At 43.6% G+C, this 56,298-nt stretch carries 60 protein-coding genes (2 of these 60 only partly in view); 21 read left to right on the top strand and 39 right to left on the bottom strand.

Annotated features, from left to right (window positions below; genetic code table 11):
• Positions 1 to 676 carry the 5' portion of a WD40 repeat domain-containing protein gene (locus tag H8B19_RS08615; protein ID WP_186506391.1) on the bottom strand. The gene continues 308 nt to the left of window position 1, outside the view, so the window shows 676 of its 984 coding nt (coding positions 1-676); it begins with the start codon at positions 674 to 676; its stop codon lies beyond the left edge, outside the window.
• A gap of 246 nt (positions 677 to 922) precedes the next feature.
• Here H8B19_RS08615 and fkpA point away from each other — a divergent pair, with 246 nt between their 5' ends.
• On the top strand, positions 923 to 1,699 hold the full coding sequence (fkpA, locus tag H8B19_RS08610) for an FKBP-type peptidyl-prolyl cis-trans isomerase (protein WP_186506390.1): 777 nt from the start codon (positions 923 to 925) through the stop codon (positions 1,697 to 1,699).
• A gap of 245 nt (positions 1,700 to 1,944) precedes the next feature.
• On the opposite strand, the gene greB is transcribed toward fkpA, so the two are convergent.
• Positions 1,945 to 2,421, bottom strand: a complete 477-nt coding sequence (gene greB, locus H8B19_RS08605; protein ID WP_186506389.1) for a transcription elongation factor GreB — start codon at positions 2,419 to 2,421, stop codon at positions 1,945 to 1,947.
• Positions 2,422 to 2,531: 110 nt separating this feature from the next.
• Between greB and H8B19_RS08600 the strand changes: the two genes are divergently transcribed.
• The gene (locus tag H8B19_RS08600; protein ID WP_186506388.1) at positions 2,532 to 4,859 is read left to right on the top strand and encodes a Tex family protein; all 2,328 of its coding nucleotides are present in this window, start codon (positions 2,532 to 2,534) and stop codon (positions 4,857 to 4,859) included.
• 22 nt (positions 4,860 to 4,881) lie between these two features.
• Here the strand turns inward: H8B19_RS08600 and H8B19_RS08595 are convergent, their stop codons facing one another.
• The 3 genes from H8B19_RS08595 to bioH form a co-directional block, all read right to left on the bottom strand.
• Positions 4,882 to 5,844 carry a putative metalloprotease CJM1_0395 family protein gene (locus H8B19_RS08595; protein WP_186506387.1) on the bottom strand — a complete coding sequence of 321 codons (963 nt, stop codon included), beginning with the start codon at positions 5,842 to 5,844 and terminating at the stop codon, positions 4,882 to 4,884.
• A 16-nt stretch (positions 5,845 to 5,860) separates the two neighbouring features.
• Positions 5,861 to 6,187, bottom strand: coding sequence for a hypothetical protein (locus tag H8B19_RS08590; protein WP_186506386.1), 327 nt, complete (start codon positions 6,185 to 6,187; stop codon positions 5,861 to 5,863).
• A gap of 111 nt (positions 6,188 to 6,298) precedes the next feature.
• Positions 6,299 to 7,078 (bottom strand): pimeloyl-ACP methyl ester esterase BioH, encoded by a 780-nt coding sequence (bioH, locus tag H8B19_RS08585; RefSeq protein ID WP_186506385.1) that lies wholly within the window; start codon positions 7,076 to 7,078, stop codon positions 6,299 to 6,301.
• Between the two features lie 39 nt (positions 7,079 to 7,117).
• On the opposite strand from bioH, the gene H8B19_RS08580 reads away from it, so the two are divergent.
• From H8B19_RS08580 to H8B19_RS08570, 3 genes are all read left to right on the top strand, one after another.
• A complete protein-coding gene (locus H8B19_RS08580; protein ID WP_186506384.1) occupies positions 7,118 to 7,843 on the top strand; it encodes a ComF family protein in 726 nt (241 codons plus the stop codon).
• A 130-nt stretch (positions 7,844 to 7,973) separates the two neighbouring features.
• A complete protein-coding gene (gene nfuA, locus H8B19_RS08575) occupies positions 7,974 to 8,552 on the top strand; it encodes a Fe-S biogenesis protein NfuA (protein ID WP_186506383.1) in 579 nt (192 codons plus the stop codon).
• 20 nt (positions 8,553 to 8,572) lie between these two features.
• Entirely contained in the window at positions 8,573 to 8,848 is a 276-nt protein-coding gene (locus H8B19_RS08570) for a hypothetical protein (RefSeq protein WP_186506382.1), read from the top strand.
• On the opposite strand, the gene H8B19_RS08565 is transcribed toward H8B19_RS08570, so the two are convergent.
• Complete coding sequence (locus H8B19_RS08565; RefSeq protein ID WP_186506381.1) at positions 8,811 to 10,139, bottom strand: MATE family efflux transporter; 1,329 nt, start codon at positions 10,137 to 10,139, stop codon at positions 8,811 to 8,813. The genes H8B19_RS08570 and H8B19_RS08565 overlap by 38 nt on opposite strands.
• Positions 10,140 to 10,247: 108 nt before the next feature.
• Between H8B19_RS08565 and H8B19_RS08560 the strand changes: the two genes are divergently transcribed.
• Entirely contained in the window at positions 10,248 to 11,252 is a 1,005-nt protein-coding gene (locus H8B19_RS08560; RefSeq protein ID WP_186506380.1) for a polysaccharide deacetylase family protein, read from the top strand.
• On the opposite strand, the gene H8B19_RS08555 is transcribed toward H8B19_RS08560, so the two are convergent.
• Genes H8B19_RS08555 through H8B19_RS08535 form a run of 5 tightly spaced genes read right to left on the bottom strand, consistent with a single transcriptional unit; the run spans position 11,249 to position 15,068 of the window.
• Positions 11,249 to 11,887 (bottom strand): SCO family protein, encoded by a 639-nt coding sequence (locus H8B19_RS08555; protein ID WP_186506379.1) that lies wholly within the window; start codon positions 11,885 to 11,887, stop codon positions 11,249 to 11,251. The genes H8B19_RS08560 and H8B19_RS08555 overlap by 4 nt on opposite strands.
• Complete coding sequence (cyoE, locus tag H8B19_RS08550) at positions 11,884 to 12,795, bottom strand: heme o synthase (RefSeq protein ID WP_186506378.1); 912 nt, start codon at positions 12,793 to 12,795, stop codon at positions 11,884 to 11,886. Before cyoE ends, H8B19_RS08555 begins: the two co-directional genes overlap by 4 nt.
• A 6-nt stretch (positions 12,796 to 12,801) precedes the next feature.
• Positions 12,802 to 13,779, bottom strand: a complete 978-nt coding sequence (locus tag H8B19_RS08545) for a COX15/CtaA family protein (RefSeq protein WP_186506377.1) — start codon at positions 13,777 to 13,779, stop codon at positions 12,802 to 12,804.
• A 13-nt stretch (positions 13,780 to 13,792) separates the two neighbouring features.
• On the bottom strand, positions 13,793 to 14,347 hold the full coding sequence (locus tag H8B19_RS08540) for a hypothetical protein (protein ID WP_186506376.1): 555 nt from the start codon (positions 14,345 to 14,347) through the stop codon (positions 13,793 to 13,795).
• Positions 14,340 to 15,068: an SURF1 family protein gene (locus H8B19_RS08535; protein ID WP_186506375.1), complete on the bottom strand. Its 729-nt coding sequence runs from the start codon at positions 15,066 to 15,068 to the stop codon at positions 14,340 to 14,342. The genes H8B19_RS08540 and H8B19_RS08535 overlap by 8 nt, the downstream gene beginning before the upstream one ends.
• Positions 15,069 to 15,080: 12 nt before the next feature.
• Between H8B19_RS08535 and H8B19_RS08530 the strand changes: the two genes are divergently transcribed.
• Positions 15,081 to 15,290 (top strand): DUF2909 domain-containing protein, encoded by a 210-nt coding sequence (locus H8B19_RS08530; RefSeq protein WP_186506374.1) that lies wholly within the window; start codon positions 15,081 to 15,083, stop codon positions 15,288 to 15,290.
• Positions 15,291 to 15,320: 30 nt separating this feature from the next.
• Here H8B19_RS08530 and H8B19_RS08525 read toward each other — a convergent pair whose 3' ends face one another.
• The 5 genes from H8B19_RS08525 to lexA all read right to left on the bottom strand — a co-directional run bounded on the left by H8B19_RS08525 (position 15,321) and on the right by lexA (position 20,449).
• Positions 15,321 to 16,202, bottom strand: a complete 882-nt coding sequence (locus tag H8B19_RS08525; protein ID WP_186506373.1) for a cytochrome c oxidase subunit 3 — start codon at positions 16,200 to 16,202, stop codon at positions 15,321 to 15,323.
• Between the two features lie 18 nt (positions 16,203 to 16,220).
• On the bottom strand, positions 16,221 to 16,769 hold the full coding sequence (locus H8B19_RS08520) for a cytochrome c oxidase assembly protein (protein ID WP_186506372.1): 549 nt from the start codon (positions 16,767 to 16,769) through the stop codon (positions 16,221 to 16,223).
• A gap of 2 nt (positions 16,770 to 16,771) precedes the next feature.
• Complete coding sequence (gene ctaD, locus H8B19_RS08515; protein ID WP_186506428.1) at positions 16,772 to 18,364, bottom strand: cytochrome c oxidase subunit I; 1,593 nt, start codon at positions 18,362 to 18,364, stop codon at positions 16,772 to 16,774.
• A 10-nt stretch (positions 18,365 to 18,374) separates the two neighbouring features.
• Positions 18,375 to 19,496, bottom strand: coding sequence for a cytochrome c oxidase subunit II (gene coxB / locus H8B19_RS08510; protein ID WP_186506427.1), 1,122 nt, complete (start codon positions 19,494 to 19,496; stop codon positions 18,375 to 18,377).
• Positions 19,497 to 19,825: 329 nt separating this feature from the next.
• Entirely contained in the window at positions 19,826 to 20,449 is a 624-nt protein-coding gene (gene lexA, locus H8B19_RS08505; protein WP_186506371.1) for a transcriptional repressor LexA, read from the bottom strand.
• Between the two features lie 204 nt (positions 20,450 to 20,653).
• Here lexA and plsB point away from each other — a divergent pair, with 204 nt between their 5' ends.
• A complete protein-coding gene (gene plsB / locus H8B19_RS08500; protein WP_186506370.1) occupies positions 20,654 to 23,089 on the top strand; it encodes a glycerol-3-phosphate 1-O-acyltransferase PlsB in 2,436 nt (811 codons plus the stop codon).
• A 21-nt stretch (positions 23,090 to 23,110) separates the two neighbouring features.
• Here plsB and H8B19_RS08495 read toward each other — a convergent pair whose 3' ends face one another.
• Positions 23,111 to 23,788 carry a substrate-binding periplasmic protein gene (locus H8B19_RS08495; protein WP_241737541.1) on the bottom strand — a complete coding sequence of 226 codons (678 nt, stop codon included), beginning with the start codon at positions 23,786 to 23,788 and terminating at the stop codon, positions 23,111 to 23,113.
• 324 nt (positions 23,789 to 24,112) lie between these two features.
• Here H8B19_RS08495 and H8B19_RS08490 point away from each other — a divergent pair, with 324 nt between their 5' ends.
• A complete protein-coding gene (locus tag H8B19_RS08490; RefSeq protein WP_186506368.1) occupies positions 24,113 to 24,979 on the top strand; it encodes a type 2 periplasmic-binding domain-containing protein in 867 nt (288 codons plus the stop codon).
• Here the strand turns inward: H8B19_RS08490 and ubiA are convergent.
• Together ubiA and H8B19_RS08480 are read right to left on the bottom strand one after the other, a co-directional pair.
• Entirely contained in the window at positions 24,976 to 25,848 is an 873-nt protein-coding gene (gene ubiA / locus H8B19_RS08485) for a 4-hydroxybenzoate octaprenyltransferase (RefSeq protein WP_422121152.1), read from the bottom strand. The genes H8B19_RS08490 and ubiA overlap by 4 nt on opposite strands.
• On the bottom strand, positions 25,823 to 26,398 hold the full coding sequence (locus H8B19_RS08480; RefSeq protein WP_186506366.1) for a chorismate--pyruvate lyase family protein: 576 nt from the start codon (positions 26,396 to 26,398) through the stop codon (positions 25,823 to 25,825). Before H8B19_RS08480 ends, ubiA begins: the two co-directional genes overlap by 26 nt.
• A gap of 136 nt (positions 26,399 to 26,534) precedes the next feature.
• Between H8B19_RS08480 and H8B19_RS08475 the strand changes: the two genes are divergently transcribed.
• Positions 26,535 to 26,927: a flagellar basal body-associated protein FliL gene (locus tag H8B19_RS08475; protein ID WP_186506365.1), complete on the top strand. Its 393-nt coding sequence runs from the start codon at positions 26,535 to 26,537 to the stop codon at positions 26,925 to 26,927.
• A 6-nt stretch (positions 26,928 to 26,933) separates the two neighbouring features.
• Here the strand turns inward: H8B19_RS08475 and glpG are convergent, their stop codons facing one another.
• The 7 genes from glpG to H8B19_RS08440 form a co-directional block, all read right to left on the bottom strand.
• Complete coding sequence (gene glpG / locus H8B19_RS08470) at positions 26,934 to 27,785, bottom strand: rhomboid family intramembrane serine protease GlpG (protein WP_186506364.1); 852 nt, start codon at positions 27,783 to 27,785, stop codon at positions 26,934 to 26,936.
• Positions 27,775 to 28,104, bottom strand: a complete 330-nt coding sequence (glpE, locus tag H8B19_RS08465) for a thiosulfate sulfurtransferase GlpE (protein WP_186506363.1) — start codon at positions 28,102 to 28,104, stop codon at positions 27,775 to 27,777. Before glpE ends, glpG begins: the two co-directional genes overlap by 11 nt.
• Positions 28,104 to 29,126, bottom strand: coding sequence for an L-threonine 3-dehydrogenase (gene tdh / locus H8B19_RS08460; protein WP_186506362.1), 1,023 nt, complete (start codon positions 29,124 to 29,126; stop codon positions 28,104 to 28,106). The genes glpE and tdh overlap by 1 nt, the downstream gene beginning before the upstream one ends.
• Positions 29,123 to 30,319, bottom strand: a complete 1,197-nt coding sequence (locus H8B19_RS08455) for a glycine C-acetyltransferase (protein ID WP_186506361.1) — start codon at positions 30,317 to 30,319, stop codon at positions 29,123 to 29,125. The genes tdh and H8B19_RS08455 overlap by 4 nt, the downstream gene beginning before the upstream one ends.
• A gap of 103 nt (positions 30,320 to 30,422) precedes the next feature.
• A complete protein-coding gene (locus H8B19_RS08450; protein WP_186506360.1) occupies positions 30,423 to 32,882 on the bottom strand; it encodes a bifunctional diguanylate cyclase/phosphodiesterase in 2,460 nt (819 codons plus the stop codon).
• Positions 32,882 to 34,051 (bottom strand): TonB-dependent receptor, encoded by a 1,170-nt coding sequence (locus H8B19_RS08445; RefSeq protein WP_186506359.1) that lies wholly within the window; start codon positions 34,049 to 34,051, stop codon positions 32,882 to 32,884. Before H8B19_RS08445 ends, H8B19_RS08450 begins: the two co-directional genes overlap by 1 nt.
• Positions 34,048 to 34,449, bottom strand: a complete 402-nt coding sequence (locus tag H8B19_RS08440; protein ID WP_241737540.1) for a substrate-binding domain-containing protein — start codon at positions 34,447 to 34,449, stop codon at positions 34,048 to 34,050. Before H8B19_RS08440 ends, H8B19_RS08445 begins: the two co-directional genes overlap by 4 nt.
• Positions 34,450 to 34,671: 222 nt before the next feature.
• Between H8B19_RS08440 and H8B19_RS08435 the strand changes: the two genes are divergently transcribed.
• Positions 34,672 to 35,955 (top strand): 3-deoxy-D-manno-octulosonic acid transferase, encoded by a 1,284-nt coding sequence (locus tag H8B19_RS08435; RefSeq protein ID WP_186506357.1) that lies wholly within the window; start codon positions 34,672 to 34,674, stop codon positions 35,953 to 35,955.
• On the opposite strand, the gene H8B19_RS08430 is transcribed toward H8B19_RS08435, so the two are convergent.
• Entirely contained in the window at positions 35,952 to 37,028 is a 1,077-nt protein-coding gene (locus H8B19_RS08430) for a glycosyltransferase family 4 protein (RefSeq protein ID WP_241737539.1), read from the bottom strand. The genes H8B19_RS08435 and H8B19_RS08430 overlap by 4 nt on opposite strands.
• Positions 37,029 to 37,141: 113 nt before the next feature.
• Between H8B19_RS08430 and H8B19_RS08425 the strand changes: the two genes are divergently transcribed.
• Both H8B19_RS08425 and H8B19_RS08420 read left to right on the top strand, forming a co-directional pair.
• Positions 37,142 to 37,867 carry a 3-deoxy-D-manno-octulosonic acid kinase gene (locus H8B19_RS08425; protein ID WP_186506356.1) on the top strand — a complete coding sequence of 242 codons (726 nt, stop codon included), beginning with the start codon at positions 37,142 to 37,144 and terminating at the stop codon, positions 37,865 to 37,867.
• A 22-nt stretch (positions 37,868 to 37,889) separates the two neighbouring features.
• On the top strand, positions 37,890 to 38,294 hold the full coding sequence (locus H8B19_RS08420; RefSeq protein WP_186506355.1) for an FAD synthase family protein: 405 nt from the start codon (positions 37,890 to 37,892) through the stop codon (positions 38,292 to 38,294).
• Positions 38,295 to 38,308: 14 nt separating this feature from the next.
• On the opposite strand, the gene H8B19_RS08415 is transcribed toward H8B19_RS08420, so the two are convergent.
• Entirely contained in the window at positions 38,309 to 39,775 is a 1,467-nt protein-coding gene (locus H8B19_RS08415) for a capsule assembly Wzi family protein (RefSeq protein WP_186506354.1), read from the bottom strand.
• A gap of 140 nt (positions 39,776 to 39,915) precedes the next feature.
• On the opposite strand from H8B19_RS08415, the gene coaD reads away from it, so the two are divergent.
• Positions 39,916 to 40,410: a pantetheine-phosphate adenylyltransferase gene (gene coaD / locus H8B19_RS08410; protein ID WP_186506353.1), complete on the top strand. Its 495-nt coding sequence runs from the start codon at positions 39,916 to 39,918 to the stop codon at positions 40,408 to 40,410.
• On the opposite strand, the gene mutM is transcribed toward coaD, so the two are convergent.
• From mutM to radC, 7 genes are all read right to left on the bottom strand, one after another.
• The gene (gene mutM, locus H8B19_RS08405) at positions 40,407 to 41,216 is read right to left on the bottom strand and encodes a bifunctional DNA-formamidopyrimidine glycosylase/DNA-(apurinic or apyrimidinic site) lyase (RefSeq protein WP_186506352.1); all 810 of its coding nucleotides are present in this window, start codon (positions 41,214 to 41,216) and stop codon (positions 40,407 to 40,409) included. The two genes, coaD and mutM, sit on opposite strands and share 4 nt — an antisense overlap.
• Positions 41,216 to 41,671 carry a hypothetical protein gene (locus H8B19_RS08400; protein WP_186506351.1) on the bottom strand — a complete coding sequence of 152 codons (456 nt, stop codon included), beginning with the start codon at positions 41,669 to 41,671 and terminating at the stop codon, positions 41,216 to 41,218. Before H8B19_RS08400 ends, mutM begins: the two co-directional genes overlap by 1 nt.
• A gap of 90 nt (positions 41,672 to 41,761) precedes the next feature.
• Entirely contained in the window at positions 41,762 to 41,917 is a 156-nt protein-coding gene (gene rpmG / locus H8B19_RS08395; protein ID WP_131259547.1) for a 50S ribosomal protein L33, read from the bottom strand.
• 12 nt (positions 41,918 to 41,929) lie between these two features.
• Positions 41,930 to 42,166, bottom strand: coding sequence for a 50S ribosomal protein L28 (gene rpmB, locus H8B19_RS08390; RefSeq protein WP_186506350.1), 237 nt, complete (start codon positions 42,164 to 42,166; stop codon positions 41,930 to 41,932).
• 135 nt (positions 42,167 to 42,301) lie between these two features.
• Complete coding sequence (locus tag H8B19_RS08385; protein WP_186506349.1) at positions 42,302 to 43,057, bottom strand: glycosyltransferase family 25 protein; 756 nt, start codon at positions 43,055 to 43,057, stop codon at positions 42,302 to 42,304.
• A 1-nt stretch (position 43,058) separates the two neighbouring features.
• Positions 43,059 to 43,871 (bottom strand): glycosyltransferase family 2 protein, encoded by an 813-nt coding sequence (locus H8B19_RS08380; protein WP_186506348.1) that lies wholly within the window; start codon positions 43,869 to 43,871, stop codon positions 43,059 to 43,061.
• An 81-nt stretch (positions 43,872 to 43,952) separates the two neighbouring features.
• Positions 43,953 to 44,627 carry a RadC family protein gene (radC, locus tag H8B19_RS08375; protein WP_186506347.1) on the bottom strand — a complete coding sequence of 225 codons (675 nt, stop codon included), beginning with the start codon at positions 44,625 to 44,627 and terminating at the stop codon, positions 43,953 to 43,955.
• A gap of 170 nt (positions 44,628 to 44,797) precedes the next feature.
• Here radC and coaBC point away from each other — a divergent pair, with 170 nt between their 5' ends.
• Genes coaBC through slmA form a run of 3 tightly spaced genes read left to right on the top strand, consistent with a single transcriptional unit; the run spans position 44,798 to position 47,051 of the window.
• On the top strand, positions 44,798 to 45,997 hold the full coding sequence (gene coaBC, locus H8B19_RS08370; RefSeq protein ID WP_186506346.1) for a bifunctional phosphopantothenoylcysteine decarboxylase/phosphopantothenate--cysteine ligase CoaBC: 1,200 nt from the start codon (positions 44,798 to 44,800) through the stop codon (positions 45,995 to 45,997).
• Positions 45,990 to 46,445: a dUTP diphosphatase gene (gene dut / locus H8B19_RS08365; RefSeq protein WP_186506345.1), complete on the top strand. Its 456-nt coding sequence runs from the start codon at positions 45,990 to 45,992 to the stop codon at positions 46,443 to 46,445. The genes coaBC and dut overlap by 8 nt, the downstream gene beginning before the upstream one ends.
• A 15-nt stretch (positions 46,446 to 46,460) precedes the next feature.
• Complete coding sequence (gene slmA / locus H8B19_RS08360; RefSeq protein WP_186506344.1) at positions 46,461 to 47,051, top strand: nucleoid occlusion factor SlmA; 591 nt, start codon at positions 46,461 to 46,463, stop codon at positions 47,049 to 47,051.
• A 62-nt stretch (positions 47,052 to 47,113) separates the two neighbouring features.
• Here the strand turns inward: slmA and H8B19_RS08355 are convergent, their stop codons facing one another.
• The gene (locus H8B19_RS08355) at positions 47,114 to 48,769 is read right to left on the bottom strand and encodes a M28 family peptidase (protein ID WP_186506343.1); all 1,656 of its coding nucleotides are present in this window, start codon (positions 48,767 to 48,769) and stop codon (positions 47,114 to 47,116) included.
• A 141-nt stretch (positions 48,770 to 48,910) separates the two neighbouring features.
• Between H8B19_RS08355 and H8B19_RS08350 the strand changes: the two genes are divergently transcribed.
• The 3 genes from H8B19_RS08350 to H8B19_RS08340 all read left to right on the top strand — a co-directional run bounded on the left by H8B19_RS08350 (position 48,911) and on the right by H8B19_RS08340 (position 51,398).
• Complete coding sequence (locus H8B19_RS08350) at positions 48,911 to 49,480, top strand: TetR/AcrR family transcriptional regulator (protein ID WP_186506342.1); 570 nt, start codon at positions 48,911 to 48,913, stop codon at positions 49,478 to 49,480.
• 83 nt (positions 49,481 to 49,563) lie between these two features.
• Positions 49,564 to 49,887 (top strand): DUF1820 family protein, encoded by a 324-nt coding sequence (locus H8B19_RS08345; protein ID WP_186506341.1) that lies wholly within the window; start codon positions 49,564 to 49,566, stop codon positions 49,885 to 49,887.
• Positions 49,888 to 49,904: 17 nt separating this feature from the next.
• Positions 49,905 to 51,398: a dipeptidase gene (locus H8B19_RS08340; protein ID WP_186506340.1), complete on the top strand. Its 1,494-nt coding sequence runs from the start codon at positions 49,905 to 49,907 to the stop codon at positions 51,396 to 51,398.
• Between the two features lie 29 nt (positions 51,399 to 51,427).
• Here H8B19_RS08340 and H8B19_RS08335 read toward each other — a convergent pair whose 3' ends face one another.
• Positions 51,428 to 52,756 (bottom strand): ADP-ribosylglycohydrolase family protein, encoded by a 1,329-nt coding sequence (locus H8B19_RS08335; protein WP_194362673.1) that lies wholly within the window; start codon positions 52,754 to 52,756, stop codon positions 51,428 to 51,430.
• Between the two features lie 128 nt (positions 52,757 to 52,884).
• On the opposite strand from H8B19_RS08335, the gene H8B19_RS08330 reads away from it, so the two are divergent.
• Positions 52,885 to 54,633 carry a DUF885 domain-containing protein gene (locus H8B19_RS08330; RefSeq protein ID WP_186506339.1) on the top strand — a complete coding sequence of 583 codons (1,749 nt, stop codon included), beginning with the start codon at positions 52,885 to 52,887 and terminating at the stop codon, positions 54,631 to 54,633.
• Here the strand turns inward: H8B19_RS08330 and H8B19_RS08325 are convergent.
• Complete coding sequence (locus H8B19_RS08325) at positions 54,630 to 55,097, bottom strand: EVE domain-containing protein (RefSeq protein WP_186506338.1); 468 nt, start codon at positions 55,095 to 55,097, stop codon at positions 54,630 to 54,632. The genes H8B19_RS08330 and H8B19_RS08325 overlap by 4 nt on opposite strands.
• 144 nt (positions 55,098 to 55,241) lie before the next feature.
• Positions 55,242 to 56,298, bottom strand: partial view of a M1 family metallopeptidase gene (locus tag H8B19_RS08320; protein WP_241737538.1) — the 3' portion only. 668 nt of this gene lie beyond the right edge of the window; the window shows 1,057 of its 1,725 coding nt (coding positions 669-1,725); its start codon lies off the right edge, out of view — the gene reads right to left on this strand; the stop codon is at positions 55,242 to 55,244.

Here is a 56,298-nt window from a genome sequence, read left to right as displayed (position 1 = left end):
ATATTCTCGCTAACTTTTGGCTATCTGCGGTAAAGGCATAGCGGCCTTCCGGATCCAGCGCGACTTTTGTTACTCTGCTTGGGTGGGTAAAACTATAGATAACCTGACCTGTCCGAGTATCCCACAGATATGCGACATAGTCGTTACTTCCTGTCAGAGCGTAATGACCATTTGGAGACAGTGCCACACTATTGATTTTTTCGCTGTGCCCTAAAAACTCCAGCCTACGTCCGGTTTGAGGTTCAAAAAACATTACTTTACCATTACCTCGCCCTACCAGAATTCCCCGTCCATTATCTGCGACAGCAATATCGCGAATCGAGGATTCATCTATGCGCCACAACCCCTCAGGCTCGCCAGTTTGTAAATTCCATAATCCAAAGGCTTCACGATCTGAGGTGACGACATAACTGTTGTCATAGGAAATATCCAGACTTACTACCAGGTTGGTCGCGCCGCCTTGATGTCGCCAGTGAAAGCGTTTCTTGCCGGTAGATAAATCCCATACACTGACATCCTGAGATGCGCCTGATACTACACTAACAGAGCCATCACTGGATATGGCTGCAGCCAACGAACCACCCGGACTGTGTAAGTCGCGGCTTAACGGTTTTGACTCAAGGAATGAGCATCCTGTCAGTAGTAAAATCAAGCCTAAGCGCAAAAACTGCAACATAATTGGTTTCTCTTTTGACTGGGGCAGTTTAGTATTAGCCCCTCATATTTATCATTCAGTTATTATAACAACCCGTAAAGCATTGCTGAGTATGTGCCTAAGGTATTGAAACTGTGATAGATAATATGGTCACAGATATAGATAAACGGTAACCCTTTTTATTATATGGGTGCAATCAAAAGGACGTACTCATTTATTGTGATGAGTGAAACCAACTGAGAGATTGACATCAATTTGGAGAAATTCATGAAGTATAAATCCGTTGCATTACTGCTAATTTCATCATTGGGCTTATTCGCCTGTCAGCAGGAAAGTACTGATACAGAGAAAAAAGAACTGGTACCTGCAGAGCAGAAAGCAGCAGAGTTTAAAAATGATAGCGACAAGCAAGCTTATGCATTAGGCGCGTCTTTAGGGCAATATTTAAATCAACAACTTAGCTTACAGGAAGAAACCGGTATAAATCTGGACCGTGAGTTGGTCATTCAGGGAGTTGTGGCTGCAGCCAAGGATAAATCGGTATTAACACCTGAACAAATTCAGGAACAAATTACCGCCTTGCGTGAATTAGTCAGCAAGAAACAAGCAGAAAAAACCGAAGCACAAAGTGCTGAAAACCAAAAAGCAGGTGAAGCCTTCTTAGCAGAAAATGCTAAAAAAGACGGTGTAAAAGTGACAGATTCAGGTCTGCAATATGAAGTGGTTAAACAAGGTGATGGTCCTAAGCCTAAAGCCGAAGACACTGTTAAAGTTCACTACCGTGGTACCTTAATTGATGGCACTGAGTTTGATTCGTCTTATTCACGTAACCAACCTGCCGTTTTCCCTTTAAATCGGGTTATCTCAGGTTGGACTGAAGGTTTGCAATTGATGAATGTCGGGTCGACGTACCGTTTCTACATTCCTGCAAACTTAGCTTACGGCAGCCGCAGTACGGGTAAAATCACGCCAAACTCTACATTAATTTTTGATGTGGAATTACTGAGCATTGAAACGCCAGAAGAGGCACCTTCTGCCGACTAATGCATTGTTTCGTTTAGCTAAAAATAAAGCCGGGGATTAACCCGGCTTTTTTGTGTTCGGCTATCTCCATGCCGACCCTATTCCTCGATATATGTATTCCGTTATACGGAATGAAAATGCCGGTTTCCCGGTGAAGGTAAGTACATTGAGTAATTGCAAAGCTCTCCTCTCATGCCTTTTTCATTGCTTCTTTGAACAATGTTATCCACATAACTAAGTATAGTTAATAAGGGATGCATGCACTGTTAGCTTTTATAATTTATTGCGCTAACCAAATAATAAATCATGCCAGATGGAGTATTAACGGCGACTTCATCATCCACACTTTTACCGATTAATGCCCGGGCTGTGGGAGAATCGATACTAATCTTATTGTTTTTGGTATCTAATTCATCAGGGCCAACAATCTGGTATTCAACAGCCACATCCTGTTCATCTAATAAGGTTACATAAGCCCCAAAAAATACCCTGCCTTGTTGTTGAGGTGACGGATAAATAACAGTCAGCTCATCCAGTCTTTTGGTAAGAAAACGTACGCGTCTGTCTATTTCACGCAGTTGTTTTTTGCCATAGATATATTCTGCATTTTCCGAGCGGTCGCCTTGTGCTGCCGCTTCCTGTACCGATTTGGTCACTTGTGGGCGTTTTTCTTTCCACAGGTAACGTAATTCCAGCTCGAGTTTTTCCCAACCTGCGCGGGTGATGTAATTGGTTCTTTTCATACAATCTCGTAAAAAATACTTTTTGACCTGTGTTTTACTGGTAATATGCGGCGCAAGCCCATATATATGCCTTCAATTCTGACAATTCAATCCGCCAGTAAGAGCTTTTCATGATTACCAATATTATCGCAAACGAACTTCAGGTTACTTCCAAACAAGTACAGGCGGCAATCGACCTGCTTGATGAAGGGGCAACGGTTCCCTTTATTGCACGTTATCGTAAAGAAGTGACACAAGGTTTAGACGATACACAGTTAAGAACGTTGGAGCAGCGCTTGCAATATTTGCGTGATCTTGAAGATCGTCGCAATGTTATCCTTAAATCTATAAAAGAACAGGAAAAACTTACCCCTGAACTGGCAGATAAAATTGCGAAAGTTGAGAGTAAAACTGAGCTGGAAGATTTGTATTTACCCTACAAACCGAAACGTCGTACTAAAGGCCAGATAGCAATAGAGGCTGGTTTAGAACCCTTAGCTGATGCATTGTTTAATAATCCGGATTTGGATCCGGAACAACAAGCCAATGATTTCATTAACGCTGAGGCTGGTTTTGCAGATACTAAAGCGGTGTTAGATGGGGCTAAATTTATTTTAATGGAACGTTTTGCTGAAAATGCAGAGCTGTTGCAAAAAATTCGCCGTTATCTGGCAGAAAATGCGCATATCAGCAGTAAAGTTGCACCGGGACAAGAGCAAGCTGGTGCTAAGTTCGCTGATTATTTTGAGCACAGCGAAAAGCTGTTGAAAACGCCGTCACACCGCGCGTTAGCTATGTTCAGAGGTCGTAACGAAGGCATGTTGCAGGTAAGCCTTGTTGCTGGCCCTGCGGCAGGTGAAGAGGTTAAATCGTCTTACTGTGAACAAATTATCGCTCAGCACTTTAATCTGAATTTTTCTAATCGTGCTGCAGACAAATGGCTGCAATCAGTCGTGCAGTGGACATGGAAAGTCAAAATCCTGCTGCATATGGAAAACGAGTTGTTTGGCACACTGCGTGAAAATGCGGAAGCTGAAGCCATTCAGGTCTTCGCGAAAAACTTAAATGATTTGCTGATGGCAGCCCCTGCCGGTGCCAAAGTCACTATGGGACTTGATCCTGGTTTACGTACCGGGGTAAAAGTTGCCGTGGTTGATGAAACGGGCAAAGTGTTAACAACCAGCACTATTTACCCTCATGCACCGCAAAACCACTGGGATAAATCGGTTCGTTCACTGGCTCACATCTGTCAGCAATACAAAGTAAAACTTGTGAGTATTGGCAATGGCACCGGTAGTCGTGAAACCGACAAACTGGTTGCTGAATTAATGAAAGCGAATCCGGAACTGGGTTTGAGCAAAATTATGGTCAGTGAAGCCGGCGCCTCTGTGTATTCTGCATCGGAACTGGCAGCAAAAGAATTTCCGGATATGGATGTATCCCTGCGTGGTGCCGTCTCTATTGCACGTCGTTTGCAGGATCCATTAGCAGAATTGGTAAAAATTGAACCTAAAGCCATCGGTGTTGGCCAGTATCAGCATGATGTTAGTCAGAGTTTGTTGGGCAAAAGTCTGGATGCAGTGATTGAAGATTGCGTAAACGCAGTCGGCGTTGATTTAAATACCGCGTCCGCAGCGTTATTAACCCATGTATCAGGTCTTAACAAAACACTGGCAAATAATATTGTTCAGTTCCGTGATAGCAATGGTGCGTTTGCCAGCCGTGATCAATTGCTTAAGGTTGACCGTTTAGGGCCAAAGGCCTATGAACAATGTGCCGGTTTCCTGCGAGTGATGAATGGCAGTAATCCACTGGATAGTTCAGCGGTACACCCAGAAGCCTATCCTGTTGTCACCCGTATTGTGCAAGCTACGTCGAGTGCGGTAAACGATCTGATTGGTAATACCCAGTTGTTAAAACAGCTAAGCCCTGAACAGTTTGTTGACGATCATTTTGGTGTACCAACCATCACAGATATTATCAAAGAGCTGGACAAGCCGGGCCGTGATCCTCGTCCCGAATTTAAAACGGCAACCTTTAAAGAAGGCGTTGAAACCCTGGCAGATTTAAAAGTGGGTATGACGCTGGAAGGTGTGGTAACAAACGTTGCAAACTTTGGCGCCTTTGTTGATGTGGGTGTGCATCAGGATGGCTTAGTGCATATTTCTGCACTGACCAACAAGTTTATTTCTGATCCACGTGAGGTGGTTAAAGCGGGTGATATTGTTAAAGTGAAAGTGCTGGAGGTCGATGCTCCACGTAAACGTATTTCGTTAACCATGCGTTTGAATGATGATGTGCCTGCGGCTCCTGCAAAATCAGCCAAACCTGCTGCCAAGTCGTCACGTAATGCGCCGCGCAATACCTCTAATAATTCGCGTTCTGATAAAGCGCCAGCAAATGCAGCTATGGGTAACGCATTTGCAGATGCATTCGCTAATGCCAAAACACGTAAATAAAAAGGCCGCTATTGCGGCCTTTTTATGCACTTAATTCAATTTGGTGTTCAGCAACCTGCGACGTTTGTAGATAGTGATCGGTAATTCTCAACGCCCGCTGATTGATACCGGCATCGCGTTGATTGATCAAATTTTTATAGCGCTCTGTGTGACTATTGTTAGCACTTTCCAGAGAGACTTCGTTACCACTGGCTTGTGCAACAGGGTCATCTTCTTGTAAAGAACGTCTGACTGAATCAACACCCGCACCTTGTACAATATCTTCCAGTTCCGGGCCTTGCTGAGTTTTGTTATCGCCTTCACCAAAAACCTGATCAAAACTGCTGCTGGTTTCTTTACTGCGTTGCTGCGCAATTTCCGCGCGTGCTTCACTGGCTTTTTGATTGGCTTCTGCAGCCACTTGCAGGTCTTTGGGCGAAGGTTCTACCGGCGCCAGAGCAGCGGATTGTACTTGCTGCATTTTGCGTAAAGTTTCTTCCGGAGAAGATTCTTCGGAAATATCAATCGATACCTCCCCTTCTACCGCATAACGTTTACCATCAGGGCCAGATTCAAACTCGTAATTGGGGGCACTGGCGTGCTGTCCGCCTGCTCTGGCATGTGCTTGTTCGTGATTGCGAACTTCTACATCCCGTTGCTTGAGCTCTTCAATTTTGCCTTCTTCTGCCTGCTGTTTTTGTTTGTCTTCAGCATTTTGTTTGCCAGCACTTGGATCATCTGCATTATCCTGATCGATGGATTGTTCGGCAGAAGATGGTTGCTGATTGGCTGACGGTTTGTCATAAGTCGGGTTTTGCGTTGTTTGTGTTGCAGGCTGACGTAGTCTGTCATTGTCAGTAAATACACCTTTTTCCGCAGCCGAGTCATCAGGTTGTGTTAATGCCGGTATGGTCTCACGCAACTGGTTTTCACGGCGAGCCGACTCCGTATTGAAGTTGGTTGTCGTGAAAGACAAGTTGGTTGGGAAAGCCGGCAAAATATTCATAATGAATAAGTCGTACTTAAGCGATATCGTCGATAAGGCGGCCAATCATATTGTCAGCAACACCGATTACTTTCGCGGATGCTTGCGCATAGCGTAAATTAGTTTGTAATGATACAAGATCAGATGTCACGCTATCTTGTCCCTGCAAACTATTAATTAGATTACCGGGTAATTTTAATTGCTGACGGGCAGCATCTGCCAGTACGTCCTGCGTATCCCGCTGTTGTGCTGTTTTGATTGCGATATCGGTTGATGTCTGAGTTATTCCATTGGATGCCTGTTGCAAGCCAAACACCCCAGACAGCAAAGCCGAGTTGACGTTGTTATCAACATTCATAGCCATACTACCACCTCTCACTTACCTCATGGTTAATTATTAACCAAAAGCAAGTTTGTTTGAAGTGTTTGTTAGCTTTTATTTTACTAATCGAACTCCGCTATATATCGCTGTGTTCTAGTGTATTTGGTCTACAAAGCCTTTTATGGCCTTAATAAAGTCTTCAGGATGAGAAATAAAGGGCGCATGTGAGGCTTTTTCGAAAGTGACAACCTGACTATTTGTATAACATTCAGTAATCGCTGGTTGTGTTTTTGCTGGCACCAATGAATCCAAACGTCCAAAACAATTTAATACGGGAATTTCAATCGTGTTTAACTGCTGGCGTAAATCCGTGTACTCCAGAATTTGCAAACCTCCTATCAATGCATTCACATTTGGTGATGGGTATTGCGCTACTGCAGCGTTAAGTGCCTTTATATCTTGCCGGGCAGACTGACTACCCATAGCCTGAATTGCCAGAAAACGCTCCAGCGTTTTAGCAAAATCTTCCTGTAATTGTTCAGAGAACATTTGCAGGACTTTAAAGTTAATCCCTTGCCAGTTTTTATCGCTAACAAACTTTGGAGAAGAGGCAATATTAATCAGTCCTGCAAGCTGCACCTGATTGTTTAACGCAATTTGATTGGCTACCAGGCCTCCTAAGGACCAACCAATTAATATTGCTCCTGCTGGAATATGAGGCTCCACTAACGTACTGATTTTTTGTAAATTGTATTCATCGGGAAGACATTGATGGCTTAATCCAAAGCCGGGTAAGTCAATAGTGTGTATCCGGTAATCCTGTTGCAACACCTGATTGATTCCCTGCCAAACTCCTGAATTTACTCCCCAACCATGTAGAAATACCAAATCTTTTCCCTGACCGGTTTGATGGCGATAAATACAATTTGTCATAAAGTTACGTTACTACCTGTTTGAAAAGGATGATTCAGATTGGCTGGATTGATTCAATGGCGAAGCGTTGTTATCTATGCTCAACAACTACGTCTGTTACTCAAGAAATTGGCTCAGCATATACCGCAATTATGTCTGGTCTGCCATCAGCCTTCAATGACCTTGCTGTGTAAATGTTGTCAGGACGACATAGTTTTAATGGACTTAAATGCCTGTGATTACCATTTACTGAACGTGCCCCGTATTGCATCTGCATTGCCGGGAATGTCTTGTGAACGACTTATCGCCATAGCCAATTATCAGCAACCGCTTAAATCTATGTTATTGGCGCTTAAATTTAATCGACAACTGGTTAACGCCAAAGCCTTGGCTGATTTGTTCTGTAAGGCGATAGACAGCGCAGATGATATCTTGCCGGAGGCTATCGTACCGGTGCCTTTACATCACAAACGCTATAAACAGCGCCACTACAATCAAGCGCGGGAAGTGGCGCGCTATGTCGCTGAATATTTTGAACTGGCCTTAGACGACACCTTTTGCAAACGGGTTAAATATACTCAGGCACAGACTGAACTTAGTGGCGGTCAACGACGTAAAAATCTGAAAAATGCATTTGAAGTGGTTGCTAATAAGACCTACCAACATATTGCTATATTTGACGATATCATCACGACAGGCTCTACAGTCAATGAACTTAAACGTACAATTCAGCGACAATATCCTCAAATGCGCATTGATATCTGGTGTGTTTGCATTAGTTTGTAAAGAACCAAAATGTTATAGCTGCTTGAGATTATCTTACCTGTCCCCATTTATGGTTTATCAAGATTACCTGAGTGATTTAGTCAGGTAATCTTGATAAACTAGCGTAAATTTTCATCCTACGGGAAAAGATATGATCACTATTTCACAATCGGCACAGCAACATTTTGTCAAATTGCTGGGATCTCAAGCTGAAGACACTAATATTCGGGTATTTGTCGTCAATCCTGGCACGCCAAGTGCGGAGTGTGGTGTGTCTTACTGTCCGGCCGAGGCGGTTGAAGACACCGATTTGCGTTTTAATTTTGATGGATTTGATGCAGTCGTTGACGCGGAAAGTGCGCCCTATCTGGAAGAAGCAGAAATTGACTTTGTTACCGACCAGATGGGTTCTCAGTTAACCTTAAAAGCGCCTAATGCTAAGGTGCGTCAGGTCGACGAAGATGCACCCTTAATTGAGCGCATTAATTATGTGTTGGATGCGGAGATTAATCCTCAACTGGCCAGCCATGGCGGTAAGGTTATGTTAGTCGAAGTAACCAAAGATGGCATTGCTCGTTTGCAGTTTGGCGGTGGTTGTAATGGCTGCTCAATGGTAGATGTTACTTTAAAGGAAGGCATCGAAAAGCAATTGTTAGCACAGTTTCCTAATGAATTAACTGCGGTAAAAGATGCCACTGAGCATGAAGCCGGTGAGCATTCTTACTACTAAGTTCTGTAACGCCACTTAGCATGACGTTTAAACATCTTATATATAAATTAGGCGCGGCTCCTCAAAGGAGTTCGCGTCTTTTTTTTACCGGGCTTATTGCTTTTGTGGTGGGGTTGGTTGGTGTTTATGTGTCGGTTAATTTTATGCAAACTTATGCTGTGATACTCAAATGGCTGAGTCTGGCAATAATGTTAATCAGTTTTGTTGTGGCGATGACAGGTTACGTCGGCATTTTAGCCAATCGTTTTGCTCAGGTGATTAATTTATCAGAGCCTCGCGGCGGCAGAGATAAGTGAAGTGAGCAAGCAAACAAGCCCCTCTGGCGCTGACAAAGGCTAAAAAGGCAATCCATAACCCATGGTTTTGCTGATGTTCCAGCAAATAATAAACAGGCAGGAAAACACCCACTGCGCTGAAAATCATACTGTTACGCATTTGTATTGCGCGGCTAAGACCCACGTAGACACCATCCATTAAAAAACACCAGTGTGCTAGTAATGGCAATATACAAACATAAAGCAGGTAGTCGCTGGCTAGTGTTTGCAGTGAAGGTAAATCGGTTAATAAGCTGACGATATTATTACCAAATACCGTAAAAATAATGCAATAAAAGAGTGCCAGTGCAGAGGATATGAGCAGTCCGGTACGGGTAATTTCGATGATGCCCTGAGATTTTTTAGCCCCTTTATTTTCGCCGATTAATGCTTCTGCCGCATAGGCAATGGCGTCCAGCCCGAGCGCACAGAAAACGAAAAACTGATGCAATAAATTGTTAACCGCGACTATATCTTCGCCCCATTGTGCTGCTTTCACGACCATAAACGCCAGACAAAACTGCAAAGCCAGATTGCGCAAAAACATATTGCTATTCAGACGTAGCATGGTGGTTAGCGAGCTCAGGCGAAACCAGAGCGCTTCAATCTGTGCTTTTTTTACCTGAGGAAAAATGAAATACAACATCGCGATGCAGGTTGTGTATTCAGTAATGACTGTGGCAAAAGCGACGCCTTTTACGCCCATATTAAAGCCATATACAAATAAAAGATTTAATACGACATTGAGCAGGTTAGACAAAATCTGAATCCACATCACCACTTTGACTTGTTGCTGCCCTATTAACCAACCTACTAACACCATATTGGTTAATGCGGCCGGTGCTCCTGCTAGTCGTGTAGTGAAATAATCATTGATAACCTGTGCAAGGTCATGACTGGCATCGGTAATATTGATTGCGACTGAGATAAACAGCTTTTGAGCAGCAATGATGAGTATCGCAGCTGATAGAGCCACAAAGACGCCCTGCCACAAAGCACGACTGGCATCTCTAATTGACCCGGCACCTTTTGCCTGTGCACTTAAGCCTGTGGTGCTCATACGAAGTGCACCACACAACCAGTAAATCTGGGTAATTAACATTGAGCCGATAGCCACACCCGCCAAAAAATGCACAGCATTCATATGACCCACCACCGCAGTATCAACAAAGCCCAGTAAGGGTTGCGATAAGTTACTCAAAAACATTGGCCACGAGATAGCCATGATTTTTGTTACATCACTTTTGTTGTTGCGCCAGTAGCTGTTCATCATAAAAAAATGATTTAATGCAGTTATTCGGGTTGAAGGCTGATTATAAAGGAAAACGTTATTAAGAACTTCTATTCTAAAATCAAAAATTGCTTACTTGCCGGGTTGTGTATGTGTTCGATTAACGCCATGGCACAAAGTGGGGTGATTCTGGTTTACCATCATGTCAGCAGTGAAACCCCCGCCAGTACCTCAGTAACTGTAGAGCAGTTTCGTCAGCATCTTAATTTGATTAAACAACATTACACAGTATGGCCGCTGGATAAGATGGTTAAGGCGTTAAAACAAAACAATTTACCAGCCAATACACTGGCCATTACCTTTGATGATGGGTATATCGATATTTTGCAAAATGCCCATCCTATGCTGCAAGAGTACCAATTTCCTTACACCGTATTTGTAAATCCGGATCAGATCGGAGTCAGGGCGAATCAACTCACCTGGCAGCAAATAAAACAAATGTCACAGCAGAATGTATTGTTTGCCAATCACACCAACGAACATGTTCACTTGTTGCAAAAGCAGCAGGATGAAACTGATGAGCAGTGGTTTTCACGTATTACCCGCAACATACAAAGGGCAGAGAGTAGCTTGCAGCAGCAACTTGGATACAGCCTTAAATATGTGGCCTATCCCTATGGAGAATATAATCAACAAATCCAGCAGTGGATGACAGACAATGGTTATGTTGGTTTTGGCCAGCAATCCGGTGCGGTTGCGGCTTACTCTGATTTTAGCGCGTTACCGAGATTTCCATCGGCAGGTATATATGCCAACTTAAAAACTCTGCAAGTTAAAATGGCCTCGCTGGCAATGCCGGTTACTTCGATAAATTTAGCCGATACTGAATTTAAAGCGGGAGAAAAGTATCCACTTATTAAAGTGCAGGTTGATTTGTCTGATATGCGTAATAGCGGTTTAAGTTGCTTTCAGGATTCAGAGGCTCTGGATGTAAGCTGGAACAAACAACAATTTACTATTCAGCCAAAAGGTAATATACCAGCCGGGCGCAGCCGTATTAATTGCACCGTGCCGAGCAATAGCTTAAGTGGTCGATATTATTGGTATTCTATTCCGTTTTTCGCTGCAGACAACAATGGAAACTGGCTGGACTAAGGCCGCATGATTAACGGCATATCGGCGAGGATTTTCTGATTGTCGCTAATTGACGGCTGACCAAGTTGATGTGTGGGTTTAAAGCGTCCAATCACCTGTGCTTGTGGATTAATAATGACAACTGAAGCGCTGTGATCGACTAAATAGTTACCATCCTCGGTGCTATCGTTGATGCCATACATCATGCCTAGCTTGCGGATTAGCGGAAATAACACTGCGTGTTCTGCGCTGGCGGCAATAAACTCCGGGTTAAAAAACGCAATATAATCTTTTAGGCGTTCGGTTGTATCGCGCGCCGGGTCTACTGATATAAATAGCACTTGAACCGGATATTCAGATTTTATTTTTTGCAGCTCAGGATAAATTTCATTAAGGCTGGCCAGTGTTGTCGGGCAGATATCCGGGCAATAGGTATAGCCGACAAAGGCCAGCGTCCAGTGTTGTTTGAGCTGTTCAGCTGTAAAGGCCTGCCCTTGTTGATCTGTTAATTGTACATCTCCTAAATCCCGGGGGGCAGGGTACATATTGGCATACTGAATTGACGCTTCCGGGGGAGATACTTTTGTTGAAAAGTACACCCCGGCAAGAAGAGATAACAGCAGAATCAGTGAAATTAAAACAGAGCGTAAATTCATAGCGTGATTTTTAGGTAGTGATCGATGAGCAGCAGTAAAAATAATAACATTAAATGCACAATGGAAAATTTAAATGTTTTCATGGCTGTGTCTGCGTCAGCATCAAATTTAAGTTTCCAGGCATAATACAAAAAGCCGATATTTAATAAGGTCGCCCCAAGCAAATAAATGATACCTGTCATACCCACCAGATAAGGCAATAAACATACAATACACAGCAAAATGGTATACAAAAATACGGAGGTTTTGGTGAAATCGATGCCATGGGTTACGGGCAGCATTGGCACGCCAGCTTTGCTGTAATCTTTTTCGCGATGAATGGCCAGAGCCCAGAAATGCGGGGGCGTCCAGGTATAAATAATTAAGACCAGCAAAAGTGCATGTGGGTGAATGCTATCGGAAATGGCACTCCAGCCTAGCAATGGCGGCGCCGCACCTGCTAAGCCGCCTATTACAATGTTTTGTGGTGTCGCACGCTTAAGATACATAGTGTAGATCACCGCGTAACCTACCATGCTGGCGAGCGTGAGTAAGGCAGTGAGTCGGTTTACCCATATTTCGAGGGCTGCGTAACCGATTATCGCCAGTACAAAGGCAAATGCTAACGCATGTTGCGGTGATATTTTCCCTCTGGGAACCGGGCGGTTATGAGTGCGTGCCATTTTCGCATCAATCTGACGATCGACCACATGATTAATGACTGCTGCTGATGACGAGAGCAAACCTATACCAAACAGCCCTGCGATCACATTCACCCAGGGCAATGCACCGGGACTTGATAAACACATCCCAACTACAGCTGTGAGCAATAATAATAGAATGACTTTGGGTTTGGTCATTTCATAATAATCACGCCAGCTCACCCGGGCTTTATACATGGGTTTGTTTGTTAGAGTTTTTGAGCTCATATCACCTCACGCTTTGCGGAACAGGGTGTAGTTAATCAAAACCATCACCATTAACAAACAGGCACCAACGGCGTTGTGCATAACGGCAATAGCAACAGGTAAACTGAATACTACATTACTGATACCTAAAGCTACTTGCAAACCCAGTACCAGTACTAAAACGATAGCCTGATTTTTAAAGGTATCAGTATGAGCCACACGATACAGTTTACTTGCCAGCCAGCATAAATAGATGAATGTAACTAACGCGCCGGCACGATGCATAATGTGCATTGTCATGCGTTCACCATAGTCGTGTACACCAAATTCATAGTTTTCGGCAGAGGGAATACTGAAAGCACCGATAAAGTCGAGTTTTTGCCACCAACCGGGCTCGCAAACCGGCAATTCAGTGCAGGCCAGAGCTGCATAATTGGCGCTGGTCCAGCCGCCTAAGGCAATTTGTCCAATGACGATAAACAATCCGATCAAGGTGAATTTCGCCAGTTTCCTGACGTGAGGATCGCCCCCCGGAATACGAAAACCCGAAAGTCGCAGATGCAGTAAATAGAGACATGCCAGAATACTGAATCCACCGAGTAAATGTCCCATCACCACTAATGGCATAAGATTTAATGTCACGGTCCACATACCAAGAGCGGCCTGAAAACATACCAGTATTACCAGCAGTAGCGGCAGCTTTAATGGGCGCATAGGTTTACGGTTAAGCAAACTCACCACAAAAATACCCAGTATGAGCAATCCTAATGCACCAGCAAAATAGCGATGTACCATTTCATTGCGAGCTTTGTGGGGTTCGATTGGACGATGCGGGAAGGCCTGTTCTGCTGCAGCAACATGTGCAGCTTGTTTAGGCACGCTGTAATGACCATAACAGCCTGGCCAGTCGGGGCAGCCGAGCCCTGCATCGGTCAGGCGGGTATAGGCGCCTAAAATAATCACGGCAAATACAAGGAAAAGACTAGCCAACACCATTTTCTTCACGATATTTGCTCCTTTAACCAATGCGTGAAAGCTTAAGCAGTTTTTTTACATCGGCTAGTATGTCGCGGCTGTGCATAACCGCTTTTTGTTTTTGTTGCTGCAATCCATAGCGCAATATTATGTTTTGCAAAGTATCAACGACGAAAATACCATCAGCTGATGATTGTTTAAACACATTTTGGATGTTTTGTGTGCTGGTTTGCAGCTGGTGGATGTTATCTAACTGTTTGATATCATTATTGATTGTAGGGTCGCTTTGTTCGGTGGTGATAAGGAGAGCCTGAACTCTGTCGCTTTCGCGCCCCAGCGCCAGCCAAACCTGATGGATACTGTAGATGGCATTTTTACAGGATTGGTCACACTGCTCTGGTATCACGTACACCAGTCTCCAGATCGTCGGTGGTTTTGTTTTCGAATACAGCGGCGTGGCATCCAGCACGGGCTCGAGTAATTCACCTTTATTGGTTGCGGCACGGTTAAACCAGTCTAATTCGAGGGCTAGTTTGGCTAATGCGACCGGTAAAATGAAAACAATAGCCAGTACAATCATGATCTTTTTATTATTCATTGTGGATTTCCCGGTTATATCTGAAAAGGGCAATGATGGTGATAATTAAGGCTGCCGAAGCCAGTCCAAACCACTGAATGGCATAAGCGATGTGTTTCTCCGGCGGCATTACCACAGCTTGCCATTGGCGAATGAGCGGTTGCGATGGATCAGGAGCAAGCTGTAACACTATTGGTAAAAGGTTTAACTGCGATACAGTTTGCATTTGTTGTAAATCTATTTGCTGAATTCTGACAGGCCATGTATTTGTTGTTTTTAATGAATCATTAATCATCGGATTTAAATCGGGAATGGCTAGTGTGCCTTGAAGCGTTTGCTGACTGGCTGGTACAGATACTAAAGGCAGCAGCTCTCTGGTGGCCGGTGCTTTTATCCAGCCGAGATTTACGGCTAGCACTCCCCAATTTGTCTGAAATAAAGCCACTACATGGTAACCAATTTGACCATGCACAATTCGGTTATCAATGAAGAACAGTTTTTCCTGTATAAAATGCCCTTTTACTTCAATCGGGTAGTCTCTGATATCGCCTTTTTGACTGAGCAGTTCATTTAGCGCATAGGATTGTGATTGCTGGCGTTGTTGTATTTGTTTGAGACGCTGGTTTTTCTGTTCGGCACGGTCCAGTTGCCAAAAACCAAGCTGGAGCATGGTGACAAATGCCAGCATACTGATTAAGGTTGCAACAATTGGAATTCGATACCGGCCTAGTTTCAAGGTCATAGGAGGCGAATTATGTTAATTAAAATCATTGTGGGTGGCTTATTACTGCTTATGGTTTACAACCTGTTTCGTGCCATGTTGGTGATGCTCAAAGATGAGCCTAATCAACCGCCCATGAGTAAATTTATTGGTCGGCGGGTACTACTTTCCGCCATTATTGTTATTTTATTATTAGTGGCGATGGCAACTGGCCTTATTACGCCTAATCCGAGAATGTTTTAATGTTGCCGCCGAAGCGGCAACCATCTCTCGTCACAATACGTAAACAAAGAAAAACAGCATCACCCACACCACATCTACAAAGTGCCAGTACCAGCTTGCTGCCATAAAGGCGAATTGGTTTTCGGCATTGAAGTGGCCTTTAAGTACCCGGAAAAACATCACAATCAGTAAAATGGTACCCAGAGTGACATGTAATCCATGAAAGCCTGTGAGCATAAAAAAGGTATTACCGTACACCCCAGACTGCAAAGTTAACCCCATTTCACGATAGGCATGGATATATTCTTCGGCTTGTAAGATTAGAAAGAAAATACCCAGTAAAATAGTCACGCCTAACAGTGAGGTCAGTTTTTTGCGATTGCCAGTTTCCAGTCCTACATGAGCAAAATGGCAAGTTACAGAGGACAAAAGCAGGACCACTGTGTTTATCAGTGGCAACCCATACCAGCCCATGGCTTCAGTTGTTGTTCCATCAGGTGTTGTCACCAGAGGCCATATCGCTTCAAAGCCCGGCCATAAAACTTCGTTAGTCATAGCATTATTGGATGCTCCACCCAACCACTGGGTGGAAATGACTCTGGCATAAAACAATGCCCCAAAGAATGCGGCGAAAAACATGACTTCTGAAAAAATAAACCAGCTCATACCTTGTCGGTAGGAGCGTCCTAACTGTTTGCTGTGTATGCCATTCATCGACTCATGAATTTGGTCTCTGAACCAGCCAATTAACATGGTAAATAAGGTGATCAGCCCCGCCAGCAGAATTAATCCGCCATACCCGTCTTCACCTTTACTTGATTCAATAACAAAGTTTCCGGCTCCCACCGCTATTAAAAACAGCGCCACGGCACCTACAATTGGCCAGGGACTTTGCGCAGGAACATAATATTTTTCATATTGTTGTTGTGACATGATCTTCTCCCTATTTCCTTATCTCATCGCGACTTTGTTGCTGGTTACATCGTAAAGGGTGTAAGACAAGGTAAAATAATTAATGTCTTCTGGTATTTGCGGATCGATATAAAAACGCATTGGCATCCGTGCTTCTTCTCCGGCTTTTAATGGTTGTTGTTCAAAGCAGAAGCATTCTGTTTTATTCAAATACAGGGACGCCAGTCCGGGGGAAACTGAAGGTACAGCCTGCCCAACAATGTCGTAACTGGCTGGATTGTGAGCGTAAAAATCCACTTCTTTCAGTTCTCCGGGATGCACCTGGATTTTTTTTGTCTCAGAGCGAAACACCCAAGGCATACCTGTATTAGTACGAGTGATAAATTCCACAGTAATCAAACGCGAAGTATCAATTTCCACGTGTTGATAAGCCGCTGCAGTATCATTGGTTTTACCGTTAATACCTGTGATATCACAAAATACGTCATAGAGCGGAACCAGCAAAAAGCCAAAACCAAACATCCCCACCACCACTAACAGCAGTTTGAACACTGTTTTGTTGTGCTGTGGTGAGGTGTGATTGCTCATGCTTATTTCACTACCGGTGGTGTTTCAAACGTATGGTAAGGAGCGGGAGAAGGTACTTCCCATTCTAAACCTTCTGCACCTTCCCATACTCTGGCTGATACTGGTTCACCTTGTTTTTTGCAGGCCTTAATTAACAACGCGAGGAAAATCAGTTGTGAGAGGCCGAAGGCGAAACCACCAATGCTGATCCATTTATTAAAATCGGCAAATTGCAATGAATAATCCGGAATACGTCTGGGCATACCAGCCAGCCCTACAAAATGCATGGGGAAAAACAGCAAATTAACTGAGATGAGTGAACACCAGAAATGCCATTTGGCCAGTGTGACGTCATACATCTTACCGGTCCATTTGGGTAACCAGTAATAAGCCGCCGCCATTATCGAAAAGATGGCACCTGTCACCAGAACATAATGGAAGTGTGCGACAACAAAGTAGGTGTCATGGTACTGGAAATCTACTGGTGTAATTGCCAGCATCAGGCCTGAGAATCCGCCAATGGTAAACAATACAATAAATGCCAGAGCAAACATCATGGGGACTTCAAAGGTCAGGGAGCCTCGCCACATGGTTGCTACCCAGTTAAATACTTTCACCCCGGTAGGCACTGAAATTAGCATGGTTGCTATCATAAAAAACATTTCAGCAAACAGGGGCATGCCTGTGGTGAACATATGGTGCGCCCATACGATAAAAGACAGTAACGCGATTGAAGCGGTTGCATACACCATCGATGCATAGCCAAACAAAGGTTTGCGCGCAAAAGTCGGTACAATCTGAGAAATAATGCCAAATGCAGGCAGTATCATAATGTAAACCTCAGGGTGACCAAAGAACCAGAAAATATGCTGGAACATCACCGGATCACCACCTCCTGCAGCATTAAAGAAGCTGGTACCAAAAAACTTATCGGTTAACACCATGGTCACAGCTCCTGCCAGTACTGGCATTACTGCGATCAGCAAAAACGCGGTGATTAACCAGGTCCACACAAACAGCGGCATTTTCATAAAAGTCATGCCCGGGGCGCGCATATTGAAAATAGTAACGATGACGTTAATTGCCCCCATTATCGAGGATGCCCCCATGATGTGTACTGAGAATACAAATAACGCAGTGCTGTCGTTGCTGTAAGTGGTTGAAAGCGGTGCATAGAATGTCCAGCCAAAATTAGGACCACCGCCTTCTAAAAATAATGAAGATAACAGGATTAGAAAAGCAAAAGGCAGGATCCAGAAACTCCAGTTATTCATGCGCGGCAGCGCCATATCCGGCGCACCTATCATCATTGGGACCATCCAGTTAGCCAGGCCGGTAAACGCGGGCATTACTGCTCCAAATACCATTATCAGTCCGTGAACGGTTGTCATCTGGTTAAAAAAGTTGGGTTCAACAATTTGTAGACCTGGCTCAAATAATTCGGCGCGAATTACCATGGCCATCGCCCCACCCGTTAAAAACATGATAAAGGCAAACCATAGGTACAATGTGCCTATGTCTTTGTGGTTTGTGGTATACAACCAGCGTTTAATCCCGCTGGGAGCATGATGATCGTGATGTTCGTCGTGGTGCACTTGTTCTGCTGCGCTACTCATCATCTTTCTCCTATTGACCTTTTATCACTGCATTGACGTCTTTAGCCTGAACCGTTTCGCCGGTACTGTTTCCCCATGCGTTACGTTCATAGGTGATCACTGAAGCTAAATCTTTCAAGCTCAGCTGCTTACCAAACGCCTGCATTGCAGTGCCACTGACTCCATGTACCACTACATCGATGTGATGTTTTACATCACCGGTAGCGACTGGACTGTTTTTAAGTGCGGGGAAAATACCTGGTAAACCTTCACCATTGCCCTGGTGACAAGCCGCACAGGTTGATTGATAAACTTTTTGGCCGTTTTCCATTAGCTCTTCCATGCTCATGTTCATGGCCAATAGTTTTTGTTCTTCTTCTTTAGCTTTACGCTGAATTTCAGCTTGCTCATCAACCCAGTTTTGATAGTCGGCAGGCTCTTTGGCGATAACCACAATAGGCATAAAACCGTGATCCTTGCCACACAGCTCGGCACATTGGCCACGATAGATGCCAGGCTCGTTTACCCGGGTCCAGGCTTCGTTAATAAAACCGGGATTGGCATCTTTTTTAACTGCAAAGGCAGGCATCCACCAGGAATGGATAACGTCGTCAGAGGTGATCAGAAATCGGACTTTTTGTCCTGTGGGGATCACCAGGGGACGATCAACTTCAAGCAAGTAATTTTGTTGTTTCTCAAATTTGTTATGGATCTGTTCGGGCTGTGTGGCGAGCACCGAGTAATACTCAACATCGTTGTCCATATACTTGTAGTGCCACTTCCACTGTGAACCGGTTACCAGAACGGTAACGTCGGGATTACTGGGATCTTCCATGGCAATTAAGGTTTTCGCTGCTGGAATGGCAATTCCGATCAGAATTAGAAACGGAATAACGGTCCAGACTATTTCCACTTTGGTACTTTCATGGAAATTGGCGGGTTTTGCACCACGAGACTTGCGGTGCAGATACATAGATATAAACATGGCACCAAATACCACCACCCCAATAACCACACAGATCATAAAGATGGTCATATGCAGGTCGTAAACCTGCTGGCTTATATCGGTTACGCCTTTGGTCAGGTTCAACCGCATACTTTCACCATTGCTTTCAGCCAAAGCAGATGCAGACAATAACGCAAGGACGGCCATGGCCCTTTTGAGCACACCTTTTTTCACGTGACTTCTCCTTGTTTGGCAATCTACATAGCAATAGCAACCCACACTTTGCTCTTGCTAAGACGGCAAGATATTCCAAATTTTGTTGTTTAAAATTACGCGCTTATGTAAAAAAAAACGTTAATAAGAGTACAAGAATTACTCACTTTAAAGGTGGACGTCTAGCTTTTTGTCTAAAAAATGATTTGTTTGGTTAAAAAGTGAGCGTTTGGGTATTGATAACATAAAAAAGTTAACTTGTTTAGATTTTATACAAGTTAACTTTTTGGTTAGTTAGGAAAATTAAAAATAGGAGGGGGGAATTACATCCAGTCGCTATTGCGAATAACACCAACAGCGATACCTTCAATATCAAAAGGTTGTACAGACAAATCAACTTTAATGGGTGAAAACTCTTCATTCTCGGCATGCAGTAACACCTGACTGCCTTTACGTTCGAAACGTTTAACAGTGACGTCTTCATCCACCCGAGCAACGACAACCTGACCGTTACGTATATCTTTAGTGCGGTGAACTGCCAGTAAATCGCCATCCAAAATACCAATGTCTTTCATACTCATGCCGCTAACACGTAATAGGAAATCGGCACTGGGATGAAACATGGATGGATCCACTTTATAGTGGGTTTCCACGTGTTCCTGAGCCAAAATAGGTTCTCCTGCAGCAACGCGTCCAACCAGAGGGAGGCCTTGTTCCAGTTCCATCTCATCATCATTAGTTGCAACCCGGATACCACGAGAAGTTCCAGGTAATATTTCAATCACCCCTTTTTTGGCCAGTGCTTTTAAGTGTTCTTCCGCGGCATTGGCTGATTTAAAACCTAATTGTTTGGCAATTTCAGCCCTTGTGGGGGGCATACCGGTATCTGCTACTGTGTCTTTAATCAGTTGCAGTATCTGTTGTTGTCTTGGAGTTAGTGGACGCATAAACAGCCTGTTTTTCTATACAGTTTAAACTAGTGTATAACCATTTTGTTTGTTAGTACAAGAGGAATGCGTATTTTAGACCCATTTAACGTGGTTAATTGAAAGTTTCAGGTGCTATCACTAAAGCTAAACTTGTATAATCCGCCTTTTGTGTCTGCTAGGTGCTATGCTTTGGCGCATTCTTATTCAGGAGCATTAATGATTATGACGTGGTTGCAAAAAGGGCTGTCCGCAATCATCTCGATACCGGCAAAATGGTTTATTAAAACTAAAGTGGTACCCACTGATATTCAATCAGAATTGGGGCTGGACCCCGCCCGTCCGATCATCTATTTGTTAAAAAACCAGTCTTTGAGCGATAGATTGGCGTTGAGTAAAGCTGCGAAAAAATTGGGCTTACCTGCTCCTTCTGGTTCAATAACTATTGCTAATGAAAATATTGATAGCTGTTTATTTTTGGAAGGTCCAATGCCCTTGTTTGGCAGTAAACCTGGTCGCAGTGACATAGATAAACAAGTTACCCGGATTTTTCAGGCGCATCATCAGGATCCCAATCTGGATATTCAAATAGTACCTGTTGCCTGTTTCTGGGGCAGAGCGCCAGGTAAAACAGAGGCCAGCTGGCGTGACATATTGATTAGCAAGTCGTCTCCAAACTGGTTAAGAAAAGCCTTTATGGTGATGTTTTTAGGACGCGATAATCTGGTTTATTTTAGTAAGGCGGTGTCGTCTGCCTATATGTCGAGCGAGCATGGTACTGATTGCGAAATTGCGCACAAGCTTATTCGTGTTGCAAGAGCCCACTTTCAGCGCCGCAAACAAGCGGTTGTTGGGCCCAGACAAATGGCGCGTGAACAAATTATTCAAAGTGTGCTTGCATCGGCAGCGGTTCAGGAAGCTATTGCAGAAGAGAAACAGTCAAAAAAGTTGAGCCATGATAAAGCGATGGTTCGTGCAAAAAGTTATGCCGATGAAATTGCCGGTGATTATAAAGAAGGCTTGATTCGTATTGCCGAAAAGCTGCTTACTCGTTTGTGGAATAAGGTATATAACGGCCTGGAAATTCATCACTCAGATAAAATAAGGCAGCTGGCGCAAAGTGGTCATGAAATTATCTATGTACCCTGTCACCGTAGTCATATGGATTATCTGTTACTCACCTATGTGATTTACCATCAGGGACTGATGATTCCGCACATCGCGGCAGGAATCAATCTCAATTTCTGGCCAGCTGGACCCATTTTCAGACGAGCCGGTGCTTTCTTTATCCGCCGCAGTTTTGCCGGTAACAAGTTGTATACCGCAATTTTCCGCGAGTATTTGGAACAATTGTTTAATCGTGGATATTCGGTTAAATATTATCCTGAAGGTGGACGCAGCCGCACCGGGCGTTTATTACCGCCTAAAACCGGTATGCTGGCGATGACGGTACAAAGTCTGTTTAAAAATAGTAAGCGTCCTATCAGTCTGGTGCCCGTGTATATTGGTTACGAACACGTAATGGAAGTGGCCAGTTACCTTAACGAATTGCGTGGTAGCCAAAAGAAAAAAGAATCTTTCTGGCAGGTTTTTTCTGCATTACGTAAATTAAAAAATTACGGTATTGGCTGCCTGAACTTTGGTGATCCCATCAATCTGACACAGTTTATCGACCAGCATCAAACCGGTTGGCGTAACGATATAGAAGAAAATCCAGATAAGAAACCCACCTGGTTAACTCCTGTGGTCAATCAGTTAGCGACGCAGGTTATGCAGCGGGTCAATCAGGCCGCGGCCATTAACGGTATGAATTTGGCCTCTACTTGTTTACTTGCGTCTGAACAGCATGCGTTAACCCGCAATGAATTGCAGTTTTGCATGGATGGTTTTCTGCAGTTATTTAAGCAGGCTCCGTATAGCAGGCTGATGACCTTACCAGCTATACAGGGTAAAAAGCTGGTTGATCATATATTGTCTTTGAATAAGTTTGACGTTCGTAATGATAATTTCGGGCAGGTTATATCGTTAAATGAGCCCAGTGCTATTGCGATGACGTATTATCGTAATAACACTATTCATCTCTTTATGTTGCCGGGGTTAATTGCCGCTATGGTGTTAGGTGAAAAAAGTCTGGCAAAAGCTGATATTGAACGGCGTATGGCCTTAATTTTTCCTCTGCTCAAAAGAGAATTGTTTTTGCATATGGATTGGCAGCAGATGCTTGGTCTGATGCAAGACATGTTGCAGGCTATGCTGGAAAATAATCTTTTGCAGAACAATGAAGGGCAATTTGAAGCGGCTGAACGAGGCAGCGACGCCTACTTTTTACTGAGTATCCTGAATAATGTCGCACAGCCGACCATCCAACGATATGCGATTATATTAACGTTGTTAGACGATGAATCCGGACTAAGTCGTCAATCGCTGGAAAAACAAAGTATTAAATTGGCCGAGCATTTAAGTCGTTTGCATAAGGTCACCGCTCCTGAGTTTTATGACAAGAATATTATTGCTTCTTTGGTGCAATCTTTGCGTGAATCGAAACTTGCAACAATTGATAGCAGTGGTGTACTGCATCGCAGTGAGCAAAGCAATTGGTTATTAGGCTGTTTTAATCATTGGCTGGCTGCTGATATCGCCAAAAGTATTCGCCAGCCTTAGCTGGCGAATACATATTTAATTTTAAGGGGTGTCCTGATAGTGCAATTGGCGGATACGCTTAAAGTCTCCGTTGGCTACGCCCTGTTGAATTATTTTTTCCACTTCGTCTTTACGTTCAAATAAGCGACTTTTAGTCGTAATTGTCGCGAAATATGGGTGTGATTCAGTTGGCTGATAGTTTGCTATAACAATTTTGTCAGACAACCCCATTTTTTCTAATGTTGGTAATGTGCTTTCTTTGTAGTGAATAAACGTATCTATACGACCTTTTTGCAATAACTCAATTTTTTGTTTGAGGGAAGAAACTGCCACAAGAGCCAAATCAGTCTGGCTGTTAAACTGATGGTAGTATTTGGCGTGAATGGTCACTCCAATGGTTTTATCCTGCAGATCTTCAAAGCTGTTAATACTGCTCTGCTGAGTTTTTAATACAAAAAAAGTATGTTGTAGCTCTTCATAATGTGGCTGCAGGTAGATAACGTCATCCTGAAGACTATTCTCGCGTTGCATGCCTACCATGAGATCGATTTGTCCCTGTCTTAGGGCAGAAATGCGACGTGCGAAAGGCATAGGGTAAATATCCAGTTTCATACTTAGTTTGTCGGCCATATATTGCAGGTATTTTACATGCAGGCCGTGGGTAAATTCGGGAGAAACAGATGAACGAAGCACGTTTTCCGCCAGAGCAATGGGGGACATAAAAAACACAATCAACAAAAAAACTCGCATGTAGATTTACTCTGGTTCCTGCATAAACAAATTGAACAGTGGATGAGGTGCGAATGATACCGTATAAAAATTGTTATACCAGATGGAATTATCATCCATATGACACAAGTTTTCAGATTTCGCTGTGTTGAATAACCTTCCGCTTTGTATGCTAATGCTGTCGACGCAAAACAAACACTCACGCAAGTGAGTTTGAAGTATCTTTCAATATAAAACTGGCTATAGTTAGCTTTATGTTAATAAAACGTTATTTGATGAGTACGTTTTTCAATCAAGTGGTTAAAGGTCGTCTTTATGTACAAATCAATTATCTGGTTAGTGTTGGGCTGGTTTGGGTATTTACCCTGCGGTTCGGCGCAAGTAACACCGGATGTGATTCGGTATCCTTTTAACCATCAGAGTTCTTTTTATCAGCATCAGGATCGTTATTATTCTGCTTTGTTGCAGCTGGCACTGGAAAATGCTGATTCAAAGCTAAGTTTACAACCTGTCTCTATTCCAACCATGCCGCAGGGGCGTAGCGTAACATTACTCAAGTCCGGGGTGTATGATGTGCACTGGATGGTAAGCAATATTCAGCGCGAATCTGCGTTGCTACCGATACGTATTCCTTTGTATAAAGGATTGATTGGCTGGCGAATGTTACTGATTAATCAATCCAAACAGCGGGCATTTACAGCGGACATGCCGCTAAAAAAACTTCAGACACTGATTGCAGGTCAAGGTGTTGACTGGCCCGATACCGATATTCTAAAACACAATGGGTTCCGTGTGGAAACCAGTGCAACCACGCAAAGTTTGCAAAATATGCTCAGTCTTAATCGCGTTGACTATTTCCCGCGCTCGGTTATCGAGATATGGCAGGAACGTGATGAACTGGCGACTTCAAATGTCGATATTCAGGCGGATTTAGTGTTGCAGTACCCAATGGCTGTCTATTTTTTTGTGAATAAGGATAACCGAGACTTGCATGACATTTTGTATCAGGGCTTAAAGATAGCAGTTGAAAACGGGGAGTTTGAACAGCTTTTTCAACAATTCTTTGCTGACGTATTACAACAAGCCGACTTGCCAAATAAGCGGATTATTAAACTTGAAAACCCACAACTATCCGCTGCTACACCTTTGCATAACAAAAGTCTTTGGTATCATCCAAATTAAAAGTAATAATTCAGTAGCAGTCCGGCCCAAATCATTAATCCGGCATAGTGATTGTTTAAAAATGCGTGAAAACAGGCCATACGGTCGCGGTTTTTGGTTATTTGATACTGGTAAACAAAGAAACCCGCTGCAATAGCTAAACCGGCATAATAATAAAGATCAAAGCCCAGTCCCAATCCAACTCTTGCAAGTAACAATAATGTTGTTATTTGCAGTAAGGCAATGATTAATAAATCATACCGGCCGAATAAGATGGCCGTCGATTTAATGCCGACTTTAAGGTCGTCATCCCTGTCGGTCATCGCATATTGTGTGTCATAGGCAACAGTCCAGCATAAATTGGCTGCAAACAGCCACCATGCAACCTCAGAAATACTATTGTTTGTTGCCATAAACGCCATTGGAATGCCCCAACCAAAAGCGGCGCCTAATATCACCTGTGGCAGATGAGTGAAACGTTTGAAAAAAGGATAAGAGGACGCGAGCACTACAGCGATAACTGAAAGTTTTATGGTGTTTGTATTTAACTGAAGCACCAGAATAAAAGCCATAATTAGTAACGCAAAGAAAATTATTAGTGCTTGTTTGGAGCTTAGTTCTCCGGTTGCCAGTGGCCGCATCGCTGTGCGTTTTACTGCTCCATCAACTTTACGATCCGCGAAATCATTGATAACGCAGCCCGCTGAACGCATCACTATTACACCCAGAGTAAAAATGACCAGCATTTTGATCGAGGGATTGCCGTTGGCTGCAATCCACACCGCCCAGTATGTTGGCCACAATAATAGAAAAATGCCGATGGGTTTATTTAATCGCGTTAAACGCATAAAAGCTGAAAAAAAATTAGCCACGAGTATATTCCATCTGATTTTTATAGGCCGGAGCGCTGGGTAAAAATATTTCTGCAACCAGAATACCATAGTGCTCAAAGCTAAAGAGTGAACGCCGTCCCCAAAGCTCAAGTGATTCATTTATTCCAAGCAAATAATGTAGACGACTACCGCCATTCAGCCTGCACAATTCAAAAGGGCTGCGGGTAAAGCAGTTATCATTAAAAATCACTTTACCTAAAGGTTGGTTACCCAGTTCAGTGAGCGAACGACAATTATCATCATTGATATTCGGCGTCATTAAGGAATGAGCGAACACCCAGTTTTGCTGTTCACCCTGTAACAGCACTTCGCGCACTACTGCTTTTTTGTGTTTACTTTGTAACGCAGTTTGCTCATCTTGTTTAATGTCGAGTGTTTGTTGACCCAGCAGCTCCACTCTAAAATGCCGTGTATGTGCTTGCAGTCGTTCAGTTAATGAACCGGTGTCCAGCAACCAGTTTTTTAATAATGGATCTGGAATTTTCAGACTTTCTGCCGACAACCATTGTGGAGAGCAATCGAGCGGAAAAGAGACGAGCTTGGTCAAATCGAATACAACCAGTACGAAGTAAAAACAAGATGATAACAAGTCAGATTAAAGCAAAAAAGTAATCTGTTAATCATTATGCTTATTGATGGTAACATTTGATTGTCAAGACAGGATCTCCTAAGGAATTTGGGACATGAATAAACTGGGTGTATTAATCATATTGCTAGCCGCGTTGTGGCTGCCGGGACAAGCCAAAGCAGAATATGCTTATTACGGACTTGAACCGGATATTGTCACTAATTTCATTGGTGGCAGCAGCCGCAATTTGGGTTACATCCGTGTTTCAGTTGAACTCATGCTTGAAGATGTCAGCTATATGGAAATTGTGACTCATCACGCGCCTTTGCTGCGCGATATCACCATTGATATTTTTGGTCGCCAGCCTGCTGATAAAGTGAAATCACTGACCGGACGTGAGGAAATTCGCCAGATTGTGTTAAATACATTGCGTGAGCGATTAAAAAAAGAAACAGGTAGAGAAATGATTAAAGACGTTATCTTTACTAAATACCTTTATCAGGGCTAGATAGCGCTAATATTCAGTTTTGTCTTTGTTACCTATTAAGCTGATTACCCAGGCAAAAGCACATCCGCAAATTAGCCCAAGTGTGTGTGCTGTATTGGCCATTTGCACCCACAATACGTCCAGATAACCGAATATCAGCCATACCAACATAAAGCCAATAATCGATTTCGGTAATTGCATTCCCCATTGTGGTTTAAGCCAACCGATCCACCAAACAAATCCAAGCACCGCATACACCACGCCAGATAAGCCACCAAAATGCACACCCGATGCTAAATACTGGCCGTAGTTAGATACAATACCGCTAAATAAATACAAAATCACTAAGGTCAGGCTGCCAAACTTCCATTCAATTTGTTTGCCCAGTGATGCCCACCACAGCAAATTAAATGCGATATGCAAAATAGAAAAATGTAATAAAGTTGGGCTTATTAACCGCCACCATTGTCCGGTCAGTTGTAACGTTTCAAGCGGCTGGAACGTTAATAAATTCTTGACCTGAACAAATAACCCGGCCTGTGCAGTGAGATAGAAAAACAGACAAAGTATCAGTATCAGACTGGAAAAGGGCGCCATACGGCAATATTGTGTTAGCTGACTAAAGGAAAATATCGCAGGCAGTTGCATATCTATCTGATTACCGGATTGCCAGGCTGATTGCTGAAATCGTTTATCCTGCGGATTGTCCAGAAAAGCCTGTGTGTGTTGTTTGGCAGTCTCCAGCTGAGCCGGGTTTGTTAACACTATCGTGTGAGGATAGTCGCCACTGACAAGCTGATACTCTACCTGCAGCCCCTGAGACTGCAGGTAATGACATAATAATCGGGCCGGGGATTCGTCTGCGAAACTAACCAGCATGGTCACCCGATACAAAAGGGTAATTTAAACGCCAGGCTTCAAATCCGCCATCCATGCTGTATACCTCTTCAAAACCCTGATGAATCAGATATTGAGCGGCCTGCTGGCTACTGTTTCCGTGATAGCAGCAAACTATTACCGGGGTTTCAAAATCAGTGTCCTGCATAAACTGATTAAGCGAGCCATTGGTCAAATGCCACGCTCCTTCAATATGAGCCGCTTCGAATGAACGTTCATCACGAATGTCTACTAACTTAGCTTGCCCGTCGGCAAGCTTTTGCTGTGTGTCTTGTACAGAAATATGGGCAAAATGCTCCATTACCACTCCAAAATAACTTTACCTGATTGTCCCGATGCCATGGTTTCAAAACCATTGATGTAATCATCAACCGGCATTTTATGAGTGATCATCGGGGTAAGATCTAATCCGGACTGAATCAGACTGGCCATTTTGTACCAGGTTTCAAACATTTCGCGGCCATAAATACCTTTGATCACTAATCCTTTGAAAATAACCTGGTTCCAGTCAACTGCCATATCACCCGGGGGAATACCTAACAGGGCAATCTTGCCACCGTTGTTCATTTTGGCCAACATATCATTGAATGCTGCCGGTACGCCTGACATCTCCAGACCGATATCGAAGCCTTCGGTCATGCCTAATTCATTCATGGTGTCTTTAAGATTTTCTTTACTGACGTCTACGGCACGTGTTGCGCCCATTTTACGCGCGAGTTCCAGACGATAAGGATTTATATCTGTAATGACGACGTGACGCGCTCCAACGTGTCGGGCAACCGCAGCTGCCATGATGCCAATAGGACCTGCACCTGTTATTAATACGTCCTCGCCGACCAAATCAAACGATAATGCGGTGTGCACAGCGTTACCAAAGGGGTCAAAAATAGCAGCAAGATCATCACTGATGTTATGTGGAATTTTAAACGCATTAAATGCAGGAATAACCAGATATTCAGCAAAAGCACCCGGACGATTTACACCTACACCTACGGTATTGCGGCATAAATGACGACGACCTGCGCGACAGTTACGGCAATGACCACAAGTAATATGACCTTCGCCGGATACACGATCACCAACACTAAATCCGCGTACTTCCTGCCCCATATCAACCACTTCGCCTACATATTCGTGGCCAACAACCATCGGCACCGGAATGGTGTTTTGTGACCATTCATCCCAGTGATAAATATGCATATCGGTGCCGCAAATTGCGGTTTTACGAATTTTAATCAGCAGGTCGTTGTGACCCATTTCTGGCATGTCTACATCCGTCAGCCAGATGCCTTTTTCGGCTTTTAATTTGCTGAGGGCTCTCATGCGATTACTCCCAGCTCTTTACCTACTTCAATAAAAGCTTCAATGGCACGATCTAACTGTTGTTTAGTATGAGAAGCTGACATTTGAGTACGAATACGTGCTTTGTTTTGTGGAACAACCGGGAACGAGAATCCAACCACATATATGTCACGTTCCAGCATTTTTTCTGCCATTTGTGCTGCCAGTTTGGCGTCACCCAGCATAACGGGAATTATGGCGTGATCAGCGCCAGCCAACTCAAAACCTGCCTCTGTCATACGTTGGCGGAAATATTGGCTGTTTTGAATGAGTTGCTCACGCAGTGCTGAACTTTTTGCCAGTAAATCAATAACGGCAATTGAAGCACTAACAATCGCCGGTGCTAATGAGTTAGAAAATAAATAAGGGCGTGAGCGTTGACGTAACCAGTCAATAACTTCTTTCTTTGCAGAAGTGTAACCACCTGAAGCCCCGCCCATGGCTTTGCCTAATGTACCGGTTATAATATCGACGCGACCCATCACATCACAATATTCGTGGCTGCCTCGGCCATTTTCACCGATAAAACCCACCGCATGGGAGTCATCAACCATCACCAGTGCGTCATATTTATCCGCTAGATCACAAATCGCTTTTAAGTTAGCAATGACACCATCCATGGAAAAAACACCGTCGGTGGCAATAAGGATATGGCGCGCGTTGTCGCTACGGGCTTGTTGAAGTTGCTGCTCCAATTCCTGCATGTTGTTGTTTGCATAACGGTAGCGTTTGGCCTTACATAATCGCACACCATCGATGATGCTGGCATGATTAAGTGCATCAGACACAATGGCGTCTTCCGGACCTAGTAATGTTTCAAATAAACCGGCATTGGCGTCAAAACAGGAAGAGTAGAGGATGGTGTCTTCCATGCCCAAAAAATCACTAAGCTTATTTTCCAGTGTTTTGTGAATATCCTGCGTACCACAAATAAAACGTACTGATGCCATACCAAAGCCGTGAGAGTCTAAGCCAGCTTTTGCAGCTTCAATAAGCGTCGGATGATTCGCTAATCCAAGATAGTTATTTGCGCAGAAATTTAAAACATGCTGGCCAGTACTAATGCCAATATCAGCTTGTTGAGATGAGGTGATAATACGCTCATTTTTATAAAGCCCTTGCTGTCGGGTTTCATCCAGCTGTTGCTGAATTTGGGTAAAAAAATCGGATTTCATTGCTTAACTCTCAAGGCGTTGTGAATGCGGGGTATTTTAAAGGAAACAAAGACTAAAGGTAATGATAGGTTAATTATTATGCGTCAGATTTTTTGTACAGGAGCTAATTGATACTTTCTTCCCGGATAAGTCTGGCTTCTTCCCATAAGCCATTTTGCAGTTTGTGGTCTATTTGCTGGTACAAGTCCTGCTCCAGAAGGGGTTTGGAAATCAGGTAGCCCTGTGCTATTTCACAGTTCATGTCAGCCAGCATTCGCATTTGTGCCGTGGTTTCCACGCCTTCGGCGACAACTTTCATACCTAATTGCTGGACCATGGCGATGGTAGAGGAAACGATCTGCATATCGGCGCGGTTTGTGGTCATACCCGCAATAAAGCTGCGATCAATCTTAATGATGTCCACCGGCATTTGTTTTAAATAGGCCAGAGATGAATAGCCAGTTCCGAAATCATCAATGGAAAAACTAAAGCCCATACTTCTCAGGGTTTTCATAATATCCAGCGTATGATCTATATCCGCCACCAGAGTGCGCTCAGTGATTTCGAGTTCAATTTGAGAACCGTCCTTACCTGAATCACGTATCTGTTCCCGCAGGAAGGGGACCAAGCCAGGATCAAGCAACTGAATTGCCGATAAATTAACCGCTATGCGTTGGTTAGGGTAGCCTAATTTTTCAAGTTGATTGAGTATTGAAAATGCGCGTTTTAAACCCCAATAGCCAAGTTGTACCATGTTTTCTGAGTTTTCCAGTACCGGGATAAATTTATCCGGTGGAATAAATCCTTTGACGGGATGTATCCAGCGTACCAGCGCTTCAAAACCCACAAGTTTTCCTGTGCTAATTTCAATCTGTGGCTGCAGTGCAAAAAACAGTTCATCGTTGTTAAAGGCTTCACGCATTTCATTTTCAATCTCAACACGACCCACCACATTCTGATACATTTGTGGTTCAAACAGACAAAAACGGTCTCCTCCCTGATCTTTGGCGGCATACATTGCCATATCGGCCTGGCGGATAATCGTATCCACCTGCTCCTGGGCATTGTTGGTGATCACGACGCCGATACTGGCCGTAATGTAAAAACGTTGCCCACTGACTACCAGCGGCTCCCTGAAGCAGGACAATAATTTATTGGAAACAAATTCCAGTGCTTTTTGTACATTGGCATGTTGCAAAACCACCACAAACTCATCACCGCCAAACCGCCCGACAAAATCCGTTTCACGCACACACTGCTTAATTTTATTTGCGGCTTCAATCAGAAAGGTGTCACCAATATTGTGCCCGTGACTATCATTTACGTGGCGGAAGTTGTCAAAATCAAGAAACATTACAGCCAGTTGCATATCGTTGCGTTTTAGTTCGGCCAGTGATTGTTTGAGAAACTGATTGAGCATATTGCGGTTAGGCAGCCCGCATAATTTATCGAACATGGCGATATTTTCCAGTTCGCGGGTATTGAGTGCTATTTGGTTGTCCAGTGATTCCAGTTCCTGCGCCAGTTGATTGGCTGAATTTTGCAACTGGTCAATTTCATCAATAAACAAACTGCTTTGAATATACTGATGTTGACGAAAATCGTTGTATTGGCGCGCAGCCAGCAGTGGCAGACTATTGCTAACGGATTGCAATCGCCGACGCAGTCTTTGAGTCAGAATAAAAAAAGTAATCAGTGATAAAACCACAGTCGCAATGGCGATTTGTTGCACCAATTGCTGAAATTGTCGGTGTTGTGCGTTGGTTTGCGTCATATTGTGCACCAGCATGGCGTAAAATACCTGATCTGATGCAGTATTCAGTGGAATGAGATTAATCAGTAATGAATGTTGTTTAAAGTTAAGTGCAATCCCCTGTTGTTCAGCCACCGAATCGGAGCTGTTGTCAGGCAGCATGCTGAGCACTTTTTCGATGTAGTTACGCTGAGTACTTGATATTGGCGGTTGGATCTCAAGCCTGATTCGATGGGATGGGTCTGAGGTTTGTTTAACCAAGGCAAGCTCTGCATTGGTGGCCTGATGTAATGACGCCAGTGCTTCCTGTAACATAGTTGTTACTACTATTACGGCGATTTTATTTTCCTCAACCAGTATCGGCATGGCGTAATAATGTTCACAATATTTGCCACAAGCCACTTCATCAGTGGCCATTTGTCGATGAAACGTTTTGGTAACCAAATCATTCAATAACGGTGGTGATGTATCTGAAGAGCTATAGGCCATATCCTGTGGCTCACGAAATAGCCATATATTATTGATTTGCCAGTGTAATTGAATAAAGTCGATTTGCCTGGTCAGCATGATTGATGTTTGTTCTACAGTGGGTAACTGATTTTGCGCGAGAGGGATATAGGATTCAAACCAGGTTTCGATGCGGTTACGTAACAGATTTTGAATAATTTCAAACTGACGCAAGTCCTGCTGCCAGCGTTGCTGTTGCAATGCTTTAAAATCCTGATTGTTTTTACTGATCCAGCTATTAGCAATTACCAGACTGGCGATCAGGAAAAAAATACTGAGAAGACCCAGAATTTTCCACGATAAACTCAGATTAAACTTTTTCATTAGAACCAATACATAATCTGGGCAGCCCACATATCCCAGTATTTACCGGTATCATTAGCAAAGTCAGGAATAATAACGGGAGCTAACCTGCCTCTGCCTTTTATTTTGTGGTACTCCATGGTGAGTTTCCAGTCTGTGGCAAATTGCCAGTGCAGGCCCGCTACTGCATCATCCATAAAACCATAATATGATGGAATGAGCCCTCCGCTTAGTTGTTCGCGCTGACTTCCGCTACGATTATCCTTGTCCAGATCGACCATATCCAGCCTGACAAATGATTGCACAGCATCATTGTGGTGGTAATTGAATTGCACATAACCACCTTGTGAAAAGGTATCACTATGGAAAGTAGGATAAAGCAACTGGTCATACACTACTCTTTCCTGCATTAGTTCCGACATTATTGACCAGTTAAGACTATCGTAGCGCAAATGCAACATCACTCTTTGTACACTGGCTTTACCGTCCATAAAGGCATCGTTTGCACCCTGTTGGTAACTAAAACGCGAATCAATGACATTTATACCGGCTAAAAATGTGGTGTCTAATGGTCTGAAATAAAGACTCGCTTTATGGTCATACTCATTGCTGATTTGGCCGGTTGCAAATTCACCAAAAAGATACTGAGTTTGCTGGTGGGGCATATCAGTGCTGCCGTAGCTCCAGTTAAAGTCGAACTCACCTGCCTGAGAGTTATAACTTCCTTTTAGTGCGATACCGTCGGTTCCCAATGCGATATCTCTAAACGCATCAAAATAAATCGATTGCGGCAGGATAATGGATGGACGAGTGTGAGGGACATCACGTGTCGCAGAAAATAACCAGTGATAGTTTTTATAGCGGCCTATATGTACATTCAACTGCCAATCTAACTCAGTAATAGCCGACCAGTCGAAAAACAAGTAATCAAGACGAGCACCATCGGGGTAGCGGTTTCCGCCATTGAGATACACCGCCTGACCGGAAAGTCGCAACTCCGGACTTAATTGATATGAGGCGTTGATTCCCACTTCAGTCAATTCCGTCGATATATCGCCATCTTTGTTGATAAAACTGCTGTCTTTAGCCTGAATCAAGCCTTGAGCAATAAACCCGTGCCAGTTGATTTCTTCAGCCTGAGTCATGTTAATAACCATGAACAGACTTAACGCTAATCTTAATTTGCTCATTTGTCCTCCCTGACATGAATGAGATGTGCGTCATTGATCGTATCGGTGACTGGCATATAGCCAATTGCCCCTGGGTGGGTACTGATAAAACGTTGCATTTGCACAGAAGAGTCAACTTCGACTGGACGTTCGCCCTGACCAGAGTAAATTAGGCGATTCCAGATCCGTTCCAGCTGATAGGGAAATAATTGCAGTACATTTTTGGCAAATTGTTGGTGTAAGGGATCCTGACTTTTGAACACTACGACTTTTATTGGTTCGCCATTTGGCCATTGTGTCTGGCGCATGGTAAAAATGCGTCTTAATTGAGCAGGGGTCAGATCGGTTACCGGTACTGTCTGATTGACGTAAACCTGAATTGAAATTTGCTGCGCCAGACTAACATTAGATGCCAGCATGACAACACAGAGCAAAACTGTAACCCATATCCTTTGCATCTTTTGCCGCAAGATAATACCTCGTCCAAGACGTAACTACTTAAGTTAATTACGGTTTTGGTATTTTGCACAGTACCTTCATACTATAATGAGTTATATCAAAAAGGAAACTATGTATTTGAAGTCCATGAAAATTATTTTAAGAATAGTCGTAGCATACGGGCTTCGCAATTCGGTTGACTTATGTTTCTGAAACGATTGATTTATTCCTCATTTTTGCTGGTGTTAAGTCCGTTATTGATACTTCTGCTTTGGCGTCAGAAAAAACGCGCAGGTGTGGGGGCGGACAGCGAAAAATGGCAACGTCTGGGTTTACAATTAAACCCGGTTTTAGCCAATGGTTGGCTCATTCATTGTGCATCTGTCGGTGAAGTGGTTGCTGTGAGTGGTTTGGTCAATCATATTTTGCAACAGCAACCTGCATTACCTCTCACCATAACCACAGCCTCTGCCACCGGGGCCGCGCGCGTCAGACAGTTATTTGGTGAGCGGGTCGTGCATCAATATTTACCTTTTGATTTTGCTGTATGTATACGCAGACTATTACTGTATGTAGGGCCGTCGAAAGTGATTATTGTCGAAGCTGAATTATGGCCAAATATGTTGTTTAGTTGTCAGGAATTGAGTATTCCTGTTTATGTAGTTAATGGCAGAATGACTCATAAAACCCTGGAAAAAATGCAGCGTTTTAGCTGGTTATATCAACCACTTTGCCAAATTTTTACCTCTGTAAGTGCCCAGTCAGAACAAGACGCAATTAATTATCAAAAATGGGGTGTTGCAGCTGAAAAAGTCAGTTGGCGAGGTAATCTTAAATTAGATATCCAGTTAACGTCTGAACTTGAACAAAAACAACAGCAACTAGCGTCTGAATTTAATTTGCATGGAAGGACGATATTACTGGCGGGCAGCACCCATAACCCCGAAGAACAGCTAATACTGGATTGCTTTCAAAAATTAAAACAGCACATACCAGATTTACTGTTGATTTTGGTGCCAAGGCATCCACAGCGTTTTAAAGCGGTTGAAGAGTTATGCCAATCGAGGTTTGAGCACGTAAGGTGTTACTCTCAAGGGCAAGCCACGCAGCCAAATACGGATATATTTATTGCCGATGGAATGGGGCTGCTCAGCGCTTTATACGGTTGTGCTGATGTTGTGTTTGTTGGTGGTTCGTTGGCGCCAAAGGGAGGTCACAACCCCCTGGAGGCCGCAATATGGGCCAAGCCGGTGGTAATGGGCTCTAGCCAGTATAACAACGCTGACATCTGTCATTTACTCACTGAACACCAGGCATTGAGTACCGTAAAGAGTCCGGAAAACTTATACGAGAGTTGTTTAACACTATTGTTGAACCCTGAAGAAAGTAAAAAAAGGGGTGAACGGGCAGCGCTTGTCGTTCAACAAAATCAAGGTGCGGTGCAAAACAACTATGAGATGTTAACTGCACCACATAGTTGGGATTAGCTATTTTGTACCTGACGGAAAAAGTCGACCAAACGTCTGGCTTCCACTTCCACCGTATAATGCTCAAGAACACGCTGACGTCCATCTTTACCCATTTGAGCTAATTTTTGTGGATCTGAAAGTAACAGGTCCATTTTTTCGGTGATGGCAGTAATGTCATTAACCGGCACCACATAACCGTCGGTTCCCTGACGTATAATTTCTTCCCAGGCGCCAGCTTCGGTGGCAAGTACAGCCGCTTCACTGCTCATGGCTTCTAATACGGTAAGGCCAAAACCCTCGTTATCACTTAATGCAGCCACCATAGATAAAGAACTGAATATGGGAGGAATACGCTCGAAGGGTAATTCGCCGGTAAAAATAATGCGTTCGCTTAATCCCGCCGCTGCAATTTTTTGCTTTAACTCGTCAACAAACTCTTTATTGCCCGATGAAATTGCTCCAACAACCACAGCGTTAAAATCAGGATGCCTGGGCAATACCTCGATCGCGGCATTCACAAAATGGTGCACGCCTTTTTGTTTACGGACGCGCCCTAAAATACCAATGCCGTATTTGCCGCCGTACCCCAATTGTTGCCAGCTGGTTTGTTTATCCCCGGCCGGTGCATAATTTTTAGTTTCTATACCATGCAAACTGATTAGTTTTGGTGGCACTGACAGGTAATTAGCTGAGCGTTGGCTTATGGCAATAACCGCATCCATTTGACGGGTTAACCACAGGGTGAATCCGGAGCGAAAACGTTGCGCGGCGGAACTAAAGACTATTTTAATTTTTGCACCAAACAAATATTTAAGTGTCACCGCCTGAATCATTTCATCTACGCGACGAGCATGAAAAACACGGTACTTGCCATTGCTGAGTGGTTTACGACACAGTTTTACGGTTTGCCAAAAACTAATCGCGATAGAAGGATCGGGCAAGTGGTGTTTGCCCATAACTCGTAAGTTGATCAACTTTTGTTGATGGGGCAGCACTTGCAGCATGGTTGAAGTTATGCCGGAAAAGCTGGGCTTGGAGTTACCCAAAATGAGTTCAATTTCGTTATCGTGGCTTTGATTTGTATTTGGCATCGGGCTTCACTGGTGTCAGTTAAACAGTTTTGGTGGTTCTGATATATAAATCGCTGATAATTTTGCTGTTTTGATTACAATAGGCGCAAGTTCAGACGCAGCCGGATTGTAGCATGCCGACCATCAAGCAAAAAACTTTCGCACAACAAAGCATTATTTATGATCAAGAATTGATGCCGGATGTCAGTGCCAATTTATTTGATGGACAATGGCTGGAACAGCAACAAAAGATCACAGGCAAGTCAGTAGGTCGTGGTACCACGTATTTTTTTCAGCATCAGGATGTGCATTGTGTTTTACGCCACTATTTACGTGGTGGCCTGATAGGTAAGTTAATAAAAGATAACTATGTTTTTACGGGGGTGGAAAATACCCGTGCCTGGCGGGAATTTAATTTACTGGTGCAAATGCATCAGTGGAATTTGCCTGTGCCCAAACCCGTTGCCGCAAGAATAATTCACAAAGGTTTATATTATCGTGCCGATATCATTACTCGGTATGTGGCGAAAAGTTGTGATCTTTATCATATTCTTAAAACCGAAGCGCTATCTGAAAAACAATGGTTTGAGGTGGGAAAAGCGATTGCTAAATTACATCAACATCAGGTTTATCATCATGATTTGAATATTCATAACCTGATGAAAGATGATCAGGATGTTATTTGGATAATTGACTTCGATAAATGCGCAATTAAAGCCGGTCAGCAATGGAAACAACAAAATTTGCAACGTTTATTGCGTTCTTTACACAAAGAAAAACAACGACTGGCACAATTTCACTGGCAGGAGTCTGATTGGCAGCATCTGATTGCTGGTTATCAATCTGCTGACTTGAACTAATAAGGATAATAAGGAAAATCCAATGAAACGAGTGATCACTTTTGGTACTTTTGATGTGTTTCATATTGGCCATATCCGAATTTTACAGCGTGCCAGGCAGATGGGCGATTTGCTGACGGTAGGCGTTTCATCCGATGAACTTAATTTGTCTAAAAAAGGCCGTGCACCGGTTTATCCTTTATCCAGCCGTCTTGAAATTATTCGTTCATTGCGTTTTGTGGATAATGTGTTTGTAGAAGAGTCGCTGGAAAAAAAGCGTGAATATATTTTACAGCAGAAAGCCGACATTCTGGTGATGGGGAATGATTGGCAGGGCAGGTTCGACTTCCTCAGTGATTGTTGTGAGGTTGTTTATTTGCCACGTACGCCTTCTATTTCAACCACTGAAATTATCGAAGTCATTAAGGAAATTCCGCCTGTTGCTTAGCTCTGTAACACTCGCTAAAAGTGATAACGCATTTCAGTATAAATAAGACTGTCGCGCTTATTTTCGGCATCTTGTAGCCTACTTTGTGAGTATTTCGCCCCAAGTTTGATTAACCAGTCCAGATATGGAAACTGATAGTAGCCGCTTAACTCTGTTAGTTTTTCATGATTTGCCAATAGCAATGGTGATGGTTTTGTCTGGTCTTTATTCAAATCAGCGATGTTGAGTGTGACTGCGTAGGCGGCGCCATCGGCAAAGTGTTTATTGATGCCCAAAGAAGTGACTGTTGCATCTGAATCGAATGTACTACCGATAGCCCGCTGATAGTGACGGTAACCTGACTGATATAAAGAATGTTCGTAATAGCAATTCTTTTCCGTCGAACCTGTGTTGCCACAAGCTACATTCGTATCGCTATGTTCCAGATAAATTTTATGTCCCCACAAATAGGTAGAGATACCTGCTAATGTTGCTTTATCGGTTACCCGATAATAATCCACTGCGTCTTCACCAATTTGTTGTGCATAAATGCTTAGTGGTTGCCCTGCCACCGAGAAGCTATAACGAATGTCGTAGCCTGCCAGTTGGTTGCCTTTTTTGGTATCCAGACTGTCGTCGCATTGCTGTGCATTATTGGCGCACTCTGGACGGAATGTAATGATATCGATAAAGTCTTTGAACCCATTACCCTGACCTTCACCACCCCACATTGCTGCCCAGGATAAACCTATTTCCAAACCTTTCACTGGTTGAAAATTAAAACGGGTACGCCAAAGCTTCACGCCGTCTATTTCGCGTTTGTCGCCGGTTTCACCTAATTGCGCTGTGAAATACCAGGGACCCAGCCAGCTTAACCAGGCGCTCTCAGATGCGACTGCCGTGGAGCGGGATAAGGAGACTGACGGCACAGGGCGCGCATTGTCACTTAAAATCAGGCTGCTACCATTGGCTGGTCCCCACCATTGATTAATTGCCCCCGCGCGTAAGTTCCAGTCACCTAACTGATAGGCAATATAGCTCTGATCGAAGTTATTACTGTCAGAGCCAATATTGGCTGAAATTTTGGCAGCCCATCTGCCACTGGTGAATTCAGTATTGAATTGCAGCTGATTTTTATCAGATTGAGGTTCAGCAAAGTTATGGAATCGATTTGCCTGATTAGCCAGTTGAATTTTAGCCATACGCTGGAAAGATTGATTCTGCTGCGCGGATAAATAAAAACGCAGACGCTGTGCTGCCAGTTGCGCTTCAGGCGTGAGAATTTCGGTTTGTAAGCTATCCAGTTGCCCGTCTATGCCTTTCCAGGGCACGGGATAGGAGGTTGCCGCCACATTCAAATAACCTTGTTCAACCAGCAATAATAAGTCCTGATGTAATAATGGATCTGTGGTACCTATCCATGGGGAAGCCAAAGTTACGCGGCTTACAAACGCAGTGGAAATGATAACAAGTGATAGTTTGCTTACAGCTTTTACATCCATGTGAGGAATAACTTAACCGGGAAATTCGAATGATGGGCTAATCATACCATTGCAAGTTGATAAATCCCTGTTAAAAAATGTGACTTCGGCGTCAATCCTTGGCAAAATTTCAATTGAAATTCATCAAGTTGATTCAAATTATGCACACAAAAGCGGTTTATCCCGGTACATTCGATCCTATCACCAATGGTCATGTTGATTTAATCGAGCGCGCGGCCAATATGTTTTCCCATGTTACGGTAGGCGTTGCGTACAATCCGAGTAAAAAGCCGTTATTCAGTTTGGAAGAACGTGTAAAACTGGCACAGCAAGTGACTTCACACCTCTCTAACGTCGATGTGATTGGGTTTACCGGTTTACTGGTTAATTTTGCCAAACAGCAAGGCGCGACTGTGCTTATTCGTGGTCTGCGGGCAGTGTCTGACTTTGAATATGAGTTTCAGCTGGCAAATATGAATCGCCGTTTGAGCCCGGGACTGGAGAGTGTGTTCTTAACTCCGGCGGAAGAAAATTCCTTTATTTCCTCCACGCTGGTCAAAGAGGTTGCTTTACATCATGGTGATGTCAGTGAATTTTGTGATGCTGTGGTAAAAACGGCCTTACTGGAAAAATTTAACCAGTCGTCATCTGATTAAGACTGACAGGTCGGGCAGTAAAAGCTATTACGCTGCCCAATCACTACAGATTCTATTGTTGAATCACAGCTAAAGCATTGTTGCCCTTTACGGCCATAGACCATTAGTTTTTGAGCGAAATAGCCGGGTTTGCCATCGGCCTGCGCAAAATCTTTCAAGGTGGTACCACCTTGTTCAATGGCGCTCGCAAGCACGGTTTTTATATGTTGGGTTAGTTGTTGGTATTGATTATTACTGATGTCACAAGCGTGCCTGAGAGGGGTAATGCCACTTTTGAATAGTGCTTCGTTAGCGTAGATATTACCTACACCCACCACCACTTTGTTATCCATTATAAAGTTTTTCACTGCCATCTTTCGTTGCTTTGCCATTTTAATTAAACGTTCAGCATTGAAATCATCGGTCAGCGGTTCAGGACCTAAGCTGGAAAATACCTGATGTTGCTCGTTTACAGGTTGCCATAACCAGGCGCCAAAACGGCGAGGATCGTTGTAACGCAGTGCCAAACCGTCTGTCGTGACTAAGTCGACATGATCGTGTTTCTGCACAGGCGTATTTTTATCTATCACCCTTAATTTTCCCGACATGCCAAGATGCACAATAATGCTGCCGGCAGTGGTCTCCATTAGCAAATATTTCGCCCGCCGGTGAATGGCATCGATAGGTAAACCCTGGGTCAGCTGAATCTCGTCTGGTACGCGCCAACGTAACTGGGGTTGACGTACAATAATTTTCTCAATGGTTTTGCCTAATAAATATGGGCTAATGCCCATGCGTGATACTTCGACTTCGGGTAACTCAGGCACTACATTAACTCCAGTGGGATATAGTCGCTTATGCCATGCTGACTGGCGATATACAGGTTGTTGTTCATTTCAATCAATACATCATTACCCTGAGGCAATAGTTTAAAAACACGTCCCTGAGCTTCGCCTGCTAACCATAAAGTAACAATCCATGGATTATTGAGTTTACCTGCTATTGGTGCGGCGTTTGTTGATAACCAATGCTGGGTAATTTGCGAAAGTTGTGATTCACTCGTACCGGTTGCAGGTGTAATTCGCCAGCCGCGTCCTATGCGTTCAATTTGATGAGTCCCGTAGTCAATTCTGAGTATTTCACTGCCCTCGGGTAGCAATGGTTGAGGGCCTGTTGAGTTGGCAGAATTAAATAACTTGCCCATATTACTGAACAGGATAATCAGTAACAGCGAAACAATGATTAATACATTGTTCCAGCCTCGTTTGGATAATCGAATCATGAATACACCCGGGAATGAAAATTCAGCTTAGTGTAAACGCAAAAAACCCGGCATTAAACCGGGTTTTTCGGGAGACAAAAAGCAAGTCAATTACTTGATTTTCGCTTCCTTGAACAAAACGTGCTGGCGTACTTTAGGATCAAACTTTTTGATCTCCATTTTGCCAGGCATATTACGTTTGTTTTTGTCAGTGGTATAGAAATAACCAGTACCAGCAGTCGACACTAATTTAATTTTATCGCGCATGATCGGATCCTATTAGATTTTTTCGCCGCGGGCACGCATTTCAGCTAATACTGAATCAATGCCTTTTTTATCGATAATACGCATACCTTTAGGGGTAAGACGCAGTTTTACAAAGCGGTTTTCGCTTTCCACCCAAAAACGGTGGTTTTGCAGGTTAGGTAAAAAACGACGACGAGTCGAGTTTTTCGCGTGAGAGCGGTTGTTACCTACCGCAGGACGCTTACCTGTTACTTGACATACTCTGGACATGGTTGTCTCCAATTACTTTAAATACTGCTCGGTTCACTTAATTGGTGAGCCGATAAAAATTCACGCTAGTGCAAGAGGGCGCATTTTATACAGGAATCACCTTTTGAGATCAAGTTTTTTAACTGTTGTCTGTCTTTATTTTGATCTTAGCTGCGCAAGGCGTGAGCGATTATAACGTCGATTTTTGAACCAGAAAGAAATCTGCGCCTGAATTTTTTTCCAACGACGGTTAGGTGTGGTTGTGCGTTTATTTATCTGTTCAATTTCACTTTGGGTGTTATCACGTGGTTTGGCCACATAAGGTAATAATCCATAGGCATTCAAATGTCTTTCCCAACAGTGCTGAATGTCCACATCCACAGGACGGGATATTAAGTCGGAGTGAGTGAGTAGTTTACATGCCCCTTCTTTACTGACAATTTGCGCTAATGTATGTGAAGGCAATTTATTGTATATAACCAATTGCATGTCATCCTGCTGAATTTGGTAAATTGGATGGCGAGTTCGGGTATGTCCGGCTAGTTTGATGTAGTCCCAATTTACCTGGATAGAGCTTGTCGTAGAGATGGCCTGACTTAAGTCACCAATTAATTCAAAGTCATCTTCAAGGATAACTGCAAAATCCAGATTATTGTCTACAATATGCTGCCATGCTTTACGATGGCTGAGATAGCAGGCAATTTCACCTTTGTTTAAATCTTTATGATAACGGGTTTGATTTAGTTGCAAATCATAATGCGCACTTAGTTCAGCTTCACTTAATTTATTACCATCGACTGCATCTATACGTGTATAGGCTAAGTTCTGTGCGTTTAAGGCTTTTTCACTTTCAGTGAGCCGGGAAGTAGAACGCGCTAAATTGATTAGTAATATATCCGACCTTGGGTTCACTTTAGACCTTTTCTATACCGAAAGGAGTTCTGGTAACTTTGTTGACTTTGGTTTCTGCTCGAATAGCTTTGTTCTGAGCGATCATTTCTGGCTTAACATAACCACGTGCATGATCGAGATGCACACAAATTGCGGAATAACGAATTTGGATTGGTTTAATGCCACTATTAACCAGTCTTTCACCAAATTCTCTGTCTTCTCCCCCATATTGCATACGTTCATCAAAGCCATTAGCTGCCACAATCAACTCACGCCAACAGGATGCATTATGCCCATTCCAACTTGGTGTGGTGGGCGTGAATTTATTCAACAGTGCTTTGCGCCATCCTTTGGCATTTAGTTTCATAAGCTTATGTGTCTTTTTTAATCCATTTGCAATTAGCCAATCGGCATCAAAAATGACACCCTTTTGGATATCTTCTTTGGTAATTTTATGACTGATATCCATCGGTAGCTTAAAATAACCACCGGATAAAAAATGCCCGGGTTTGGCATTATCAACGTGAGCTTGAATGAAGTCGCTACGTGGAATGCAATCACCATCCGTGAAAATAAGATATTCACCTTCAGTGGTGACAATGGCTTTATTTAGTATCTGGCATTTTTGAAAGCCATTGTCTTCCTGCCAAACGTGTTTTATTTTTCGTCCGGATTGCTGCTCAAACTGAGCTATGCGTTCGCGTGTTTCTTCAAGTGAACCATCATCAGCGATGATAATTTCAAAGTTTTGATAAGTTTGAAAATGGAAGCCCCAGAGCACCTTTTCCATCCAGTCAGGCGAGTTATAGGTTGAAAAAATAACGGATACTTTCATTTATAATTTTTATTGGACGCGAATGGTTAATAGGATAACAAAAATGGGCCCCAAAGTCATTGAGATAAGGCTATAGCCAAATTACAGTAATCCTCGTTCAGCAAAGGATACCGCCTGATTATCACCCACCACAAAATGATCCAGGACACGGATATCAACCAGATTCATTGCATCGATAACTCGGCGGGTAATGCGTTTATCGGCCTCGCTGGGCTCGGCAATGCCAGAAGGATGGTTGTGCGCCAAAATTACCGCCGCTGCGTTGGTTTCCAGAGCCAGTTTTACCAGCACTCTGGGGTAAACCGCTGCCGCATCTATGGTGCCAAAAAATACCGGTTGAAAACGAATAACCCGGTGTTGGTTATCCAGCAATATCATGGCGAAAACTTCGTTGGGTTCGTCTCTTAATTCGCCAATTAAATAGTTGCGCGTGTCGGAGGCGCTTTGCAGTGGTTTGCGTTCGGGCAGCGATTCGGCCAGGAAGCGGCGGGTCATTTCAATACAAGCCTGCAATTGAACATATTTAGCTTGCCCCAGGCCTTTCACACTGCAAAATTGTTGTTGAGAGGCATTTAACATCTGGCGCAAACTGCCAAACTGATTTAAGAGTTGTCTGGCTAAATCGACTGCACTTAATCCCGTAATGCCGGTTCGTAAGAATATAGCCACCAGTTCGGCATCGGATAAGCGCTCCGCTCCTTGTTGCAGTAACTTTTCTCGTGGGCGTTCTGCCGCTGGCCAGTCGGTAATTTTCACAAAAACATCCTGTTCTGATGAGTAAATTGTTTTTAGAATGAAGCAAATAACTACATCAAGCGTAGAATAAAAATCATAAACAAACCTGTTGTGATCTGGCAGGATAGGCAGATTACTCTCGTTCAAAGCGCGATTTGTAGACCAACTTAAAGAGAATAACCAAGTAATCAATGACGACCTTAACCAATAAAAATGTACTGTTGGGTATCAGTGGTGGTATTGCCGCTTATAAATGTCCTGATTTAGTGCGTAAATTAAAAGCGGCTGGTGCCAATGTGCGTGTAGTGGCAACCAAATCTGCATTGGAATTTGTCAGTCCCTTATCCTTGCAAGCGGTATCCGGTTTTGAAGTGGCATGTGACTTACTTGATCCCGCCGCAGAAGCCGCAATGGGACATATCGAATTGGCGCGCTGGGCTGATATGTTGTTAATCGCGCCAGCTACAGCAAATACCCTTGCTAAAATCACCCATGGTCTGGCGGATGATTTGTTATCAACTATTTGTTTAGCTACCGATGCCCCGGTGTTTATTGCACCTGCCATGAATCAACAAATGTGGAAAGCCGCCATAACTCAGCAAAACATTGCTGAATTAGCAAAACGGGGGTATCAGATTTTAGGCCCGGCAGAAGGCGAGCAGGCATGTGGAGATGTTGGCGCGGGCAGAATGTTAGAGCCTGTCGAGTTAGTTGAAGCGTTGGCTGAGCAAAACCAGCCGCAAATTTTGGCGGGTAAATCGATTTTGATTACCGCGGGACCCACTCAGGAAGCAATTGATCCGGTACGTTATTTATCAAATCACAGCTCGGGGAAAATGGGATACGCGTTAGCCATTGCCGCACAAAAACTGGGCGCCACAGTCACGTTAGTCTCTGGACCTACTCGTTTAAATCCGCCTGCAGGTTGTGAATTTATCGGGGTGAAATCAGCGCAGCAAATGTATGATGCTGTAATGCAACAGGTTGATAAACATAATGTTTTTATTGGTTGTGCGGCCGTGGCGGATTATCGTGTGGATGAGGTCATGTCACAAAAAATTAAGAAAGACAATGATAAGTTGTCACTTACTTTTGTAAAAAACCCTGATATTCTAGCTAGCGTTGCAGCGTTACCTAAACCTCCTTTTACGGTAGGATTTGCTGCTGAAACCCATGATCTGAGTCACTATGCTCAAGACAAACTTAAACGTAAAAAGTTGAATATGATTGCCGCTAACGATGTATCAGATACATCGATTGGTTTTAACAGTGATCATAACGCTCTGAGTATATTCTGGCCCGGTGGGCAACAACGTCTGGCAAAAAATAATAAAGATATGCTGGCGTATCAGTTATTAACACTAATGAATCAACACTACGATAATGCATAAAATTGATTTAAAAATCCTTGATCCCAGAATTGGTGATACCTTTCCGTTACCCGAATACGCAACACCTGGCTCAGCAGGCTTAGATTTACGTGCTTGTTTAGACCAGGCGCTAACGTTGCAACCGGGTGAAACCCATTTAATTCCCACCGGCATCTCTATTTATATTGGTGATGCAAACTTGTGTGCGACTATTTTACCGCGCTCAGGTTTGGGGCATAAACACGGCATAGTCTTAGGCAATTTGGTGGGATTAATCGACTCTGATTATCAGGGGCCGTTGATGGTTTCGATGTGGAACCGTGGCAATACTGAGTTTACGGTAGAGCCGGGTGACCGTATTGCGCAATTAGTATTTATGCCTGTAGTGCAAGCCAGTTTTAATCTGGTAAACGACTTTACACAAAGTGAACGTGGACAGGGTGGCTTTGGCTCCTCTGGTCGTCAATAACAATAGGGAATACACATGGCTGTTAAAAAACGCTCAAATCGCCGGGCTCAAATTTTACAATCATTGGCCAGCATGCTGGAAACTAACCCAGGTCAGCGTATTACTACGGCCAAACTGGCGGCTGAAGTAGGTGTGTCTGAAGCGGCGTTGTATCGTCATTTCCCCAGTAAAGCACGTATGTTTGAAGGCTTGATCGAGTTTATTGAAGAAACGCTTTTTTCGCGTATCAATAAAATTCTCGATGAAGAAAAAGAAGCCACAGTACGTTGTCAGATGATCCTGCAATTGCTTTTGGGTTTTGCGGAAAAAAATCCGGGCATTACCCGCATTCTTAATGGTGACGCACTAATGGGTGAACAAGAGCGTTTACGCGACCGTATCGCACAGTTGTTTGAACGTTTAGAAACCCAGTTGCGTCAGGTTTTGCGTGAGCGTAAATTGCGTGAAGGCAAATCGCTGGCGACTGATGAAGCGCATGTGGCCAATATTCTGGTGTGTTATGCCGATGGTCGCATTAATAAATTTGTGCGCAGTGAATTCACTAAACGCCCGACCGAAGGTTTCGCCGAGCAGTGGAAATTTATCCGTAATCAATTTTTTGCTTAAGTTATCTTTTGCATAAAAAACGCGGCTATTGCCGCGTTTTTTGTATCTGTAAAACCAATCAATTATTTCTTAGTAAAAGTATCACCAAAGAAGTCACCCTGGTTCCATGCCGGACGTTTAGTCTGGTTCGCTATGGTAGTACCAATTTCTAAGTTTACTTCAGCAAACTTTTTGGCAGCGTTCCAGTTAAAGTCCTGACTCATATCATCTGAAGGTTTGTGATAGTTGGTATGCAGGAACTCATTAAACATTTTGCCACCATCAACGTTGGGATCGGTGGATGTCCAACCGGGAATAACAAATACCGATGGTACACCTTGTTTTACAAACGCATAGTGATCTGAACGGGTGAAAATAGCCTGTTCTGGCATAGGATCCGGGCTTAAGGTTAAACCTGCATTTTTCGCTGCCTGGCTCACTGTGTCATTCAGGTCGCTATGATTAGCGCCAAAAGCAATGATATCGCTGAATTCGTAAGTTAGAACTGGCATATCCAGATTCACATCCGCCACAATATTTTTAATTGGCACCGTTGGGTTATGCGCATAATAATCGGCACCTAACAGGCCTTTTTCTTCACCGGTTACCGCTAAAAACAGTACTGAACGTTTTGGTGCCGGACCCTGACTCATGAGGCGAGCGGTTTCGATTAACATGGCGGTACCGGTTGCGTTATCCATTGCACCATTATTAATTTTGTCTTTTTTAACGGTTTTGGCGATGCCAATGTGGTCAGAGTGGGCGCTGTATACCACAAACTCTTTGCGCAATTCAGGATCACTACCCGTTAAAACGGCTGCCACATTCGGGCTGCTAATCGCTTTATGTGTGCTGGTTTTGCTCATGTTAATGCTGGCATCCAGTGCAAAACCTTTTGGCGATTTGTCGTCTTCAAGTTCTGCATAAATGTCATCCAGCGACTTTTGTGCGCCAGCAAATAACTTAGCGGCGGCTTCTTTGCTGAAATAGGCAGAATCTTTAATTTGTGGGAATGCACCGTGCGGATTGCCTTCTTTATCCAGCCAGCTCACACGAGGGGTGTGGATATAATTCAGTAGGTTTTGGTAAGGACGTACCTTTTCACCCAGTGGGGTAGAAATGGTGATCATACCAATCGCGCCATGTTCGGCAGCGTAACGTGCTTTTTCATAACGCGATGCGAAGTGCGCGCCTTCTTCGCTGGGGAAGGATTTTGGCTTACCGGTTAACATCACCACAATTTTGCCATCCACGTCTAAATCAGCATAATCGTCATGATTTAGTTCCGGGGCAATAATGCCGTAGCCGACAAACACTAATTTGCCTTCAACCGCCGAATTCTCACTGACGGTGCTGGCACCGGTAATATATTCTTTAGGGTATTCCAGTTGTTGCGTGCCTTCAGCGGTGGTCAGACTCAATTTAGGAGAATCTTGTTCCAAAAATGCCTGACGGAACGGAATGCGTTGCAAATAACTACCATCATCACCTGCAGGTTTTAGGTTTAGTTGGGTAAATTGCGAGGCTATATAACGTGCCGCAATTTCGTGACCGCGACTGCCGGTATCACGGCCTTCTAATAAATCATCCGCTAAAAACTCAATGTGGGCTTTAATTTTATTTACATCAGCCTGTGGCGCTACCGGTTTTGGTGCGGCAGCAGTTGTTGTGTTTTTAACATCATCCTGACAGCCCATCAGGCCGACCAGTATTAATGAGGTAAGCAATACTCTTTTCATGAACTAACCTATGTAAGTGATTTTTATAATATGCCCGAAAGCAGGTGGCTAACCTTAAGCTAATTGACACATCGATTCCAGCTTGACTTAATTTGTAAACTACCTAATCTTTAAGAATAACAATTCTTAAAGATTTTTATTATGCCTCGTAAAGCGTTATATAATTTGCAGTATGTTTTAGAGCAGGCCACCAGTGTGTTTCTGGAACATGGCTATCACGGGGCGGTAATGGATGAGCTTATTGCCCGTACTGACTTTAATCGTCGCGGTTTTTATATCGAATTTGGCAGTAAGTTGGCCTTCTTTTACAAAGTTATCGAACATTATCAGCAAAACTCTCTCAACCCCGTTATTGCTCATTTGCAGGCCAATCAGGGTTTACCTTCAATTGAAGCGTTTTTTAATGCCTATACCCGTTTGATTAATGGACGGGGCTGTTTGCTTATATCGGCAATTACTGAACTGGGGTTTGATGATCAGCACATTCGCGATGTCGGCCGGCATTATCTCGATCAACTGCAAATCAGCTTTATTGGTTGTCTGGAAAAAGCGATTGAGCATCAGCAAGTTGTGGCTGGAATTAATGTTGAATCAACCGCGTTGCAATTAACATCCTATGTACAAGGGTTTGCGGTTAATGCAATTTTGGCCGGTGGTACCGACGAACTGGAACTGGCATGCCGTGCATTGCTGGGGCCACTACATAAATAAATCTTCAATTTCACCGGCAGATCATTTGGACTGAGTCAACCGACAGGGTAAAATCACCTTTTTATATTTGTAATCAGTGTTTTATGTCTGCGAAAAAACCACTCTTTCGGATCCAGTTTGTAAGTAACGGTGAGCGTTACGAGCTTTTTGTGCGTGAATGTTGTCAGGGCAGTATGTTTGGTTTTGTCGAAATTGGTGATTTTGTGTGGGATACCCATACCAGTGTGGTATTGGATCCATCCCATGAGAAATTAAAAGATGAATTTGCCGATGTCACCCGAACCTACATCCCGATGCACAACGTACTGCGTATTGATGAAGTAAACAAACAGGGTCTGGCAAAAATATCACAGCTGAGTGATAAAGTGACGGCATTTCCCACGCCCGTCTATACCCCCAAAAAATAACCATTAGGAATCGACACATGTTTAAACCCAGTTTGCTGGCGATGATGGCTTTTGTATCCTTGTCTTCTCATGCCGTTTCTCCCGAGGCGCAAAAAACCGCGGATTATGCTCTGGCCACCTATAAAGAGGCTATGATCAGTTCTTTAGCTGATTTAGTACAATTTAACACTGTGGCAGTAGAAGGTGTATCTGCCACAGATAATCCGCAGCATATCGCGTTTAAAGCGGAACTGGCGAAACAAGCCAAAGCTCTGGGCTTCGATTTTGAGGACTTTGGTTATGTCGTACGAATTGGTTTAGGTAAGGGTGAGCAGCGTGTTGGTGTAATCACCCATGGTGACGTACAGCCAGTTAACCCTAAAAAGTGGGCGCAATCACCGTTTAAACTGGACAGAACCTCTGAACCCGGTAAATTGTTAGGTCGCGGCACCGAAGATGATAAAGGGCCTATCTCTACCGCTTTATATGCAATGAAAGCGATCAAAGATCAGAAAATCGCACTGAATAAACGTATCGAACTGTATGTTTATATGGCGGAAGAATCAGACTGGGGTCCTTTGATTGAATTTGTTAAGCAACATGATTTGCCTCAAACCAACATTACCATTGATGCTGAATACCCGGCGGTAACTGCGGAAAAAGGTTATGGTACCTTAAGCTTTAACTTCAGCGATCAGTTGGCACAAACCCCGGAACAAGCTTATATCAAACGTTTTGAAGGTGGTTTTTTTGGTAGCCAAATTCCTGAAGATGCCAGGGTATTATTAGGCCATGCTGATCAGGCGTTACTGGATAAAATAAAACAACGTGCCGCTTTGCAACAGGGCATGAAGTACCGCTTTGATTTAACCAACGATGAGTTAACCATCACCGCATTAGGTGTATCCGCGCATAGTTCTAAACCGGAAGATGGCATAAATGCGATTACTTATCTGGCGGATATTCTGGCGGTGAAACACTGGCCGTTCAATGCAGCCGGTGCCATGGTTAATTTCATCAACGACAATCTTGGTACAGGTTTGTACGGTAAAAAATTTGGTGATATAGCTTACGCCGATGACTTTATGGGACCAATGACAGTGCAGCCAACGGTGATCAAACAACAAGATGACGGGGTACAGCTAAATATTAATATTCGTCGTCCACGTGGCAAAACTGCACAGCAGTTAGAACAGCAGATCAGCGCTGCATTAAATAACTGGGCGCACAAAAACAGTATTACCGTTCCTGAAAATAAAAATCAGATTGGTGACCCGTTTGTGCAAACCAGTGCACCACAAATTCCAACCTTGATAGATGTATTTTCCCATTACACCGGGATTAAAGATGCTAAACCGATTTCGATTGGTGGTGGTACTAACTCACGCTTATTCCCTAATGCGGTGAGCTTTGGTCCATCGATGCCGGGTGCAGTGTATACCGGGCACTCAGAACATGAGTTTATTACTGAACAGCAGTTATCGCTGAACTTAAAGATGTACACCGCGGTGTTAATCGAACTGGCAAAATAAACAAAAAGGGGAGCATAAGCTCCCCTTCATTATTGCCCTTGTTCGAATGTCCAACTGTGCTGCTGGTTATCTACTGTTCCGTTTAAAGATTGTTGCACGACCTTGTCTATTACCTTAAGCGTCCGATCTGCCATCAGCGAAAAGTTATCTTCTCCTGCGTGATTGGGAGTATGGTCGGCAAAGTTACGTCGGGTACGCAGAATATGGTAATCATGTGAGAACGAATGCGGAGCGAACTGCGCTTCCAGTTGTTCTATTCCTAAAATAAAGCCAAGTAAACCACCCCATGTTGCCGTTGGGTTGTCTGAATCCCAACCGGCCAATGTCCCTATCTGAATCGTCTTTTTATAATCGCCTTCGCCATAAAACAAACTGACCAGACTGGCTGCGAAATTAATGCCTGCATCAAATGAGGTTTCGTAGGTATAGCCGTCATGGGAACTGGCCTGATAACGCTGATAAATCGCATCGCGGGTTAATTCCCAGTGCTGTTTGTCGGGATTGCTGAGGTAAGACCGCCAGACAAAGTCATACATTTTCGCTGCGTAAGAACCGGCAGGTAAAACCTTTCGTGCCTGCTGTGCTACTGAAATTAACTGAGGTTGAATCGGTTGCTGATTATCGATACCCACCGCTAACGAATGCATCACAACATAAAACTGCGCTATCCAGGCGGCATCATTTTTAGCTGTGGTACGAATAGGTACTTCCGCCAGTTTTAATGCGGTTTGTGGTGCCATCGGCGCCAATAAACCAAATAGCTCGGTAGTGAGTTGTGCATCAATACGGGCAAAGTGCGGATTATTTTCAGGCTCGCTGGTGGCTGGTGGTACTATGCCCTGATGCATTAATTCCAGCGCTCTTTCATTGGATACCCACAAAAAGTTTTCCTTTTCGCCGGTGTCGTTGGAAACCGGTGCGTCTTCATTGGTGTAAATATGTTTAATCCAACTTTGCGCAATTTGTTGCCCGCTGACCATGGGATTGTCACTCTGGCTAAGTAAATCCAGATAGAGATATTCCATATCGCTGTCATCGTCCGCACCCCAGGGTTCCGATGCTTTACCCAGATAAAAATCTATTGTGCGGCTATGGGGTACATAGTTACCCCAGATGTTTTTTTGATCGGCGGTTCCCCAGTCTTTGTTTGTATAAAACGGAGGTTCCACTTTATCCATTTCAGTTACCAGCCCGGTCCAGTTCGCAATATTTAAACCTAACCAGAAGCCCTCGAGTTTCTTTTGATATTCTGCCTTGTTGATCGATATTGGTTTATCGGGGTCGTTGGTCGCGTAAGACGAAAATGGCAGGCTACACAGGATAAGTAGCGTTCCAAATAAATGTTGGGCACGAAACATAACACATATCCTTTATTTGGCGAGTTTGCCTAACTCTACGAACTACAGGTGGCATGTACAAGAACTAAAGTTCTAAAATAAGATGTTATGATGGCCTTAACAGTAAATGTAAAATCAAGTTTTAAAATATGATGAAACGAGTAATTGGTTTTGTATTGATGTGGTGTTGTGTGTCAGTGCAAGCAAACCCGTCACAAAATCTAAGTGAGCTTCTGCAACAAATCTGGCAATTTGAATTGGTGGCTAATCCGATTAATGCCACCAGTTACGGTCAACATCAGTATGATGCGCTATTGCCGGATATCTCAGCCAGCGGATTAGCGAAAAACAATCAGCAACGTCAGGCATTTGTGGCTGAGTTAAATAAATTTTCTGATGCTGATTTATCGCAACAGCAACAAATCAATAAAGCTTTTCAATTGCGCGAACTGCAAAATGCCATCGATGAATATCGTTACCACGCGCATTATATGCCGCTGACATCAGAGTCAGGATTTCACAGCTCACTGGCATTTTTACCGCAAAGTACGCGCTTTAAAAACGTCGCAGATTATCAAAATTACCTAAGCAGACTTAGCCAGTTTCCTGACTGGTTTAGTCAGCAAATTCACTGGATGCAACAAGGCATGCAAGTGGGGTTAACCCAACCTAAAGCGGTATTAAAAGATTATGAAAAGGGCGTAAAAGCCTTTATTACGGCCACGCCTGAGCAAAGTGTGTATTACCGCCCTTTTGCGCAATTCGATGCAAAAAGCTTTGATAAAACCACAGTGCAAAAATTGCAAAAACAGGCACGGGACGTCATCCAAAATAAGGTATTTGTCGCTTATCAAAACTATTACGATTTTTTACGTCGGGACTATATTCCTGCGGCACGTGATTCGATTGCCGCCAAAGACTGGCCTGACGGCGAAGCCTTCTATCAAAATCGCACGGCGTTTTATACCACTACTGCGATGACACCAGCACAAATTCATCAGCTCGGTTTAAGTGAAGTGAAACGCATTCGAGGAGAGATGCAGGCGATTATCGATAAATTACAATTTGACGGTGACTTAGCTGATTTTATCCACTACTTACGCACCGATCCGCGCTTTTACGCCAAAACCGCGGATGAGTTAATGGCCAAAGCGGCGGTCATTGCCAAAACTTTGGATGCCAAACTGCCATCACTATTTGGTAAATTACCGCGTCGTCCTTATGGTGTGGTGCCGGTGCCAGACAGCATTGCGCCTAAATACACCACAGGGCGTTACATTCCTGCTGCTAAAGACGACGAACCCGGATATTACTGGGTTAATACCTATGCACTGGATAAACGCCCTTTATATGCCTTAACTGCATTAACCATGCACGAAGCGGTGCCAGGTCACCATTTACAAATTTCTTTATCACAGGAAATGACTGACCTGCCCGAAGTGCGCCGTAACGGTTATATCTCAGCGTTTGGTGAGGGTTGGGGGTTATATGCAGAATATTTGGGTAAAGAAGCGGGCATGTATCAAAACCCCTACGATGATTTTGGTCGTTTAAGCTATGAAATGTGGCGGGCGTGTCGTTTGGTGGTGGATACCGGTATGCATTTAATGGGCTGGAGTCGGCAACAGGCGGTGGATTATATGTTAGCCAATACCGCCTTATCTGAACACAATATCAATACTGAGGTGGATCGTTACATTTCGTGGCCAGCACAGGCACTGTCATACAAAATTGGTGAGCTGACCATTAAACGGTTACGCAAACAGGCTGAACAGCAATTAGGTAACAAGTTTGATTTACGTGCGTTTCACGATGCGGTGTTAGCCAATGGCTCGGTGCCGTTAAATGTGCTGGAACAGCAAATTGAGCGTTTTATTGCGCAGACTAAATCCAATTAACCCGCATTAGCGGCCTGATACAGGCTGTCCCACTCTGATTCGGTCACCGGCATAATCGAAAGTCGGTGACCTTTTTTAACTAATCCCAACTCAGTAATTTGTGGCATGGCTTTGATTTTTGCCAGAGGCAAAATACGTTTGAATTTTTGTTTAAACTGCACATCCACCATTACCCAGCGCGGGTTATCCTGACTGGATTTGGGGTCGTAGTATTTTGATTCAGGATTAAACTGCGAATCATCCGCATAGGCGGCTTTTACGACTTCTGCGACCCCGACAATACCCACATCTTTACAGCTTGAATGGTAGAAGAATAACTGGTCTCCGACTTTAACATCGTCACGTAAAAAGTTACGTGCCTGATAGTTGCGAATGCCATCCCACGGCTCAGTTTGGTTCGGGCGATTTGCTAAATCATCAATACTAAACGCATCCGGTTCCGATTTAAAAAGCCAGTAAGCCATAATGTGTTCCTTAATAAGCAAGCGTATTTCAGAATAAGTGCCCACAGATGTACAGGCAATATTGTTAGATCAATATTGCCCGGTTTTCTACAGCTGCGTTTATATGTAAAAAGCCCGCGTTACGCTGGCTTCTTGATAGATACACTATTGTTGATCAGCTTTTTTATCTGCTTGTTCCCTTTTAAACGCCTTATAATCATCAATTGCCTGATCGTAACGCAAGACTTTGCTTTGCGGATCGATTATCACCACGTCCTTAGGTTTGACTGGCAGTGTTTGTATTTTGTGCATATCCAGTTTGTGCACTGTCTGGTTGATTTGTACCTCCAGCGGCATAGGGAAGTCCAGACCATTTGGTACTTGCCAGCTCAGTGTTACCTGACCATCAGTGCGTTCAACATTTAATTTAGGTAATTTGGCTGAATATAGATACACATTGAAGAACCAGCGTAAATCCTGACCGGTCACCTGATTGGCAATTCTGATAAAGGCTTCTGAATTGCTTAACACAGGTTTGAATTTACCCGGTTGCGGATCCGCACTGCCATACGTGGCGATGCGGATAGTTTTGAAAAACGCTTCATCGCCAATTAGCTGACGTAAGCTATGCAGTATTAATGAACCTTTAGTGTAAACGTCGCCACCTGGGCCTTGATCTTTTTCAAATACTTCCTCAACTGCCAGCAGCTTATTGCGTACCAGCGGAAAGTCATTATCCAGTGCTTTGCGCTGTTCAAATAATCGCGCTTTGTAGGCCATGTCGCCTTGCAGATACTGGGTAAACAGTGGCTGCATATAAGAGCCCAGACCTTCCTGCAGCCACAGATGATCAGAGTTATCAGCGGTTAATTGGTTGGCAAACCATTCATGGGCAAATTCGTGTTGCATTAACCAGTCAAAACCATACACGTCCTTACGATAATGATTGCCATATGCATTGATAGTTTGGTGTTCCATGCCTAAATGCGGGGTTTCTACAAATCCGGCTTTTTCGTTAGTGAAAGGATAGGGACCAATCACGCGTTCAAAAAAGTTAAGCATTACCGGCACTTCATCAAACAGCTTTTTGGCTTTTTGTGGATGTCCGGGTAAGTGGTAATAAACAATTGGATATTCGTTTCCGTAAACACTGTGGAAAGTATCTTCCAGTGTTTCGAAAGGACCAATGTTGAGCGCCACACTGTAAGTATTTACGTTGTGG

This window comes from Neptunicella marina, assembly GCF_014270035.1.
GTDB lineage: Bacteria > Pseudomonadota > Gammaproteobacteria > Enterobacterales > Alteromonadaceae > Neptunicella > Neptunicella marina.
This window is presented reverse-complemented; position numbering and strand designations above follow the sequence as displayed.

Excerpts from the sequence above, each read along its gene's own strand:
- H8B19_RS08475 (WP_186506365.1), top strand. The coding sequence starts at position 26,535 with ATGAATAAACTGGGTGTATTAATCATATTGCTAGCCGCGTTGTGGCTG.
- H8B19_RS08425 (WP_186506356.1), top strand. The coding sequence starts at position 37,142 with ATGCCGACCATCAAGCAAAAAACTTTCGCACAACAAAGCATTATTTAT.
- H8B19_RS08535 (WP_186506375.1), bottom strand. The coding sequence starts at position 15,068 with ATGACCTTGAAACTAGGCCGGTATCGAATTCCAATTGTTGCAACCTTA.
- fkpA (WP_186506390.1), top strand. The coding sequence starts at position 923 with ATGAAGTATAAATCCGTTGCATTACTGCTAATTTCATCATTGGGCTTA.
- H8B19_RS08435 (WP_186506357.1), top strand. The coding sequence starts at position 34,672 with ATGTTTCTGAAACGATTGATTTATTCCTCATTTTTGCTGGTGTTAAGT.
- ctaD (WP_186506428.1), bottom strand. The coding sequence starts at position 18,364 with ATGAGTAGCGCAGCAGAACAAGTGCACCACGACGAACATCACGATCAT.
- H8B19_RS08420 (WP_186506355.1), top strand. The coding sequence starts at position 37,890 with ATGAAACGAGTGATCACTTTTGGTACTTTTGATGTGTTTCATATTGGC.
- H8B19_RS08560 (WP_186506380.1), top strand. The coding sequence starts at position 10,248 with ATGTGTTCGATTAACGCCATGGCACAAAGTGGGGTGATTCTGGTTTAC.
- H8B19_RS08415 (WP_186506354.1), bottom strand. The coding sequence starts at position 39,775 with ATGGATGTAAAAGCTGTAAGCAAACTATCACTTGTTATCATTTCCACT.
- H8B19_RS08325 (WP_186506338.1), bottom strand. The coding sequence starts at position 55,097 with ATGGCTTACTGGCTTTTTAAATCGGAACCGGATGCGTTTAGTATTGAT.
- H8B19_RS08355 (WP_186506343.1), bottom strand. The coding sequence starts at position 48,769 with ATGAAAAGAGTATTGCTTACCTCATTAATACTGGTCGGCCTGATGGGC.
- H8B19_RS08590 (WP_186506386.1), bottom strand. The coding sequence starts at position 6,187 with ATGGCTATGAATGTTGATAACAACGTCAACTCGGCTTTGCTGTCTGGG.
- H8B19_RS08430 (WP_241737539.1), bottom strand. The coding sequence starts at position 37,028 with ATGCCAAATACAAATCAAAGCCACGATAACGAAATTGAACTCATTTTG.
- dut (WP_186506345.1), top strand. The coding sequence starts at position 45,990 with ATGCATAAAATTGATTTAAAAATCCTTGATCCCAGAATTGGTGATACC.
- rpmG (WP_131259547.1), bottom strand. The coding sequence starts at position 41,917 with ATGCGCGATAAAATTAAATTAGTGTCGACTGCTGGTACTGGTTATTTC.
- cyoE (WP_186506378.1), bottom strand. The coding sequence starts at position 12,795 with ATGAGCTCAAAAACTCTAACAAACAAACCCATGTATAAAGCCCGGGTG.
- H8B19_RS08340 (WP_186506340.1), top strand. The coding sequence starts at position 49,905 with ATGTTTAAACCCAGTTTGCTGGCGATGATGGCTTTTGTATCCTTGTCT.
- H8B19_RS08495 (WP_241737541.1), bottom strand. The coding sequence starts at position 23,788 with ATGTCCCCCATTGCTCTGGCGGAAAACGTGCTTCGTTCATCTGTTTCT.
- H8B19_RS08400 (WP_186506351.1), bottom strand. The coding sequence starts at position 41,671 with ATGATTCGATTATCCAAACGAGGCTGGAACAATGTATTAATCATTGTT.
- H8B19_RS08440 (WP_241737540.1), bottom strand. The coding sequence starts at position 34,449 with ATGCTGGCATCTAATGTTAGTCTGGCGCAGCAAATTTCAATTCAGGTT.
- plsB (WP_186506370.1), top strand. The coding sequence starts at position 20,654 with ATGACGTGGTTGCAAAAAGGGCTGTCCGCAATCATCTCGATACCGGCA.
- H8B19_RS08570 (WP_186506382.1), top strand. The coding sequence starts at position 8,573 with ATGACGTTTAAACATCTTATATATAAATTAGGCGCGGCTCCTCAAAGG.
- H8B19_RS08555 (WP_186506379.1), bottom strand. The coding sequence starts at position 11,887 with ATGAATTTACGCTCTGTTTTAATTTCACTGATTCTGCTGTTATCTCTT.
- greB (WP_186506389.1), bottom strand. The coding sequence starts at position 2,421 with ATGAAAAGAACCAATTACATCACCCGCGCAGGTTGGGAAAAACTCGAG.
- H8B19_RS08345 (WP_186506341.1), top strand. The coding sequence starts at position 49,564 with ATGTCTGCGAAAAAACCACTCTTTCGGATCCAGTTTGTAAGTAACGGT.
- slmA (WP_186506344.1), top strand. The coding sequence starts at position 46,461 with ATGGCTGTTAAAAAACGCTCAAATCGCCGGGCTCAAATTTTACAATCA.
- H8B19_RS08595 (WP_186506387.1), bottom strand. The coding sequence starts at position 5,844 with ATGAATATTTTGCCGGCTTTCCCAACCAACTTGTCTTTCACGACAACC.
- H8B19_RS08600 (WP_186506388.1), top strand. The coding sequence starts at position 2,532 with ATGATTACCAATATTATCGCAAACGAACTTCAGGTTACTTCCAAACAA.
- H8B19_RS08525 (WP_186506373.1), bottom strand. The coding sequence starts at position 16,202 with ATGTCACAACAACAATATGAAAAATATTATGTTCCTGCGCAAAGTCCC.
- nfuA (WP_186506383.1), top strand. The coding sequence starts at position 7,974 with ATGATCACTATTTCACAATCGGCACAGCAACATTTTGTCAAATTGCTG.
- H8B19_RS08455 (WP_186506361.1), bottom strand. The coding sequence starts at position 30,319 with ATGAAATCCGATTTTTTTACCCAAATTCAGCAACAGCTGGATGAAACC.
- H8B19_RS08380 (WP_186506348.1), bottom strand. The coding sequence starts at position 43,871 with ATGAAAGTATCCGTTATTTTTTCAACCTATAACTCGCCTGACTGGATG.
- coaD (WP_186506353.1), top strand. The coding sequence starts at position 39,916 with ATGCACACAAAAGCGGTTTATCCCGGTACATTCGATCCTATCACCAAT.
- glpE (WP_186506363.1), bottom strand. The coding sequence starts at position 28,104 with ATGGAGCATTTTGCCCATATTTCTGTACAAGACACACAGCAAAAGCTT.
- H8B19_RS08530 (WP_186506374.1), top strand. The coding sequence starts at position 15,081 with ATGTTAATTAAAATCATTGTGGGTGGCTTATTACTGCTTATGGTTTAC.
- H8B19_RS08445 (WP_186506359.1), bottom strand. The coding sequence starts at position 34,051 with ATGAGCAAATTAAGATTAGCGTTAAGTCTGTTCATGGTTATTAACATG.
- tdh (WP_186506362.1), bottom strand. The coding sequence starts at position 29,126 with ATGAGAGCCCTCAGCAAATTAAAAGCCGAAAAAGGCATCTGGCTGACG.
- lexA (WP_186506371.1), bottom strand. The coding sequence starts at position 20,449 with ATGCGTCCACTAACTCCAAGACAACAACAGATACTGCAACTGATTAAA.
- H8B19_RS08520 (WP_186506372.1), bottom strand. The coding sequence starts at position 16,769 with ATGAGCAATCACACCTCACCACAGCACAACAAAACAGTGTTCAAACTG.
- H8B19_RS08450 (WP_186506360.1), bottom strand. The coding sequence starts at position 32,882 with ATGAAAAAGTTTAATCTGAGTTTATCGTGGAAAATTCTGGGTCTTCTC.
- bioH (WP_186506385.1), bottom strand. The coding sequence starts at position 7,078 with ATGACAAATTGTATTTATCGCCATCAAACCGGTCAGGGAAAAGATTTG.
- H8B19_RS08330 (WP_186506339.1), top strand. The coding sequence starts at position 52,885 with ATGATGAAACGAGTAATTGGTTTTGTATTGATGTGGTGTTGTGTGTCA.
- H8B19_RS08540 (WP_186506376.1), bottom strand. The coding sequence starts at position 14,347 with ATGAATAATAAAAAGATCATGATTGTACTGGCTATTGTTTTCATTTTA.
- H8B19_RS08350 (WP_186506342.1), top strand. The coding sequence starts at position 48,911 with ATGCCTCGTAAAGCGTTATATAATTTGCAGTATGTTTTAGAGCAGGCC.
- rpmB (WP_186506350.1), bottom strand. The coding sequence starts at position 42,166 with ATGTCCAGAGTATGTCAAGTAACAGGTAAGCGTCCTGCGGTAGGTAAC.
- H8B19_RS08335 (WP_194362673.1), bottom strand. The coding sequence starts at position 52,756 with ATGTTTCGTGCCCAACATTTATTTGGAACGCTACTTATCCTGTGTAGC.
- coxB (WP_186506427.1), bottom strand. The coding sequence starts at position 19,496 with ATGGCCGTCCTTGCGTTATTGTCTGCATCTGCTTTGGCTGAAAGCAAT.
- H8B19_RS08490 (WP_186506368.1), top strand. The coding sequence starts at position 24,113 with ATGTACAAATCAATTATCTGGTTAGTGTTGGGCTGGTTTGGGTATTTA.
- H8B19_RS08565 (WP_186506381.1), bottom strand. The coding sequence starts at position 10,139 with ATGATGAACAGCTACTGGCGCAACAACAAAAGTGATGTAACAAAAATC.
- coaBC (WP_186506346.1), top strand. The coding sequence starts at position 44,798 with ATGACGACCTTAACCAATAAAAATGTACTGTTGGGTATCAGTGGTGGT.
- glpG (WP_186506364.1), bottom strand. The coding sequence starts at position 27,785 with ATGCTGGTTAGTTTCGCAGACGAATCCCCGGCCCGATTATTATGTCAT.